Genomic DNA, 57,174 nt, shown 5'->3' with positions numbered 1-57,174 from the left:
CACAGTGATTGTTCCTTCGCCATCGCGATTGGAAATAGGGCTTCCAGGGATCAGTCCTGCCGTTATCCGGTGGCCAACGTCCTGCAACTCGTAGCGGTATTGATAGCCGGCAACGATCGTGAGGAAAATGACGACCCAGATTGCCATACTGCGCAAAAAATGGGTGAGTGGAATTCCGGAACCAAGCAGGGCTGAACCAAGGACGACGCCCCATATGCCCATGTAAGCGAAACGGGCAAAATCATCGTTGGCGATGCCCAGGGTCGAAGCACTGTCATTGTTCGCCATCAATAGCAGCAAGGTTGCGCCAATCAAGGCAATGATGATCCAGAACAAGCGGCCCATCTTCGACTACCCTTCTTGCTTTTCGCGCGCCATACGGCTGCGCCTCGTTTCGCGACGCGGGCGCCGCTCGACTGTTTCCAGCCGCTCCGGCAGGCCCGCCATGACGCGGCGGCGAGTCTCAGGCGACATAATTGACCATGCACCTATTTCCTCGCGCGTGCGCCCGCAACCGAAGCAAAAACCGGTCTTCATGTCGATGGCGCAGACGAGGATGCAGGGTGACTCGATGATGCTCATTTCAAAGATTTGGTACGGCTAAAGTGCAATGACAAGACCGAGCAGCAGTGAAATTGTCGCGAGTTGCTGCATGGCCCCCAATGTATCACCCGTCTGTCCGCCGATCTTTTCGCGGCAAAGTGCGGAAAAACCGACAAAAACGAGCGCCGTCAAACATGCCGCGATGACGATTGCCAGTGGTCCGCCAGCAGCGCCATAGCTGATCGCAAGAACGACAGCGCCGAGAATCAGGGCAAAGTTGGCCGCTTCGGCAGTCGGCGCCCCCGCTTGGTCGGCGACGCCGCCCGCCCGTACGGACGGCAGGCTCTGCCAGAACTTTGCCATGACGGAGCGGCTGACGGCTTCTGTCCCTATGACGACAGCTAGCGCATGCATTACACCGACCTCGTCGAGTATCGTGGTAAGCAACGCTGTCCGCAAGAACACAGAGACAATCAATGCAAGTACACCGTAAGAACCCGCCGCCGAATCCTTCATGATCTCCAGCCGCCGGTCAATCGACGTCCCGCCGTAGAAGCCGTCAACTACATCAGCAAGCCCGTCCTCATGCAATGCACCGGTGGTGATGATCAATGCGACGACAATCAATAACGCCGAAACGATCTCGGGAAGATCAACTGCATGCGCGATCAGCAGGACGAGCGAAGCGGGCAGGGCGATAAGTATACCTGCCAGGGGGAAGCCGCGTATAGTACTACTGAGCGAGCCGTCATAGCCTTCGAACCAGCGTTGCGGGACGGGCAGCCGTGAGAGAAAGGCCAGCGCCCGCATCGTATCATTGACCAAATCCATGCCGCAGCCCCTGACTCACCGAGGTCGCGACACTCTGCGCCGCGAGTTGACCTTTGCGTTTTCTCTCCCAGCGCTTATAGGACGGTGGTTGCTATTTTACTATGAAGACGCAAGGTATATCATGACCACTGGCCTGCCGTTTGACGATTTTCGTACTCTCATCGAGACATTGCCTGGACCTGACGAGGCTGCAGTTGCTGCCGTGCGCAAGCGCGATGCGACGTTGACGAAGCCACCGGGTGCACTTGGGCGTTTGGAAGAGATTGTCGAATGGCTTGCCGCATGGACAGGTCGTTCGCGTCCGCAGATCACCCGGCCTCTTGTCGCAGTCTTTGCGGGCAATCACGGCGTTACCGCCAAGGGTGTTTCGCCCTATCCCTCCTCTGTCACGGCGCAGATGGTCGAAAATTTTGCTGCCGGCGGAGCTGCGATCAACCAGATCTGCATCGCCAATGACCTTGGTCTGAAAATCTTCGATCTTGCGCTTGAATATCCTACCGCGGATATCACCGAAGAAGCGGCCATGGACGAAAAGACCTGCGCAGCGACAATGGCGTTCGGTATGGAATCGATCGCTGGTGGTACCGACCTTCTTTGCATCGGCGAGATGGGGATTGGCAATACGACGATTGCCGCGGCGATATTCCACGGCCTCTATGGCGGTACTGCGGAGGAATGGGTCGGTCCAGGCACCGGTGCCAACAGCGAGGGAATGAGGCGCAAGGCCGATGCTGTACGTACAGCAGTCGCACTCCACGCTTCGCATTTGAAAGATCCGCTCGAAGTGTTGCGACGCCTCGGCGGGCGTGAAATTGCTGCGATGGCCGGTGCCATTCTTGCTACGCGTGTTGAAAGAATTCCGGTTATCATCGATGGCTATGTGGCCACTGCCGCCGCGGCGATCTTGCATGCTGCGAATCCGGAAGCGATTGACCACTGCCTGTTTGGCCACGTCTCAGCGGAGCCAGGCCATCGCAAGGTTTTAGAGAAACTTGGAAAAAAGCCATTGCTCGACCTTGGAATGCGGCTCGGCGAGGGTACCGGCGCCGCACTTGCAGCGGGCATCGTCAAGGCAGCAGTGCTCTGCCATAGCGGTATGGCAACATTCGATCAGGCCGGCGTCAGCAATCGCGATTGAATAAGAAAAGGGGCCTGCAAAAAGCAGGCCCCTTTTCAAATGGTAGGAGTTCAAAACTCCTTGCCGATCCTGGCATCGACGGAGTGGTTGCTTGCACCGCGAATGACGAAGAAAAAGAGGATTGCCGTCCACAGGATAGATTTTTCTGAACCGCTCCAGCCCTGCCCCTGCACAAAACCGTGGAAGTATATGGTGACTGCAAGCACGATCGCGGTCGCGAACGCTGCAGGGCGCGTGAGCAGGCCAATGGTAAGTAAAATGCCCCCAAAGAACTCGGTGGCGGCGAGAAGCGGCGACCAGAACACGCCTGGATAGAAGCCGAGGCCTTCGACCATTTCCACCGAGCCCATCGGATTGACGATCTTGCCCGACCCGTGCACGACGAGTGCAGCACCAGCCACCACCCGCAGGATCGTTTCGGAGATATCACCGAGAGCGGCATAGATGCCACCAAGAGCGGGGATGATCAAAGGACGGTTATTGCCGGTTGAATTCATTGAGAAATGTTCCGTTCATTGTTGCGCTGCCATGAGCAATGCAGGGCCGATCAGCAACGAGCAAATAACAATAAATTGAACTTGAGTATTCTAGGCAGCTTTTTTATGGAAAGGCTTGCTTTGCTTTGCTTGAGTGCCCTGAAGCACGCGGCTGCGCGGGAACGTAGCGAGCGCTTCCGTCCCTTCGCGCAATTTGGAGAACAGATGAAACTCGCCATCGTGGATGTGGACCAACGCCTGAACGATGGGAAGACCGAGACCAGTTCCCTGTTCGGCATTTTTGATTGCAATCGAACCTTGGCCGAAAGCTGAAAGAACGATGGGTATTTCTTCCGGCGGAATTCCGGGTCCAGTGTCGCGGACCGAAATGTACTGGCCACCTCCTGCGGTCCAGCCCACTTTGACATAGATCTTGCCGTTTGGTGGCGTGAACTTGACCGCATTGGCCATGAGATTCAGCAATATTTGGCGAATAGAGCGCTCATCGGCCGTGAGGCGCAGCATCCCCGTCTCGAACTGTGGTATAAGGGCAATATCCTTGTTACGGGCCTTCAAATTCATCATGTGAATGCATTCGCTGGCAATGTCGGTCAGCAGCAGCGGCTCATCGTTGATGGAGTATCGCCCTGCCTCGATCCGGCTCAGATCGAGTATTTCATTGATGAGGTTGAGCAGATGTTCGCCGGAAGCATGAATATCGCTGGCATATTCCCGGTATGTCCCGTTCTGGATCGGCCCCAGCACTTCCTTGGCCATGACCTCCGAGAAGCCGAGGATTGCGTTGAGGGGCGTGCGTAGTTCGTGGCTCATCGAAGCCAGAAAGCGCGATTTCGCGAGATTGGCTTCCTCTGCACGCCGTCTGCCTTCGTCGGACATGGCGTTTGCCGTTTCGAGTTCGGCGATCAAGGCATCTTTCTCTGCTTGCAATGCCAAAGTGATTGCAACCGATTGGTTGAGCCGGGTTGCAACCAGATAGAAAAAGGCGAGCCCTGCAACGAGCATGATCACCATCGTTGCCTGCACTGGATTGTCGAAATGCGTCCAAGCCAGTAGCGTGTAGGTCAGGACTGGCAGGGCGAATGCAGCAAGAATGGCTGCACGAAGTGCCGACGAGATAATGGCGGTAATCGCCATAACCAGAATAATGACCACGGCCTTGATCACGGGAAACAGATTGGTGCCGCAGGCAGTGCAATCGAGGAAGGTGAAGTAGGCCCATCCCAGACTGGTCATGAAATGACCGCTCAGATAGATTATTTGCCATTTCCGGATTTCTTCGTTGGCGAGGCCCGTCTTCTCCAGGTGTCGTGCAAGAAGCCCCAGTATCGCATAGAGTCCAATAGCAAAGCCGGCCCATAAAACGATCGTCCTGTCGAAACCGGCGAACACCCCTATGACGACAATCATGGCTATCAGAAGCGGAATAGTCGCTGAGTTGATGATCAAAGCACGCGTATGCATGAAGAGCAGTTCGCGATCGAAATGATGGATGCCTGCGCGCTCCATCAGGCGGTCACGCGCTCCGCGCATGACGACAGTCAGATCCTTGTTGCGCGGCAATTTGCGGCGATCAACAACATTCTTGTCTGCACTGGTCGCGTCGAGTGATGCCATGCGCCTCGTTCCAGATATATCCATAGCTCTGCACTTGTGGCAGCATTGCACCGCAAGCCTATTCAGAAATGATTAACACTCCATCAAATCAATGCAGCAAATGCTATCGAACGGATTAGCTCCAAGGGCCTATATGAACATTCCAGCTGCGATGAAACGGCGATGAACCGAGAGTACCGCAGCTATCGTCGCAGATGGCGACGCCCGCCGCCGGCGCCGCGCTCCTTCGGGCGCAAAGTGGTGGACTACAGCCTGATGGTAATCTTCTTTGTGCTGGTCGCCCTGCTGGCGGCGAAACTCAGTCAACCAAAAGCTCCGACACAATCGCTCGCGGGCAAGGCCTATGTCATTGACGGCGACACGCTTTCCATTTCAGGCAACCATATTCGTCTCCAGGGTATCGATGCTCCCGAGCTCGATCAGAGTTGCGGCGCCAATGCTTGTGGAAAAGCTGCTAGGCAGACGTTGGTTCAACTGATCCAGGGCAAACCAGTTCGCTGCGACGGACATGGTCACGATAAATACAATCGCAGCCTGGCTGTTTGCTTTATTGGCCCGATAAATCTCAATCGTGCCATGGTTGAGGCTGGACAGGCGATCGCTTATGGCGATTATCGTGATGTAGAACTGCAAGCTCGAAGAGACAAAAAAGGTCTGTGGTCGGGAAAATTTGAGACACCGCAAGATTGGCGCAGGGAGCATGAGCAGGTGCCGGAAGCGCTGCAACCGCAACCCAATCGTGCACCGGACCTGATTGACCAATTCGTGGGATGGATCCGTGGTTTAGTGGGAGGACTCTGATGAAACTATACGATGGAGGGCGCGCGCCCAATCCGCGCCGCATTCGTATTTTCTTGGCGGAAAAGGGCATCGAGGTGCCCTTGGTACCAATTGACATGACCGCCATGGAACACAAGACGCCTGAGTTTACAGCGCTCAATCCATTTCAGCGGCTGCCAGCACTTGAGCTCGACGACGGTACGGTTATCAGCGAATCGGTAGCAATCTCGCGCTACTTTGAGGAATTGTATCCCGACCCGCCTTTGTTTGGTACGGGCGCCGTTGGCAAGGCGCAGGTGGAAATGTGGAACCGCCGCGCCGACCTGCATCTCCTCATTGTCGTGATGTCGGCATTTCGCCATACGCATCCTGCTATGGTCGAATGGGAGGTTCCGCAGATTCCGGCTTGGGGTGAAGCAAACCGCCCGAAGGCCGTAGCAACGATGAAGATTATGGACGATCAACTCGCCGCGAATGAGTTCTTGGCAGGCGATGACTTTTCGATTGCCGATATCACGCTGCTTGTGTCGATCGACTTTTTAAAACTCGCCAGGATACAAATGCCTGAAGAACTGGGTAATCTCCGGCGCTGGCACGATGCAGTGTCGAGTCGCCCCAGCGCCAAAGCGTGAGATTAGAGCGACTTGCCGCCAATGCTCGATACCTTGTCGTCGGAAATCAAGGCGTGCCGGATATGCCGGGACGCTCCACGGTATGGCATGCCTCTGCCAGATGAACCCAATCCGGTCTGCGTGCTCTCTGCTACAGCGCGCATTGTCATTTGCGGGCAGGCGCCGGGCATTCGCGTGCACAACACTGGTTTGCCGTTCAACGATCCCTCTGGCGTCCGCCTACGGGATTGGCTTGGCGTTGATCGCGAAACATTCTACGATCCGGACAAGTTCGCCATTGTCCCGATGGGATTCTGCTTTCCGGGATATGACGCGCATGGCAGCGATCTTCCGCCTCGGCGCGAATGCCGCGAAACATGGCATGACCGTGTGTTTCATTCCATGCCGCAAATCGAACTTGTCCTGACGATCGGCCAATATGCGCAGGCCTATCATCTCGGAAGCCGCCGCCGCGCCAGCATGACCGAAACGGTGTTGAACTGGCGCGACTACTTCGAGCCAGAATCGGGGCCGTCAATTCTACCGCTGCCGCATCCTTCATGGCGCAACAGCTCTTGGTTGAAAAAGAATCCATGGTTCGCGCACGACGTTCTCCCCTTGCTTCAGGAAAAGGTCAGAATTCTAACTTCATAAGCTGTGGAACGAAATTTTTGCCGAATTTGAAAAGTTTAGAATAATTTTCTTGTACCCTGCCGGATTATCAAGCCATAAAGTATCTCATTCCAATGGGATCGTGAGCAAACATGGACAGACTTGATCGAAAGATACTTCGTCTCCTGCAAGAGGATGCAACGCTTGCTGTAGCGGATGTTGCCAAGAAAGTCGGACTTTCGACAACGCCTTGCTGGCGCCGCATCCAGAAGCTGGAAGAAGATGGTGTGATTCAGCGCCGTGTCGCCATCCTGGACCCTGTCCGTGTCAACACGCGAGTCACAGTCTTCGTCTCGATCCGTACCGGATCTCACAGCAATGAATGGCTGAAGCGCTTCTCCGAAGTTGTTCAGGAGTTCCCGGAAGTGGTTGAATTCTATCGCATGAGCGGCGATGTCGACTATCTTCTGCGCGTCGTTGTGCCGGATATCGCTGCCTATGATGCAGTCTACAAGCGCCTGATCAGCAAGATCGACATTCGGGATGTATCGTCTGCGTTCGCCATGGAACAGATCAAATACACCACCGAATTGCCACTCGACTACATGAGCATCGAGAAAGAGTCGAATTGAGGCTCGTCGGACTGGATTACTTTTTCTCCAGTCGCGCCAGCAGAGATGACGTATCCCAGCGATTGCCGCCCATGATCTGAACATCCTTGTAGAACTGATCCACTAACGCAGTTACCGGCAACTTGGCATTGTTGCGGTTGGCTTCCGCGAGGCAGATACCGAGATCCTTGCGCATCCAGTCTACGGCAAAGCCGAAATCGTACTTTCCGGCATTCATCGTCTTGTGGCGGTTTTCCATCTGCCACGACCCGGCAGCGCCCTTGGAAATCACCTCGATGACTTTCTCGATATCGAGACCCGCTTGTTTGCCGAAGTGAATGCCTTCGGCGAGGCCCTGGACCAACCCTGCAATGCAAATCTGATTGATCATTTTTGTCAATTGTCCGGCACCGGCCGGTCCCATCAGACCAACCATCTTGGCGAAGGATTCGATGACAGGTTTTGCCTTGTCGAATACGTCTTGCTCGCCGCCGACCATAACGGTGAGCGCACCATTTTCCGCGCCCGCCTGACCACCGGATACGGGAGCATCGAGAAAGTGAATGCCACGCTCGCGGGCTTCCGCGTCGAGTTCCCGGGCAACTTCGGCAGATGCTGTGGTGTTGTCGACGAAAATGGCGCCTTTCTTCATCGACTGGAATGCGCCGTTTTCACCGATCGTCACCGCGCGCAGATCATCATCATTGCCAACACATGAAAAGACGAAATCTTTGTCCTTTGCCGCTTCCCCTGGCGTTGCCGCATAGGCGCCACCAAATTGCTGGGCCCATTTCTTCGCCTTTTCGCCACTGCGATTGAAGACCGTAACATCATGGCCGCCGCGCGATTTCAAATGACCCGCCATCGGATATCCCATGACGCCAAGACCAATAAAAGCGACTGTTGCCATTCCCTAGTTTCCTCTGTCAGATAGGCCGTGTGATGAGCATCGGGGGACGTTAGGACAATGCGGCGGATCATCAAAGGCCTATTATGGATTGTTTTCTCTCTCATCCCCATCGCATTGCTCGGCGCCATCCTCGGTTATGTCTGGCTCGCACGCTCGGTAGCTCCCGCAACCGGGGAGATGGTGCTTGCGGGTTTGTCCGCGCCGGTCACTGTCACGCGCGACAAGAATGCGGTCCCGCATATTAGCGGTAACTCGGTTGAAGATGTTCTGGCCGCTCTTGGCTTTGTCCATGCGCAGGAACGCCTTTGGCAAATGGAAGTGAATCGCATGGCGGGACAAGGACGTTTGTCCGAGTTATTCGGCGACAAGACTGTATTGACCGACCGCTTTATCCGCTCGATTGGCCTCTATGAATCGGCCCAAAGCTCCGCCGCATCACTGGACGAGGCGGCCCGGAAGAAGATTGACGCCTATGTGCTTGGAATCAACGCGTTTATTGCCGAAGCGGGGCCGACATTTGGTTCCAAATATTCGCCGGAATTTGTCATACTAGGCCACACACCGGAAAAATGGACTCCCGCTGACGTGATCGTCACGCTGAAATTGATGTCGGTGACACTGGCCGCCAACATAGATGACGAAGTGTTGAGATTGAAGTTTGCCCGTCTTGGCATGAGCGATGCAGAGATCATCGATTTGCTGCCGCCCGTGCCGGGTGATACGCCACCGTCTTTGCCGGACCTGCGGCAAGTTCTCGGCTTACCCAGCGGCACTCTCAAGGCGAGCTCAGCGGAGGCCGAAAGCCAGTTTGCGACGTTGAACGACATCATGTCCACCGGCGCTTCGAACAATTGGGTCGTAGGTGGCGCCCGAACCGAGACCGGCAAGCCGATCCTCGCCAATGATCCGCATTTAGGGCTAACTGCACCCTCTCTCTGGTATCTTGCGCACCTGCAGGTCAAGAATAGCGATGGATCGTCGAAAAACCTCGTCGGTGTCACGCTGCCGGGAGCGCCGTTGGTATTGCTCGGACGTAATGACAAGGTGGCGTGGGGCTTCACAAATACCGGATCCGATGTTCAGGACATTTTTGTTGAGAGGATCAATCCCGCCAATCCCGATGAATACCAAACACCTCAGGGTTTCTCGCCGTTCGAGAGAAACGCCGTATCCATCAAGGTCAAAGGCAGCGACACCGTAACCTTTGACCGCAGGACCACACGTCATGGTCCGGTCTTGCCTGCGGATTATCGTGGGCTTGATCATTATCTGCCAGATGGCACGGTTGCATCCTTGGCCTGGACTGCTTTGGCTGGCGATGACAAGACCATCTCGGCCGGATTGAAGCTTTGGGATTTCGCAAATGTCGCTGATTTTCAGAACGGGATGCGCGACTTCGTAACGCCGATGCAGTCAATCGTGATTGCAGATGCCGATGGAAATATCGGACTGATTGCTCCCGGCAGGGTGCCTGTGCGTGATCCCGCCAATCAAATCATGGGGCGAGCACCATCCCCGGGTTGGGACGCCACCTACGACTGGAAAAGCTTTATTCCCTATGAGCAATTGCCACGCGTTTACAATCCCGCAGACAATGTTCTTGCGACTGCGAATACGAAGATCGTCGATGCGAGCTATCCGCATTTCCTCACCTTCGACTGGGACGAACCCTGGCGCTTCGAGCGCATAAATACACTGATCTATGGTGCGAACCAGCAGACGCTGGAAAGCAACAGCAAGGTCCAGGGTGACGCCTTGGACAGTGCTTACGCCGCTTTGGCTCCGGTCATGCTGAGACTGGTCGATGGGCGGAGTGATGTCGACGTCGATGTTACCAAACAGTTGCAGGCGTGGGATTTTGTAGAGGACCGCGAGCGCATCGAACCGCTGCTGTTCAGTGCCTGGTTGAGGATGGCGACGAAGCGCATTCTTGAAGACGATCTTGGCGACGCCTTTCCATCCTACTGGCAGGGCCATGTCGACGCCATGTTGCGCTGGCTTGCGCCGAACCCGGCGCGCGATTGGTGCGATGACGGGCGCACTCCGGAGAAAGAGAGTTGCGCCGATATTCTGGCGCTGTCGCTCACCGATGCGGTCAAGGATATTGATGCGCGTCTTGGTTCAGACCGTTCCAAATGGACTTGGGGCACATTGCACTACGCTTATGGAGCACACCGGCCGTTTTCACAGGTTAGCCCCCTCGACCAACTCTTCAATGTCACCGTACCTGTATCGGGCGGTGCCTATACGCTCAATCGTGGCAAGTCGTCGTTTATGGATGAAAGCAATCCGTTTCGCGTGGCGCATGGCACCAGCTATCGTGGGCTGTTCGACCTCGCCGATCTCAATCGCTCGACCTATATCCAGACGACTGGCCAGTCGGGAAATGTATTTTCATCGAACTATCGTGATTTCGCTCAAAAGTGGGCTGACACTGAGGCCATCACCATTCCCACCGATGAGCAAAGCTATCAGGACGGTCTGCTGGGCGTGTGGCGTCTGAAGCCAAAAGAATGATTAGGGGCAGGACCTAGGTGAGGGCGGTCATTACTGTCTTCTGGTAGGCGGGACGTGACTTCAAGCGTTCATACCAGGATTCAAGATGGGGATGATCCGGGCGCTCAATCGCCATTTCGAACCAGGCATAGGCAAAGCAGCCAACGGGGATATCGCCGATGCCGAACTTTGAGCCCGACAGATAGGGCTGCGAGGCAAGCGTGGTATCAACAATAGCGAATAGTTTGCTGCACGCCCGAAGCCCTTTTTCCATAGCTGCATTGTCGCGTTCTTCTGCTGACATACGCACCTGATTCCAGAACAAGTCGCGGAACGGACCGGCGAGGGTGGAGGTCGCCCAGTCCATCCATCGTTCCGATTTCGCCCGGGTTGCTGCATCGTCGACATAGAGCGTCGACTGTCCATACTGCGCGACGAGATAGCGAACAATCGTGTTACTTTCCCACAGCACCAGATCCTTGTCTTCCAGCGTCGGCACCAGTCCGTTCGGGTTCATCGCCCTATAATACGGATCGGATACGATGCCATAGGCGCCTCCCGCAGGGATGTTTTCGTAAGGAACACCGACTTCCTCGGCGGCCCAAAGCGCCTTCTTGACGTTGGTCGAGTTGGTACGGCCCCAGATTTTAAGCATGGTAGATTCTCTTTGGTGGGTTAGTCTCAGCGTATGAGATGACGCGTGATGCGACGCTCCAACCAATCCCAGATATGCCGGATGATTTCCACCAAAATCAGATAAATGATGGCAGCCCACAGATAGGCTTGGAAATCGAACGTTCTCGAATAGGCGAGGCGCGTGTAGCCCATCAGATCGTAAACTGTGATCAGAGCAACGATTGCTGAGCCCTTGATCATCAGGATAATCTCGTTGCCGTAGGGCCGCAATGCCACGATCAAAGCTTGCGGCAGGATAACCTTCCAGAACGTAACGAATTTCGAAATGCCGAGTGACGCCGCTCCTTCCCATTGTCCGAGCGCAACGCTGCGAACCGCGCCGCGCAATATTTCAGCCTGATAGGCCGCTGTGTTCAGGGCAAACGCTAGCAGTGCGCAGTACCAGGCCTCTCGAAAAAACGTCCAAAGGCCAACTGCTTCGAGCTGGGGCTTGAATGATCCGAGGCCGTAGTAAAACAGAAAGACTTGCGCGATGAGCGGTGTTCCCCGGAAGAAATAGACGTAGGCATAGGCAATGGACGATGCGATTCTGTTTTTGCTCATCCGGCCAAGAGCCACCGGTATCGAAATCACCGCGCCGAGCAGAATTGACGACCCGACAAGCCCGATCGTGGTCTTTAGGCCCGCAAGATATGTGGGGCCGTATTTCGCAATGAGCTCAGGGTTCCAAGCGCTGTAAAGATAGACGAGCAGTCCGATGAGAAGAGCCGTCCAAAGACCAACAAGCAGATGACCAACGACCCGGCCTCGGGTCCATTTTTTCGGCGGCGCCGGAGGTCGCATGACAGTCGCTGGCCGCGCATTGATGAAACTTTCCGTCATCGTTTGACCCCGCTCTTGGCCGATGAGCGTTCGATCGCGTCGATGACAAAGGATGAAAGAATGGCGAGCACGAGATAAATCATGCAGGCCACACCAAAGAACAGGAAGGCGTGCTTCGTAACACGAGCCGCAACTCCAGTCTGGCGCAATATGTCCGCAAGCCCAATGGCTGAAACCAGAGCTGTGTCCTTGAGCAGGATCATCCATAGATTGGCCAGCCCAGGGAGGGCGATGCGGATCAATTGCGGCAAGATGACCTTGCGCATGGTCTGACCGCTGGAAAGTCCGATGGCATAGCCGCCCTCATATTGACCCTTCGGTATCGCACGAAATGCGGAAAGGAAGACTTCGCTGGCATAGGATGAAAACACGACCCCTAGTGCGAACATGCCGGCAATGAATGAATTGATTTCAAGCGTGCCTTCGTAGCCGAGCAGCTGCCCCAGCTTCTGAATGCCGATCTGTGCGCCGAAATAGACCACGAACAAGGTCAGCAGTTCGGGCAAGCCGCGAAAAATAGTCGTGTACATGTTTGCGGCGAGTTTGACGGAACGTTCCGGCGATTGTTTGCCAAGTGCGACGAAGAAGCCGATCGCCAACCCCACCGGTAATGTGGCCAGCGCGAGACTGACTGTTACCAGAACGCCGCTTGCAATGCTCGGACCCCAACCGCCCTCGCCAAAACCCAGTAACGCTATTGAGCCTTCCATAGGCAACTTTCATATTTGCGGACTGTTCCCCATGGCTCTTTTCTGAGCCCGCCCGTCATTTTTATTCAAAGCCGTAGATGGCGGTATGACCCGCCATCTACATTTCATATCAAGTCAGTGCGTTTGGCTCAATCCTCGCCGCCGTAAACGTCGATCTTGAAGTACTTGTCGTTGATTTCCTTGTACTTGCCGTTCGCACGGATCGCCGCAATAGCCGCGGTGAACTTGTCCGCCAGCGCTGTATTGCCCTTCTTCACCGTCACGCCGGCACCTGGACCGTGGATCGCAGGATCAGGCGTAATTGTGCCGAGGAGCTTGCAGCAAGAGCCAGCATCGCTATCGAGCCACTGGCCCAGAACAACGACGTCGTCCATAACGGCATCGATACGGCCGTTGCTGATGTCAAGTTTATATTCATCTGAAGTCGGATACATCTTGATATCCGAGCCGCTATACTTGGCTTGGGCGTAGTTCGAATGGCTGGTCGACCCTTGTACACCTAGAGTTTTGCCCTTCAGGGATTCTGGTGTGATGTCCTTGATATCGGAATCCTTCGGTACGGCAATCGCCGGAGGCGTATTGTAGTACTTCTTGGAGAAGTCGACTTTTTCCAGGCGTTCGGGCGTAATCGACATGGAGGCAATGACCGCGTCGAACTTGCCTGCCTGCAGCGCCGGGATCATGCCGTCCCAATCCTGGGATACCCAAGTGCATTCGGCCTTCATTTCCGCGCAAAGCGCATTGCCGATATCGATGTCGAAGCCCTCAAGCTTGCCGTCGGGGGTAAGATTGTTGAAGGGCGGATAGGCTCCTTCGGACGCGATTGTCAGTTTCAGTGCGTCCTCCGCGTGTGCCGCGCCCATGGAAAAGGCTAGAGCTGCAGCGGAAATCGCGAGTACGAGACGCTTAGTGATACGCATTTATTTGAACCTCTCTTTTATAACCCGGCTGTTCCCCTATTTTTCTGGACAGCCTTCCGGGTAAGGTCGCAGTTTATGTCACTGCTCCTGACACGGATATTCCCACTAGTTTTCTTTCAATTGCAACCGGGAATCGTGCGTCGCCAAGCGAATCTGACCGTCAAAATCACATAATTATTTTGAGCCTTATACTTTTGTTGCGCACGTATTAGGCGAAACGTCATTTTCTGGCACGTTTATCGGGAAAGCTCTGTTTCGCGTTCGATCAAATCGGCCAAGGCAGCAATATCATCAAGTTCGTGGACAGGTACTTTCTCGTCCAAAATGGGGTAATCGCTGGCGATCGCAACGATGCTTGGATCGCCGGTCGTCAATCGTTCCCCTGATCTGCCTTCGGTACGGCGGGTTTCGATCTTCTTGTGTCCCTCGCGCTTGTAGCCTTCCACCAGGATAAGATCACAGGGTGCAAAACGCGCAATGATATCGACCAGCGTCGGTTCGCGTTCACTCACCAGCTCATGCATAAGCGCCCAGCGTCGATCCGAGACGATGGCTACCTCGCCGGCACCTGCCTTGCGGTGACGAAACGAGTCAGTGCCCTCCTTGTCGATATCGAAATCGTGATGGGCATGCTTCACGGTCGAAACCTTCCAGCCCCGGCGGGTCAATTCGCCGACGAGTTTGACGGTCAGCGTGGTCTTTCCCGAGTTCTTCCAGCCAGTTATCCCGAATATGCGAGGCGTCATGGTATGGCACTCCACCGCTGCCGGGCTTCGGCAATATCTTCGGGTGTATTGATGTTGAAAAATGGATCGAGAGACGCCCCGGATTGTGTTGTTATGATTGGGAAGTCTGCAATCTTGTGCGGATGGCCCTCGATCCAGGCAACGACACGGCGGTTCTTTTCGTTGCTCAACCAACGGCGAAGATCGCTCTTGAGGAAAACCGGCCAGAGGCCGAAAACCGGGTGCAGCCTGTTTCCAGAAGCTGCGACTCCGATGTGTCCTCGAGGAGCATCTGCGACAGCTTGGCGTAGTGTATCAACAAGATTGTCGGGAAAGAATGGCGTGTCCGTCGCCACCGTCACAACGTGGGTGAACGGCAGCGCCTGATTGTTTGCCCACTCCATCGCAGCCAGAACTCCGGCAAGGGGGCCGGCAAACCCGTCAATGTCGTCGGGGATCACGGGAACCGGCAAATCCGAAAATAGTATCGGCTCGTTATTGCTGTTCAAAGCCACCGGTTCGATTTGACGCGACAAACGCGCATAGACATGATCGATCACGCGCCGGTCGCCAAACGGCAGCAATGCCTTGTCAACTCCGTCCATCCTTCGCGATTGACCGCCAGCCAGTATTATACCTGCAATTCGCACGTCTATACTCCATCAGGTGACGTCGCCGCCGCCGTTGTGGTTGCGACCGGCTCCAACCGGCCGACGATGCGCTCACGGTAAAGCGTATAAAGCCCGCTGCCAATCACGACGATGGAGCCGATGATCATGGGGACGTCCGGCAGATCGCCGAAAAACAGATAACCGAGCAAGATAGCCCAGATCAGACTCGTATAGCGAAACGGAGCAACGAAGGCGATTTCGCCTTCTCGCATAGCCAGAATGATGAAGTGATACGCGACCATGACGCAGCAGGCGGCAAGTGTCAGCAGCAAGGTATTTGTCAGCGACATGGGTGTCCATCCGCCCAGCGGACCGATCATGCCTATCCCGGCAACTCCCACACCTATCGATGTTAGCGCGGAGATCATCAGTACCGGGATGGTCCTTGGGACCTTGCGTGTTGCGAGATCGCGCATTGAGGCAAAAATCACCGTGACAACGATCAGAAGAATGTATGGGCTAACACCGTTATGGCTCGGCCGAACTATTATCAGTACGCCGATAAAGCCGACAATGATTGCAATCCAACGCCGCCAGCCAACCGGCTCACCGAAGAACAGCGCAGCTCCGAGGGTCACCACCAAGGGTAGAGCCTGCAAAATTGCCGAGGTCAATGCGAGAGGCACGTGAACCAAAGCAACAAGGAAGCTGACCGTGCCGACCACTTCGCCGATCACGCGCAAGATGGTCATTTTATGCAGGGCTTCACGCAGCGGAACCAGCATGCCCTTGTGCCAGGCGAGGGCAAGGATAAGAACGGTCGAGATCGAGCTGCGTACGAGCATGACCTGGCCCATATTCATGTCTTCCGCAACGAATTTGACCGTTGCATCATTGAACGTGAAACTGGCCATGCCGATGGCCATGAAAAGACTGCCACGCAAATTGGGAGATAGCGCCAAGATGGTCAATTCCGAATGAGGACGCGATTCTCCTCCAGAATCGCTTCAATCGATATATCAACCTGTGCTGGTCAGTGCATCTGGAATGTTTTCGCGCGGCTGGAGCCCCAGGCTCTAACCGCCGGTGACGCTCATGTGGCGGGAGACGGCAGGGCGATTGTGACGGCGGTCGATGATAAAATCATGGCCCTTCGGCTTGCGGCCAATTGCTTCATCAATGGCAGAATTCAGAAGTTCGTTACCTTCTGACGCACGCAATGGTTCACGCAGGTCAGCAGCGTCTTCCTGGCCGAGGCACATGTAAAGCGTGCCGGTGCAAGTCAGACGTACCCGGTTGCAACTCTCGCAGAAATTATGCGTCATCGGTGTGATGAAGCCGACACGCCCGCCGGTTTCCTCGATCTCGACATAGCGGGCAGGCCCGCCGGTCTTGTAGGCGATGTCGTTCAAGGTGAACTCTTCGCTGAGTTTGGCCCGAAGCAGCGACAACGGCAGGTACTGGTCTGTACGATCGAGTTCGATTTCACCCATTGGCATGGTTTCGATCAGCGTCAGGTCCATACCGCGCCCATGAGCCCAACGAATCATCTCTGGAATCTCGTGATCGTTGAAGCCTTTAAGAGCGACTGCATTCAGCTTGACTTTGATGCCGGCTTCTTGCGCAGCGTCGATGCCTTCCATAACCCGGCTGAAGTCACCCCAGCGAGTAATGGCACGGAATTTACCAGGATCCAGCGTATCCAGTGATACGTTTATACGTTTGACGCCATGGCCGGCCAACTCAGGCGCAAAGCGTGCGAGCTGCGAGCCGTTCGTGGTGAGGGTCAACTCTTCGAGCGCACCGGACTGAAGATGACGCGAAAGCTCTCCGATCAGATGCATGATATTCTTGCGCACCAGCGGCTCGCCGCCGGTAAGACGCAGTTTTTTCACACCCTTCTCGACGAATGCCGTGCAAAGCCGATCCAGCTCCTCGAGCGTCAGCAGATCCTTCTTCGGCAGGAATGTCATGTGTTCCGACATGCAATACGTGCAGCGGAAATCGCAGCGATCCGTCACCGATACGCGCAAATAGCTGATCGTTCGTCCGAAAGGGTCGATCATGGGGGCCTGATGTGCCGTTGTGTCGAGCAATGCTAGGTGGTCCAAGAGCTTCCTCCTACCAAAGAGATAGGGTGCCGGCTTCCAATTGTCCAGCCGTCGGATGAGACAAACGCTGAGGCTTTTCCACGCAGTTTGTTCAACCCTGCGTTCGTTGCCGACCGCGTCTAATAAAGTAGAGAATTGGCCGTGTGCAAGCGAAACAGTCTGCACAGTGCCAGCCGTATATTGGAAAGGACAGACTTGCGGGGATCGATCCTTGTTCTTACAGAAGAGGGAGCACGAGGAGCGTTCGCGATGACTGATGCCTGGCCCAAAGAACTGCGCGTAAGCAAAGACCGCCGATCGCTCACGATCGTCTTCGACAATGGGGAAAGCTATGTGCTTACGGCTGAGCTTTTACGGGTCGCGTCACCTTCGGCGGAAGTACAAGGGCACTCGCCCGAACAGCGCCAGACAGTGCCGGGCAAAATCAATGTCGAGATTGCCAAGATGGAACCCGTTGGAAATTATGCTGTGCGCATCATTTTCGACGATATGCACGATACCGGCCTGTTCAGTTGGGACTATTTGATCGATCTTGGGCGTAACAAGGATATACGCTGGCAGGCCTATCTCGATGAACTTACCGAGAAGGGTTTAAGCCGCGAACCGTTCACGCCGCGGCGAGTGACCTGAGTTACTTCAAGATAATGTCATGCGAATGCAGCCCGAGCAATTCCGGAACCATAGGTTGCAGGAGATGACACGAACATACGCACAGTGGGCGAGTGGTCCGATGGCCATTTGCCGGCTTGGCGTTCGCGTTGACCCGTAAGAAATATTCTCTTGATAAGTGTATCCTGCGCATTTGCGGGTGACATTAAAGAATTCATTCCAAGAACCGCCAAACACAACAACGACATGCTGAAAAACTTGTTCACCATGCTCTCCAATTCGATGCAGTGGGTCGCTTCTTCTGGAATATTATTACGATTTTTGGGAATGAACTGGATTGCTCAACTATTTGTGTGATGAATTAACATGAAAGTGTGGGTGAATTGGGATAAATGTGTCAAAACCAGCACACAGCTTAAAATTGTGCCGCGGCGAGTTAATATTTGGGGGCGGGGCATTGTTAAAAGATTCTAAATACGATGCGGTCAAACTGGCTACACACCTCATCAATGGCTCATGTTCATCCGTGGGCAACACAGTTCCAGCTGGGCACGCATCATGAATTCCCGTTCCAAAAAAAATGCAATCTTTCTGGCCGCGATGTTATCGGCCACGGTCGTCCCAATGGCGCCGGCATCAGCAGCCAATAACCTGATGGAACTGCTGTTCGGCAATCGCCGCGTCGAGTCGCGTCCTGTCGACCAAACACATCAGGTCCATCCTGGCAGGCTGCAAGATGCGAGCGTGCGGCGTCCGAACGCCCCTATCAAGCGCGTGGTCGTCACAGCGCCGACAAACTATGACTACAAGCCCGAAGGCTTGGTTCAGATCGATTTTTCGAAAGTGGATACACAGATCACGGCTTCAGCCGATCATGGCACGGATATCTCGCCATCAATGGCGATGGATGAATTCGGTTTGAAGATCGACCATCTGAAGGCTGCTCACGTTCTTGCGGAAAAAGAGATATCTGACGCGATTGTCTCGTATTATGCTACGAAACAGCGCCCGATCTGGACGGCTTCTTATGATGTGACACGACAGGCGAAGACGGTCGTGGCGCTTTTTGCAAAGGCTGCAGATGATGGTCTCGATCCACAAGATTACGCAGTTGCGGTCCCGAGTGACGATTATGACCGTGCCAACATACCAGCGCGATTGAAGGAGCTTGCAGATTTCGAGTTGTCGATGTCGGCACGAGCGCTGCGCTACGCCATGGATCAGGGTGAGGGCCGCATCAACCCAAACCGCCTCAGCGGGTTCCATGACTTTGCTACGGGCCGAGTCAAGCCGCGCGACGTGATCGAACAGCTCGCTTCGTCGAACGATCCCGCCGCGACGCTTGTTGCTTTCGAGCCACAGAATAAATGGTATGCCGAGCTTAAACAAAATCTGCACGAGCTCAATGGCACCAATGAGCCGACTGTGAGCATTGCTACCGGCACAATGATCCGCCCGGGTGACACAAGCGCTGAACTTCGCAATGTCGTAGCGCTGATCCGGGCGAAAGCACCACAGGATTATTTGGCAGAGCACAAGATCGTGCTGGCCGCGCACGAAAACAGCTATGTCTATGACGAGAGTCTCGTCCAAGCCATCAAGGACTTTCAGAAGGCGCAGGGGCGCAAGGCCGACGGTGTAATCGGCAGCGCCACCATCAAGTCGCTTCAAACTGAAACAACTCTGTCCAAACGGAACCGTATTCTGTATTCCATGGAGCGGCTGCGCTGGCTGCCGCATGATTTCGGCAAGCGCTATGTTTTCATCAATCAGCCTGCCTACCGGGCCCAGTACTTCGATGACAACACAGAAAAACTGGCGATGAACATCGTGGTCGGATCACCCACGAACCAGACCTATTTCTTCGACGATACGATCGAGACTGTTGTCTTCAATCCATCCTGGGGGGTGCCGCGCTCGATCATTCTCAACGAGATGATGCCGAAAATACTCAGCAATCCGTCCTATCTCGAAAATAGTGGATACGAGGTCTATGACAAGACGGGTCGCGTGGTTCCGTCGAGCTCGATCAATTGGTATCAGGTTGCTTCAAATGGCGGCGGCGTTGGCATTCGCCAGAAGCCGAGCCTCGACAACGCTCTCGGAGAACTGAAGATCCTCTTCCCGAACAGTCACGACATCTACATGCACGACACGCCGGCCAAATCTTATTTCAAGCGGGACATGCGAGCATTGAGCCATGGCTGTATCCGCCTGGAACGCCCACGTGACATGGCCGCGGCAGTGCTCGGCGTTCCGGTCGAAGATCTGAAACAGTACTTCGGCAAAAACGAACGCAGCGTCAAGGTAAAGGACCAGTTGCCGGTCTACGTGTCCTATTTCACTGCGTGGCCAGACGCGACGACGGGCGAGATCAAGTATTACGACGACGTCTATGAGCGTGACGCTTATCTCGAAAAGGCTTTCGTCAAGACGCGGGCAATGCGACAGGCAACAAGCGTCCAGACTGCGAAACTATAAAGGCAGCGCCACTAGTCGTTTTTGATTTCGAAAGGTGGCAGGCTTTGGAATGCAAGCTTCAAGGCCTGCGACCAGCCATCCGAAATCATTTCATAGTAAGGATCATGGCGTTCGATGCGTTTTTCGAAACCAAGCTTGAGACTGTCCGACTCGTAGAACTGCAAGTCCAGCGGCAGTCCCACTGACAAGTTGGATTTCAACGTCGAATCGAAGGAAACCAGCAACAGCTTCGTCGCTTCCTCGAAAGTCAGCGCAGGGTCGTAGGATCGCACGATAATCGGCTTTCCATACTTGTGCTCACCGATCTGGAAGAAGGGTGTGTCCGGCGTCGCCTCAATGAAATTTCCCTCAGGGTAGATCAGGAAAAGCCGTGGATCGCCGCCTTTGATCTGACCACCGAGGATGATCGAAGCGCCGAATGAATCGGCGCGTTGCCCGCCCGAATCCACCTCGTCGATGACATGTCTAATTGTATCGCCAACGAGTCTTGCCGTCTGAAACATCGATGGCATTTCGTAGATCGATGGCGACCGTTCGGATGGCTCCTTGGTGCGTTCATTCAGGATGCTGATGACGGCCTGGGTTGTTGCCAGGTTGCCAGAGGAAATCAGCGTGATAACGCGGTCGCCTGTTTTGGCCCACGTATACATTTTCTTGAACGTGGAAATATTGTCGACACCGGCATTTGTTCTCGTGTCAGACATGAACACAAGGCCGCGGTCCAGTTTGAGCCCCACGCAGTAAGTCATAGCGAATCCCGAATCCCGATAGCAGAGCGATTACTGCTCTACATTGACCTCTACGGCAAGTGATTCAATGCCCGGTCCAAAGCGTATACCGGAAACTGGGGCCGCTTCGCGGTAATCGAGGCCGCAAGCCAGACGCACATAGGTTTCATTGGGACAAATATCGTTGGCCGCGTCGAATCCCACCCAGCCCAGTCCTTCTATATGAGCCTCTGCCCACGCGTGGCTTGCCGTCTGTTCGATCGTGTTGTTCAGCATGAGGTAGCCGGACACGTAGCGGGCAGGAATATTGAGCAGGCGCGCGGTAGAAATGAAGACATGGGTATGGTCCTGGCAAACACCGCTTCCGTTGAGCAGTGCCTCCTCGGCTGTCGTGTTGATGTTGGTAGTGCCTGGTGTGTAGGCCATTTTCTGATGCAATAGTGCCATCAGTTCGTGCATGATTGCCAGTTTGTCATTCTTGGCCGGCAAGCTTGCTGCCAATTGGCGGATCGACTCACCCGGTTTGGTCAGGTCCGTTTCGCGTTCGTAGAGCCATATCGGCATGAAATTATAGACCTTGCCGAGAACGCCTGTACGATCCTCGGTTTCGACCTGGCCCTCGGCGCGTATGACGAGTTCTTCGATGTCGCGATCAAGCCGTATCAGCATGGTGCGATTGCCATAGCCGTCACGGTAGTTCGCTTCCTGTGTCGCGCCCTCTATCTTGAGTGCCCAGTCGATGACTTTCTGGCCTGGGCTGCTTTGTGGATGCATGCGCAATCGCAGCACCGAATAATGAACCGGAGTGTCGTAACGATAGCGGGAATTGTGCTGAATGTTCAAAAGCATGATCTTCAATCGAAATTGTATGCGTGAGCAATCTTGCTGCTCAAGCTGTTCGTTTGATAAATGAGATCGCTGAGGAATTCGTGTAATCCATTGTCAAAAATGGTGCGGATCTCATTGTTCTCTAGCCGTGTCATAATACCCTCGGACATGTCATGACATTCGTGCCGCTTGCCGTAGTCGAGGGCAAGGTATTTCAGATTGTCCACGATATTGGAGTAGCAGAAATTCAGGGACCGGGGCATGCGCGAATTCAAGATCAGATAATCCGCAATGTTCACGGGATTGTATTCGACATCATAAACCCAGCGATAGGAGCGGTGGGCGGAGACGGACCGCAGGATAGATTCCCATTGGAAGTTATCGAGGGTCGTCCCAACATACGAAATCGAGGGCAGCAGCACGTAATATTTGACGTCTAGAATGCGCGCTGTGTTATCCGCCCGCTCGATGAAAGTGCCAATGCGCGCAAAATTGAAAATTTCGTTGCGCAGCATCGTTCCGTGAAAAGCACCGCGGATAATCGCTGTTTCGCGCTTGATCTGATCGAGAACGCGTGGAAGGTCGGTTTCGGGGATAATGGATGCCAAAGTCGATTTAAGCACCATCCAGGTCTCGTTGACGCTTTCCCAAGCCTCACGCGTAAGCGCAGTCCGCACCATGCGTGCGTTGGATCGCGCGGTTTCAACACAAGCCATGACGCTCGAGGGATTACTCAGATCACGCAACAGGAAATCGGAGACCAGGCTGGCATTATACTCTTTGTATTTGCTGTCATAGCCGATCTTTACTCCCGCACTCATCAATACGGAGGACCATTCCTCTGGCGCGTCCGACGTTTTCGTCAGTGCCATTCGCAATCCGGCATCGATGAGTCGGGCCATATTCTCTGCCCGCTCAATATAACGGAACATCCAGTAGAGACCATTTGCGGTGCGGCCAAGAAGCATTTTTTAGTGGTATCCTTTTTGTAGTTCTGGAACCGTCTTGAGCGATTCTTATTTCCCCTCAGAACAAGTCTAGTCGTCCAGCACCCAGGTATCCTTCGTACCTCCACCTTGACTGGAATTGACCACGAGCGAGCCCTCTTTCAATGCGACACGCGTCAAACCGCCTGGTGTGATACGTATTCGGTCAGACACGAGCACGAATGGCCGCAAATCCACATGGCGTGGTGCCAAGCCTTTTTCGGTCATGATCGGTGTTGTCGAAAGCGCGAGCGTTGGTTGTGCAATGTAATTTTTCGGGTTGGCCTTTAGTTTAAGAGCGAAGGCTTCGCATTCCTTCTTGGAAGCCGCCGGACCGACCAGCATCCCGTATCCGCCGGAGCCGTGAACCTCCTTGACCACGAGATCAGAGAGGTTTTCGAGCACATATTTGAGCGTGTCCGGTTCCGAGCAGCGATGCGTGGGTACATTTTCCAAAATCGCCTTGCGTCCTGTGTAGAATTCAACGATCTCCGGCATATAGGAATAGAGCGCCTTGTCGTCGGCAATCCCGGTGCCGGGCGCGTTGGCAATAGTGATGTTCCCCGAACGATAGACGTCCATGATCCCGGCAACGCCGAGCGCTGAATCGCGGCGGAAGGTGAGGGGGTCAAGGAAGGAATCGTCAACCCGCCTGTAAAGGACATCTATGGCGCGGTTGCCTTCTGTCGTCCGCATGACGACCTTACCGTTCTCAATCTTGAGATCGCTCCCCTCGACGAGTTCGACACCCATCTGATCGGCGAGAAAAGCGTGTTCGAAGTAGGCGGAGTTGTAGATGCCTGGCGTCAGCACCGCGATGGTGGGCGTACCCTTGCAGCCGGGCGGAGCAACCGCCGCCAATGATTGCCGTAGCAGCTTGGGATATGTCTCGACGGGACGCACCTTGATCTGCTGGAACAGTTCCGGAAACAGCTGCATCATCGTTTCGCGGTTTTCCAGCATGTAGGAAACGCCCGAAGGTGTGCGCGCATTGTCTTCCAGGACGTAGAACTGGTTCTCTTCCGTCCTTACGATATCAACGCCGATGATATGCGTGTAGACGTTTCCCGGTGGTCTAAACCCGACCATCTCCGGCAAATAGGCATCATTGTGGGTGAAAAGTTCACGTGGAATGCGGCCGGCGCGGATGATCTCCTGGCGGTGATAGATATCATCAAGAAACGCGTTGAGCGCCATGACACGCTGCTCAATGCCCTGCGACAGGCGGCGCCATTCATTGCCGGTGATGATGCGGGGGATGATATCGAATGGGATGAGGCGTTCGGCGGCTTCCTCGTCGCCGTAGACTGCAAATGTAATCCCGGTCTTGCGAAAAACGTTCTCGGCATCAAGCGACTTTTGAGCCAACCGCTCGGGATTCTGCGTATCGAGCCAGCATTTTAGCTGTTCATATGGCGGGCGCACTTCTCCGCCTGTTTTGATCATCTCATCAAATGGATTCACTCAAACCCCCTTCATGTAAGCGTATTCAAGCGGGTTCAGCAAAAAATGCAAGCACATTCCATTGTTGAGGAATGACTCCGGAAGCACGGCTCAAAAATTAGGCAACTACAGAGCGTTTGAGGCACGCGCAGTACGATTTTCGTCTAATGCGTGAGCTCGCGTTTGCTATTTTCAAAAATAAAAAGAGCCCGCCTACCACTGGTAAACGGGCCTTGGAATCATGTTGTCAGGTTTAGTATGGCGATACGCATTGGCGACGGGGGCCGTTGTTGGGCTGATATGTATTGTCATAGGCCCTGTACGACCGATAGCGGTTGTAGCACCACTGTGTATGCGCACTGCCGGTGCGATAGACCGGACGAGGCGCAATGGCGCTACCCACTATAACACCGGTACCAAAGGCGGCCAGTGGGAACCAGCCTCCGTTATAATATCGATAGCCCGGACGATAGTAATTGTATCCGCGGTGTCCTCTGTACCAATACCGGTCGCCGCCATAGTAGCGGCCGCCGCGATAGTAACGACCCCCACGATAGTAGCGATTGCCGTTCCAGTTTCGGCCGCCGCGATAGTGCCGCCGGTATTGAACTTGCTCGATGTTGGCGCTCGTGGTTTCGATACTCAACGGCGCAAGCGGCGCCGAAAAGGCGGGCATCGGACCGACCGAAGTCAGCCCCGCCGACATCGCAAGTGCGGCAAGCATTGAAGTTAGTTTCCTCAATTTTTCCTCCTGAAATCCCGGGACTGCGCCCGTTTTCACTGTAAGAGCAAAAAAACCTCGGATGGAAGGCTAATCCTCAGCCCAACATCTGCAGCTGGTTAACGTTCGGATAAAAAAATCGTTCCAATTCAGACGGTTCAAGCGTTAACTGCACCTATCAAATCGTCTGCGAGCTTTACCTTCAACTCACGATAGTGTGAGATGACCCGGCTCGGCTCATAGGTTGCAACCGGTAGATCCGAGTAGCCGAAATCCACCGCGATTACAGGAATTCCCGCCGCCTTTGCCGTGTTGATATCCGTTTGGCTGTCACCGATCATCACGGCGCGCTCGGGATCGCCGCCAGCCTTGCGGATGGTTTCAACCAGATGGCGCGGGTCAGGCTTTCGGAAGGCGAAAGTATCGGAACCGCAAATCGCACTGAATCGCGATGATTGACCAAGACCGGCCAGGAGGTTGACGGACAGGCCTTCAAACTTGTTGGTGCACACCGCCAGCAGATAGCCGGCGCTCGACAAGTCGTCCATTGCCTGTTCGGCGCCTTCATAAAGCGCGGAGTGGCCGGGCATGTTGGCACCGTAATGTTCGATGAAGATACCGACCAGCCAGTCAAGTTGTTCTGGGCTCAGCAGCTTTTGCTGTGCTTCGAATGCTCGTTCAATCATCACGCGTCCGCCTTGTCCGACATAACGGCGCAGCGTGACCGGATCGACCTTTTGCAGGCCTGTTTCTCCAAGGCAATGGTTGAGACTATCGAGCAGGTCGGGGGCGGTATCCACCAGAGTTCCGTCAAGATCAAATACGACAATGGGTTTTGACATTTATGTTCCTGTGGCATCCGTAGCCGATGGCGAAAACAGCAGCAGAATTGCTGGTTTCGTGAGGTGACCTTCCCACACTGAAGTATAAGGTGGGTTCAAAATCAAGCTACGAGCCTTGACCCGGTCGCCTGACGTGGTAGGGAGCAGCCAGTGTCGACTCAAAGAAACGGCAAGTCAAAGCTACAAGAGGGCGCACCACCATGGATGCCAAATCGCTGAAGATCAAAGCGGCTGCGGAGGCCCTGACCTATGTCAAGGATGGCATGCGCCTTGGAATAGGGACAGGCTCGACCGCCGAGGAATTCGTGCGGCTCTTGGCCGACAAGGTCGCGTCTGGAATGAACGTCATTGGCGTACCCACATCGGAACGCACTGCGGCTCTCTGCCGCGAACTCGGTGTCAAGCTCAGCACCCTGGAAGAAACGCCGCAGCTTGATCTTACGATCGACGGCGCCGACGAGGTCGACCCTGACCTCACATTGATCAAGGGCGGCGGCGGCGCCTTGCTGCGGGAAAAGATCGTCGCGGCCGCTTCGAGCGAAATGATCGTAATTGCAGACGAATCGAAGCTGGTGAATATGCTGGGCGCCTTTCCCTTGCCCATCGAAGTCAATCGTTTTGGGCTTGCAGCCACGAAATTCGCCATCGAGCAGGCCGCTGGCAAGCTTGGACTTGCAGGTCCTGTTACATTGAGGATGACGGGAGACGAAGCATTTGTTACAGACGGCGGGCATTTGATCCTGGATGCATCTTTTGGCCGCATTCCGGATACAAGAGCTTTATCGAACGCTCTGCACGCCATACCCGGCGTGGTGGAGCATGGACTTTTTCTGGGGCTGGCGCGCGTGGCCATTTTGGCCGGTGCTGACGGTGTCAGAACACTGCGGAGCAGGGCGTCTGTTTAGAGGCACTTGAAGCAGACGCACTTGGAATCCTGCGCAAAGCCTTCTGAAAATCGAGGATGATTTTTGGGTTATGCGCGACAACGTCGAAAATGGAGCGATAAATTCATGAACCGAGCAACTGGCTTCCGCCGCTTGATTGCACCTTTGGCCGTCGTAATTATGCTTGGCGGTTTCAGCGCCGCTCAGGCGCAGGATACGAGCGCCAACAATAACATCACCCCGTCGCATCTGGCTGCCGCCCGGGCTGCTATTTCGGCAATCAAGGCAACGGACCAATTCGACTCGATCCTGCCTGGCGTTGCGCAGCAGCTGAAGGGTGAGCTGATCCAGAAGGATCCAAACCTTGAGTCTATCATCGGCGCAGCCGTTGACGAACAGGCCCTGGCGCTTGCGGCACGTCGTGCGGATCTCGAGAATGAAGCTGCCCGCGCCTATGCGGTGTCATTCAGTGAAGAAGAACTGAATGCGATCACCGGCTTTTACAATTCCGAGGCTGGTAAGAAGCTGATATCCGAAGGTCCGATCGTTACGCGTGAAGTAATGAAGGCCGCCGGCATCTGGCAGCGTGGCATCGCACGCGATCTTGCCCAGGCTGTTGCTGAGAAGGTCGTTGCGGCAGCGGCTGCAACCGCGCCTGCCCAAGCGCCAGCGACTCCTGCACCAGCTCAACCAAAGCAGCCGTAAGGGGCGGGTTGAATTGAATATTATACAAAGCCCGGCCGTTAGCCGGGCTTTGTTCTTTTAAGTGGCCAAGATACAACCCATATAAGCGCTGCTCATCAGATTCGGAGTTTTTGCACCATGCCAAGCTATGATTATGACCTTTTCATCATTGGGGGAGGGTCGGGCGGTGTGCGCGCCGGAAGGCTTACCGGCGCCATGGGCAAAAAAGTCGGGCTCGCCGAAGAATACCGCATGGGCGGTACCTGCGTCATCCGTGGCTGCGTGCCGAAAAAGCTTTTTGTCTACGCGTCGCAGTTTTCCGAACATTTCGAGGCTGCGGCCGGTTATGGCTGGAGCGTTGGAGAAACCAGGTTCGATTGGCCGACGCTGGTTGCGAACAAGGATCGGGAGATCGGGCGGCTGGAGGGCCTGTACCGGCAGGGGCTCGACAATTCGGACGTCGAGATTTTCGACAGCCGCGCGGTGCTTGTCGACGATCACACCATCGAAATCCTCAAGACCGGTCAGCGGGTGACGGCTGACCAGATACTCATCGCAACCGGTGGGCATCCAAACCCGCATCCGGCTTTACCGGGACACGAATTGTGCATCAGCTCCAATGAGACATTCCACCTCGAACAATTGCCGAAGGCCATTGTTATCGAGGGCGGCGGCTACATCGCAGTTGAATTCGCCAATATCTTCCATGGTCTTGGTGTCGATACGACGCTGATCTACCGCGGCAAGGAAATCCTGTCGCGCTTTGACCACGATCTGCGGCAATTACTGCACGCGGCTATGGTTGCCAAAGGTATCCATGTCCGTTGCGTGGAGGTCATCGAGGAAGTGAAACGCCAGCATGATGGCAGGCTCGCTGTCCGCCTTTATTCGGGTGATGAACTTGTTGCGGATCAGGTCATGCTGGCCATTGGCCGGGCACCAAACACGAAATCGCTGGGCCTGGAAGAGGCAGGTGTCGAACTCGACGAACTTGGCGCAATCAAGGTCGACGAGTACTCGCGTACGAGCAAGGCGAACATCTGGGCTGTAGGCGACGTGACCAATCGTGTTCAACTAACGCCGGTCGCCATTCACGAGGCCATGTGTTTTATCGAGACGGTGTTTAAAAACAATCCGACCAAACCTGACCACCGCCAGATCGCGACAGCGGTTTTCTCTCAACCCGAAATCGGTACCGTGGGATTGACCGAAGAAGAGGCAGCCAAGGAGTTCAGGGAGATCGAGGTGTACCGTGCTCTTTTCCGCCCGATGCGCAATACGCTATCCGGCGCCAAGGACAAAATGTTGACCAAGCTGATTGTCGATGCAGGCAGCAGGAAGGTTATCGGTGCGCATATCTTGGGGCCCGATGCGGGTGAAATGGCTCAACTTTTGGCCATTCCGATCAAAGCCGGCTGCTCCAAGGATGATTTCGACCGCACAATGGCAGTACATCCTACAGCTTCAGAAGAGCTAGTGACCATGTATAAACCCAGCTATAGATTGGTGAATGGCGAACGTATTGATGGGTGAAATTGAAGTCTTGGCGAAGAGCGGCAAACTTGTCGCTTATTTCGGTTATGGCTCGCTGGTAAACCGCCATACGTTGCGAACCAATATCGTTCACGCCATGCCCGCAAAACTTCAAGGCTGGCGGAGATTGTGGCGCGCAAGTCCTCGCGAAGCCGGACTTCACGCAGCTCTATTGTCTGTTCGTCGCGACGAAAATTCCAGCGTGGATGGTCTACTGGTTTTCGATTATCTGGAAAACCTTGCAGCCGTCGATTTGCGCGAGGAAAATTACGACCGCCGCAGCGTCCTGCCCGAACAAATCGAGACTGTAATGCCTTTTCCCGATGGCATCCCAATCTTCGTCTATGAGGCGCACCAATATGTACCAGTTCATCCGCAACCGCCGATGATCCTGCAATCCTATCTGGATGCGGTCATGCAGGGTTTTCTGGTCGAGCACGGTGAGGAAGGACTTCGTCGTTTCGTTCTCAAAACGGAATATTTCAACACACCGATTTATAGGGACCGCCCGTCGCCGGCCTATCCGCGCGCCGTCAAGCTCAGCGACAAAGAAATCGACATGTTTGATAGGCTGCTCGAGGAAATCGGTGCGAACTTTGCCGATCCTCAGGACATCGATGAAGCGGCTGCCGCTGACGTAAAGTAAGTCTCGCTGCTCATTTATAATGTCCAAATTAATCCGCCTGCGGCGCCATAGTGAGATCAGCCCCGCTAGCCGCCAACAGGACTGGTATATCCCACATAATTGGACTATATGAGCGCCTTCCGGTCTGGACCGGATAGTCTCAAACAATCGCTACCAATGTGGAAAGCAAGTAACAGGTGCAATAATGACCAAGAACTGGACACCGACTTCCTGGAGAGGCAAACCTATCAAGCAGGTGCCTTATTATCCGGACGCTCAGGCCGTGAGCGATGTCGAGGCCCGTCTTCGGACTTATCCGCCGTTGGTTTTTGCAGGTGAAGCACGCAAACTCAAGAAGCAGCTTGCGGCTGTTTCCAGGGGTGAAAGCTTCCTGTTGCAGGGCGGCGATTGCGCCGAAAGCTTTGCCGAGCATGGTGCGGATAATATTAGAGATTTCTTCCGCGTCTTCCTTCAGATGGCCGTCGTGCTGACCTTTGGTGCTTCTCAGCCCATCGTCAAGGTGGGCCGTATCGCTGGTCAGTTCGCCAAGCCTCGTACCTCCGACACCGAAACCAAAAACGGCATCGAGCTCCCGATCTATCGCGGCGATATTATCAATGGTACCGAGTTCACCGAACAGTCGCGCACGCCGGATCCGGCTCGCCAGGAAATGGCTTACCGCCAATCCGCCGCGACGCTTAATCTGCTGCGCGCTTTCGCCCAGGGTGGTTATGCCAATCTGGAGAACGTCAATCAGTGGATGATGGGTTTCGTTGCTGACAGCCCGCAAGGCGAGCGCTATGGCCAGCTGGCACGTCGCATCTCCGAGACAGTCGACTTCATGCGCGCTGTTGGCATTACCGCGGAAACGAATGCTCAGTTGCGCGAGACGGACTTCTACACCAGTCACGAAGCGCTGCTTCTTGGCTATGAGGAAGCACTGACCCGCGTCGATTCGACGTCGGGCGACTGGTACGCGACGTCCGGCCATATGATCTGGGTTGGTGACCGCACGCGTCAGGCGGATCATGCCCATGTGGAATACTGCCGTGGCATCAAAAACCCGCTTGGTCTGAAATGCGGTCCGTCACTGGAAGCTGATGATCTCCTGCGACTGATCGATCTGCTCAATCCTGCAAATGAGCCGGGCCGCCTGACATTGATCGCCCGCTTCGGTCACGACAAGGTTGCCGATCACCTGCCGAAGCTCATTCGTGCGGTGCGACAAGAGGGTCGTGAGGTCGTGTGGTCCTGTGATCCCATGCATGGCAACACCATCACTGCCAATGGCTACAAAACACGGCCATTCGACCGTATTCTGAAGGAAGTCGAGACCTTCTTTGGAGTGCATCATGCGGAAGGAACTTATCCGGGCGGTATCCACATCGAGATGACCGGCAATAACGTCACGGAATGCACCGGCGGTGCGCGGGCGGTTCTGGCGGAAGATCTGCAGGATCGCTACCACACCCATTGCGACCCGCGCCTCAATGCCGATCAGGCGCTGGAGTTGGCGTTTCTGGTTGCGGAACTTCTGAAGAAAGAGCGCGACAGCCATCCACAGAAAATGGCAGTCAACGGTTAATCTTCAGGTATTCGTGAAATAGAAGGCGGTCTTTTGGGCCGCCTTCTATTTCAGTAATCAAAACGTTTGGGCTGGAGTTTTGCCGTTCGAGATTCTATCAAGGTCTCATGGATCCAAAACCCGTCCGCCGAATCCGCCTGTCAGCATCCTTCCGTTCGTTCATTGAGAGTGAGGCCTCCGGCGGCATCATTTTGATGGCGGTCGCGGCGCTGGCACTGATTGTTGCCAACTCTCCCTTCAGCGAAGATTATTTCGGTCTGCTGAAGACTTATGTTGGCGGCCTGAGTCTCCTTCATTGGGTGAACGATGCGCTTATGGCCGTGTTTTTCCTGCTGGTTGGTCTTGAAATAAAACGCGAGGTGATCAGCGGTCAATTGTCGAGCTGGTCGCGGCGCGCACTGCCGGGGTTTGCCGCTGTCGGTGGTATGGTCGTTCCCGCCCTGATCTTTCTTGCCTTTAATGAGGGTGAGACAGTTCGCGGTTGGGCCATCCCGACCGCTACCGATATCGCCTTTTCGCTGGGCGTTCTGTCGTTGCTCGGGTCGCGTGTTCCGTTGCCAGTGAAGGTGTTTCTGACGGCCCTTGCTATCATCGATGATCTAGGTGCAGTCATCATCATTGCCTTGTTTTATTCGGAGGGATTGAACATCCCAGCGTTAGCCGGTGTCGCCGCCGTGTTCACAATACTTATGCTGATGAACATCATGGGTATCGTTAGGCTTTGGGCTTATCTCGTTCTCGGGGTGATACTCTGGATCCTCGTCTTCAAATCGGGGATCCATGCGACGATTGCCGGTGTGCTGCTGGCCCTGGCGATCCCGATGGTCGGCGCGAAGGGCGAGGCCGATTCGCCGCTGGTCGAACTCGAGCACGCTATTCAGCCGTGGGTTGGCTTTCTGATCGTGCCAATCTTCGGTTTCGCCAACGCCGGCGTTTCCTTTAGCGGCGTGTCGTTGTCGAACCTCGCCGATCCGGTTCCGCTCGGCGTGGCAGCTGGTCTGTTTGTCGGCAAGCAGATCGGCGTGTTCTCCTTTGCCTGGCTGGCGATCAAGCTTCGTCTGGCCGAACGGCCTGTCGGCACGAGCTGGCTGCAAATGTATGGTGTGGCTACGCTTTGTGGGATCGGCTTCACGATGAGCCTGTTCATCGGCCTGCTCGCCTTTGCGAATTCCCCATTGTTGCAGGATGAGACCAAGCTCGGCGTTCTGCTCGGCTCGTTGCTGTCAGCGGTCTTCGGGGCTTTCCTGCTCAGTCTGTCTTCGAAGCGTCCGGCAAAGACGTGAATGCGAAAGGCGGTGCCTGTGGCATCGCTTATGTTTTGTTCTCGACAATAACGGGGTGAGAGCATGATGGAGTTGCATCGGGGTTCATGCCTGTGCGGCAGAGTACATTTCGAAACGCGCGGCAAGCTGCGGGGTGTCGTCTACTGCCATTGCTCGCAATGCCGCAAACAGTCGGGCCATTTTTACGCTGCGACGAATGTGCAGGACGATTCGATCGACATTTCCGGCGAAGAAAATATCAGCTGGTATGAGGCAAGTGAATTTGCCCGTCGTGGCTTTTGCAAGAATTGCGGCTCAGTGCTCTTCTGGAAGCACAATGATCTCGATTATATTTCCGTCATGGCAGGATCATTCGATCAACCGTCCGGCCTGCATGGAGAAAGTCATATCTTTGTCGAGGACAAGGGCGACTACTATCAGATTGACGATGACCTGCCCAAGTACGCAAGGAGTGGCGGCGGAGTCGTGGTAGCGTCCGACGGACAGGATTGACGCGAGCCGAACTCTCCTTATACCTGCCGTAGCTATTAGTTTGAGGGGCGGCATGCAGCGTCTGGTACTCGCATTCATAAATTCCATGCGTGCGCTGAAGCATCTGGCGCAGCACGAGAAGGCCGTTCAGCAGGAACTCACGCTGTTCATCCTCGCCATCCCCGTTGCGGCATTCATCGCGCCGACCGGTCTGTCGTTTCTGCTCCTTACGGGATCAGTACTGTTTCTGATCATGATCGAAGTACTCAATACCGGCATCGAGGCCGCCTGTGATGCGGTTTCACTGGATTTTCATCGCGAGATCCAGATCGCCAAGGATTGCGGATCGCTTGCGGTGCTGATCTCGGTTATCCTCGTCGCTACCGTCTGGGTCTATACCGTGTGGAGCGTGTTTTTTTCCTGACCGCTGCTTGATCAAACATTGTTTTTCCACCAACGAAACGATATATGTTCATTATGAGCAAAAATACCGACATTCTCCGTATCGCCATCGCTCAGCTCAATCCAGTGCTGGGCGATATCAGGGGCAATCTGGCAAAGGCACGCGAGGCTCGAGCTGACGCTGCACGTCAAGGCGCCGATCTGGTCCTCTACACCGAGCTTTTCATTTCCGGTTATCCGCCGGAGGATCTGGTGTTGAAACGCGCCTTTATCGAGGCTTGCGAGAAGGCAGTCCAGGAGTTCGCTTTAGACACCGCCGATGGCGGACCTGGCGTAGTTATCGGCACGCCCCTGAAGCGTGAGTCCGGCCTGCACAACTCGGTCATGGTGCTGGATGGTGGCAAGGTGATTGCGGAACGTTTCAAGGTCGATCTGCCCAATTATGGCGAGTTCGACGAAAAGCGTGTGTTCCAGTCTGGTCCGATGCCCGGCCCGGTCAATTTTCGCGGCGTTCGCATCGGTATTCCGATCTGCGAGGATATCTGGGGCGACCTCGGTGTCTGCGAGACATTGGCGGAGAGCGGCGCGGAAATTCTCTGCGTGCCGAACGGCTCTCCCTATTATCGCGGCAAGGTCGATGTGCGTTATCAGGTGGCGCTTCGGCAGGTGATTGAAACAGGGTTGCCATTGATTTTCGCCAATCAGCTTGGCGGACAGGACGACCTGATTTTCGACGGCGCTTCCTTCGCGTTCAATGCGAATAAGAACCTCGCCTTCCAGATGTCGCAGTTTGAGGAGCAACTGATCGTCACGACATGGCGACGCGGCGCAGATGGCTGGACCTGTACTGAAGGCCCGATGTCGCGGATCCCGGAAGGGGAGGAAGCGAACTACCGCGCCTGCATGCTCGGCCTGCGCGACTACGTCAACAAGAACGGCTTCAAGGACGTTGTACTCGGTCTGTCAGGTGGCATCGACTCGGCGATCTGCGCCGCGCTCGCGGTGGACGCATTGGGGGAGGAACGCCTGCGCGCAGTCATGATGCCCTACACTTATACGTCGAAGGACTCGCTGAAGGACGCCGAGGACTGCGCCAAGATGCTTGGCTGCCGCTATGATATCGTCCCGATCTTTGAACCGGTCGAGGGCTTCCTCAAGGCGCTTGCGCCCACCTTCGAGGGTACCAAGGAGGGCATAACCGAGGAGAACCTGCAGAGCCGTGCCCGCGGTACCATCCTTATGGCGATTTCCAACAAGTTCGGTTCCATGGTCGTCACCACGGGCAACAAGTCGGAAATGTCGGTCGGCTATGCCACGCTCTATGGCGACATGAATGGCGGCTATAATCCGATCAAGGATCTCTACAAGATGCAGGTTTACGCCATGTCCGAATGGCGCAACAAAAACGTCCCTGCGGGCGGCCTAGGTCCGTCTGGCGAAGTTATTCCGGTGAATATCATCAGCAAGGCGCCCTCGGCAGAGCTGCGGGAAAACCAGACCGACCAGGATTCGCTGCCGCCTTATCCGGTCCTCGATGATATCCTCGAATGCTTGGTCGAACACGAGATGGGCGTCGATGAAATCGTCGAACGCGGTCATGACCGTGCGACGGTCGAGCGTATCGAACACCTGCTCTACATCGCCGAATATAAGCGCCGCCAGTCAGCGCCGGGTGTCAAGGTGACGAAGAAGAATTTCGGGCGCGATCGGCGCTATCCCATCACCAATCGGTTCCGGGATCGATCGCAATAACTGTTGCAATCTGGCCGCACCTGATTCTCGAAAACCGACCGCTGAAAAAAGGCACTTGGCGGCGCAAAACGATTCACCTATAAGCCGACCTCCGGCAATAACGACCGGGAGGTTCTCGAATGGCACCCATGTTTATGTCCCCGCGGGGCGGCGCTCGTTCCTGACACGTGATGACGAAAGGCCTTCTTGCCTTTCGATTGACTTCACCGGTCAAGGTAACTCATCGCCGATAATGGCCTTTCCTGTGTTCAGGCGAGTTGCCAGATCATTCATGCCGCACTGATTCTGTCTTCTTTTTCACGGCATTCTCGTTTGCATTTTTCTATTGAGGCTGGTGCGTATTCGCATCGGACAATCGTCATGGCTTTATTTCGTAAAGACCTGCGCGGCGGCGCGTTCCGCAGCGTTCTTGGATTCACCTGGCTACACTGGCAGAGACAGCCGGTGCGCATCGCCGTGATTGCTGGTGCAGTGTTACTCTCGACACTGGCCGACGTGCTGACGCCGCTCTATTCGGGCCGGCTGGTCGATGCTGTGGTCAACGGTCACGCCACCGAGGCAGTCGTCTGGGATGCAGCAATCGCTGCGTTCTCGACACTGCTTGCCTTGTCCCTCGGTGCAATCATCTTGCGACACATCACCTTCATGCAGATCGTTGATCTGACATTGAACATGATGACGGAAATTGCCTCCGGTGCGTTCTACCGCATCCAGCGTTTCTCGACCGAATGGCATGCCAACAGCTTTGCCGGCTCAACCGTACGCAAGGTAACGCGCGGCATGTGGGCGCTGGACTTGTTGAACGATACGCTGCTGCTGGCGCTCTTTCCGTCGGTTATCATGTTGATTGGTTCAACCGCGCTGATGGCGTGGTACTGGCCATTGATGGGTATGATCATCGGCATCGGATCGTTCCTGTTCGTCGCGGTCACCGCATCGCTGTCGCTCGGTTACGTTGCACCCATGGCAAGCCTCGCCAACCGCTGGGATACCAAGCTCGGTGGTTCGCTCGCCGACGCCGTCAGTTGCAACATGGTGGTCAAGGGTTTCGGTGCGGAAAGCCGTGAAGATGCGCGTCTGGCGAAAGTCCTGACCAAATGGCAGGACCGGACGGCGCGCACCTGGATTCGTGGTACCTGGAACGGCACGTCTCAAGGAACGATGCTGCTTGTGCTGCGGGCCGCGGTTATCGGTTTCGCACTGATCCTGTGGTCGAAGGGGCAGGCGAGCGCGGGTGATATCACCTTCGTACTTACCTCGTTCTTTATCCTGCAGGGCTATTTGCGGGAAGTTGGTATGCACATCCGCAATTTGCAGCGTTCTGTCAACGACATGGAGGAGCTTGTTGATATCCAGAGTCAACCGCTTGGTATAGAAGATCGGCCCGGCGCGAAGCCGATCCGGATCAGCAATGGCAAGATCGAATTTGACAATGTGACGTTCCACTATGGAGCACATCGCCTGCCGCTTTATGACCGGTTTTCGGTAACGATCCGGGCAGGCGAACGTGTCGGTCTGGTTGGTCATTCGGGTTCGGGCAAGACGACCTTCGTCAAGCTGATCCAGCGATTGCACGATGTGAAGTCGGGTCGGATCCTGATCGATGGTCAGGATATTGCCGGGGTCACACAGGCTTCGCTGCGCCAGCAAATCGCCATCGTGCAACAGGAGCCAATCCTGTTTCACCGTTCGCTGGCGGAGAATATCGCCTATGCCCGGCCCGGTGCCACGCAAGGTGAGATCGAAGAGGCGGCAAGGCAGGCCAGCGCGCATGACTTCATCACGGCGTTGCCGAAGGGGTACAGCACGCTGGTCGGCGAACGCGGTGTCAAGCTTTCCGGCGGCGAGCGCCAGAGAGTGGCCATTGCCCGGGCTTTCCTTGCGGATGCTCCGGTTCTCATTCTGGACGAGGCGACCTCCAGCCTCGATTCAGAGTCCGAAGTGCTGATCCAGCAGGCGATGGAGCGGCTGATGCTGGGACGGACGACATTGGTGATCGCACACCGTCTGTCGACTGTGCGCTCGCTCGACCGGCTCCTGGTTTTTGAGCACGGCCGTATTGCCGAAGAGGGTAACCACGAGGCGTTGATCGGGCTCAATGGCGGTATCTACCGCGGCTTGTTCGAGTTGCAGACGCTTGAGCTGACCAAGGGGCTTGTCTTGAGCGACGACTAAGATATGGGCCGCGTGCGAGCGCGGCCCATATTGCCATTGCTGGCTCTATCCGATATGCCGCAAGCATGACCATTACCGTCCGTTTTGCACCGTCTCCGACCGGCTATATTCACATTGGCAATACGCGTATTGCCTTGTTCAACTGGCTATTCGCCCTCAAGAACAATGGCCAATTCATCCTGCGCTTTGACGATACGGATACTGTTCGCTCCAAGACGGAATATGCCGAGGCCACGATCGCGGACCTTGACTGGCTGGGTATCAAACCGGTGCGTATCGAATACCAGTCGAAGCGTATCCCGATCTATGACGCTGCGGCCGATAGGCTCAAGGCGGCGGGCGTGCTCTATCCCTGCTACGAGACTGCCGAGGAGCTTGAGCGCAAGCGCAAGCTGCGCCTGGCGCGGCGCCTCCCTCCAATCTATGGGCGCGATGCCCTGAAGCTGACGCCAGCCGACAGGGAAAAGCTTGAGGCGGAAGGGCGCCGGCCGCATTGGCGCTTCCTTCTGCCAAACTTCAAGGACGATCCGTTTTCAGTAACAAGGACCGAAGTTCACTGGGACGATCTTGTGCGCGACAGGGAAACGGTCGATCTTGCCTCGCTTTCTGATCCGGTTCTGATACGGGAAGATGGCACTTATCTCTACACGTTCACTTCGGTCGTTGACGACATCGACATGGACATCTCCCATATCATCCGCGGCAACGACCACATTACCAATAGTGGCGTACAGATTTCGATCATCGAGGTTCTGGGTGCCAAGGTTCCCGAACTTGGTCACATCAACCTCCTGACCACAGCGTCGGGAGAGGGGATTTCCAAGCGAACAGGCGCGCTTTCGATCGGCAGTTTGCGGCGTGACGGCTATGAACCAATGGCTGTGGCCAGTCTTGCCGTGTTGATTGGAACGTCGGAAAATGTGACTGCCGTTCCGGACATGGCGACGCTTGCAGACATTTTCGATCCGGCGGCAACCTCCAAATCGGCTTCGAAGTTCGACCCGGCTGAACTGGATGCGCTCAACCGTGCCCTGATTCACGCAATGCCCTACGCGCAAGCAAAGGACCGCCTTGCAGCGCTTGGCATCGAGGGCGACCGCGCGGAAGAATTCTGGCTCGCGGTTCGGGGCAATCTTTCGCGTATTTCGGATGCGACCAGTTGGTGGACGATTATCAAGAATGGTCCGGCGACCGACGAACAGCTTGCCGAAGAGGACCGCGAATTCGTGCGTGCCGCTTTCGATCTACTGCCGCCTGAACCCTGGAACCGCGAGACCTGGAAGCTGTGGACCGATGCGGTGAAAGTCCAGAGCGGCCGTAAGGGCAAGCCACTGTTCATGCCATTACGCATCGCGCTTACTGGGCTGTCTTCTGGTCCGGAGCTCGCAGATTTATTGCCCCTTCTTGGTCGGGAAGGAACGTTGGCCCGACGACCCTGACCTTGCGGTTCGGATCGATCGGCTTGTCGCCGGTAAGTGGCTGCGGCAGCGGTGCTTCCGTCTTGGTCGTCGCAGGTTCACCCAGCTGAATGATGGACGAGGGATTTTCGGTCGATTGAGCTGCCGGCACTGTCGGCTCGATTGTGGTTTCAACAGGCTTCGCCGGTTCGACAATTTTGGCCGGTTCACCGGGCTTTCCTGTGGCGGATGTCGCCGCCGCTGGATTGCCCAATGTGGTGAAATTTCCGGCCGATCTCTGGCAACCGCATTGCGGCGTTCCATTGGCTCCTACCTTCCTGAATTTGAAGGCATTCGGCATATCCTTGTAATCTTCGCCGCTTAACGAAGTCATCCTTTCAGGATTTGGATTGTCTGTGGGCTGATAGTACAGCTTCGCGCCGGGACACTGGGATTGGCACTGCGCCTGGTCGCGTGAGAAATTCTCTGCGCCGGTTTCATAGGAGAGCGGAAAGTAGTAGCCGTCACACGCACGCACGCAAAGCGTCTGGTAGCGACCGCCATAGACCGGAGCTCTACTCATTTCCGGCTCGACAGGTTCCGGCTCTTTCCCCAGAACCTCATAAGACTGCGAGCCCGCCGTGTCCGGCTCCGGCTCATCATAGACGCGGTCGTCTGCGGCAGAACAATTATTGGCATCGAGCGCGGCCTCGACGCGGTCACGCCGCAAACTGAGTTCGAAATCATCGACATCGGCGTTGCGGTTGAGCTCGTCGAGCCGGTTCAGCATGCGCGCGCAAATATCTGAATTTGCGGAAGAAAGTTGCGTCGCCGCCAGGACGGCGGTCGCTGCTATGAAGGCGATCTGGAATGTCCGGTACATGCGGCGGCCCAAGATTGTCATGCGCATTCGAGGCGAGTGAATGCGCAAGAACCAGCCACGGCCATGCGGCAGCAATAAGACACCCGCCTGTTAATCAACGCGTTGTGATGCTTCCACCACCGCCAGTGCCGTCATGTTGACGATACCGCGCGATGTGACCGACGGCGTCAGGATATGTGCGGGCTTGGCGGCACCGAGCAGGATCGGGCCGACATGCAACGCATCGGTGACGGATTTGACGACGTTGAGGGTGATATTCGCCGCGTCGAGATTGGGGAAGACCAGCAGATTGGCTTCGTCGCTCAGCCGCGAATGCGGAAGCACGCGCTCGCGCAGGATCGCCGAAAGCGCGGAATCGCCATGCATTTCGCCATCCTGCTCCAGATCAGGCGCCTTGACGCGCAGAATTTCTGATGCGCTCCGCATCTTTGCTGCACTTTCGGAATCGCGTGAACCAAAATTGGAATGCGAGAGCAAGGCTGCCTTGGGCTCGATGCCGAAGCGGCGGATTTCGTTGGCGGCAAGAACCGTTTTTTCAGCGATTTCCTCTGCAGTCGGATCGATACTGACGTAGGTGTCGGTCAGGAACAGTACACCGCGTTGTGAAATCAGCAGGCTCAGCGCCGAGAAATTGCGTATGCCCTCCAGTTTTCCAATAATCTGGTCGACATTACGCAAGTGCCGCTCGAAACGGCCTTCAAGACCGCAGATCATTGCGTCGGCTTCACCGCGAACGATAGCAAGTGCTGCGATGACGGTGCCACTAGCGCGAACCATGGTGCGAGCGACTTCCGGTGTTGTGCCCCGCCGTCCCGTGAGATTGAGCAGCAGATCGACGTAATCACGATAACGCGGATCATCCTCGGGATTGATGACATCGAAATCGGTGCCGATCTTGATCTTCAGCCCATAGCGCTGCAGTCGCGTCTCTATGACCTGCGGGCGTCCAATCAGGGTCGGTATGGCGATGCCTTCTTCCAGCACAACCTGGGCTGCGCGCAAGACCCGTTCATCCTCGCCATCCGCATAGATAACGCGCTTCTTCTCCGCCGTTTTTGCCGCAGTGAAGATTGGCTTCATGATCAAGCCGGAGCGGAAGACGAAGCGATTCAACCGGTCGAGATAGGCATCGAAATCCTCGATCGGACGTTCTGCAACGCCGGTGTCCATCGCGGCTTTGGCGACCGCCGGTGCGATCCGCAGAATGAGGCGCTGATCGAACGGCGAGGGGATGAGATATTTCGGCCCGAAGGTCGGCGTCTCGCCGGAATAGGCGCGGGCGGCAACGTCCGATGGTTCTTCGCGAGCCAGCGCGGCAATAGCCTGCACTGCCGCCATCTTCATTTCCTCGTTGATCGCCCGCGCACCGCAATCGAGTGCGCCGCGGAAGATGAAGGGGAAGCAGAGGACGTTGTTGACCTGGTTCGGAAAGTCCGAACGGCCGGTACAAATCATCGCATCGGCACGCGCCGCGCGCGCCTCATCCGGCATGATCTCCGGGTTGGGGTTTGCCAACGCCATGATCAGCGGGTTCGGTGCCATCTGCTTCAACAACTCGGGCTTCAACACACCGGCGGCCGAAAGGCCAAGAAAGACGTCAGCTCCGCCAATGACATCCGCGAGAACCCGCGCATCGGTTTTCTGCACGTAGACCGATTTCCAGCGGTCCATGAGTGTATTGCGGCCCTCATAGACGACACCATCAATATCGCAGACCCAGATGTTCTTGCGGTCAACGCCGAGCTTCACCAGGAGGTTCAGGCAAGCGATCGCCGCGGCGCCGGCCCCGGAAGCGACGATCTTGATCTTGGAGAGCTCTTTTCCGGCAAGTTCCATGCCGTTGAGAATAGCCGCCGCCACGATGATCGCAGTTCCATGCTGGTCGTCATGGAACACCGGGATGTTCATTTTGGCGCGAAGTTGTTCTTCGACTTCAAAACATTCCGGCGACTTGATGTCTTCGAGATTGATGCCGCCGAAAGTCGGCTCCAGAGCCGCTACCACATCGACAATCTTGCTGATTTCCTGAGCGTCGATTTCGATATCGAACACATCGATATTGGCGAATTTCTTGAAAAGGACGGCCTTGCCTTCCATCACGGGCTTGGACGCGAGCGGGCCGATATTGCCGAGGCCGAGGACGGCGGTGCCGTTGGAGATGACTGCGACCAGATTGGCGCGGCTGGTATAGTCGGCAGCCGTTGCAGGATCCTTGTGAATCGCCAGACATGGCGCGGCGACACCGGGAGAATAGGCAAGGGCGAGATCACGCTGATTTCCAAGCGGCTTCGTCGCCTGGATTTCCAGCTTACCCGGCTGAGGAAAGCGATGGTAAAACAGCGCGCTTTCTTCAAGATCAGAGTTGCTGGTCGTTTGGTCGTTGGCCATTGACGATGTCCTCCGGAATTTGGCTCGCGCGTTTATACACTGGCGATTCAAATTTTCCAGCACGCTAAAATGTCTTCCAGAGGCATAACCGAACGCCATTTCGTTACAAGTGCCTATCTTGCCGATATCTGCACTTTTCCGCGCCGTCATAAGACTGTTGCATGAATCAGGTTTGTGTCAGCGCAAATGGACGCGCCTTTGCGTCAGCTGAACGGAGATCAGCATCATGGTCGAGATCGAGGCCCGTAAATTCCGCACGCTTTTCCTGTCCGATGTGCATCTCGGCTCGAAAGGTGCGAAGGCCAGTTTTCTGCTGGATTTTCTGAAATACCACGATGCCGATACGATCTTTCTGGTTGGTGACATTGTTGATGGTTGGCGCCTGCGCCGCAATTGGCATTGGCCGCAGGAGCACAATGACATCGTGCAGAAGCTCCTGCGCAAAAGCCGCAAGGGCGCGCGTATCTTCTACATTGCTGGCAACCATGACGAGTTCTTGCGTGATTTCCAGGGGACGCACTTCGGCGGCATTGAGGTCATGGACCGGATCATGCATGAGACCGCGGATGGCCGGAAATTCCTCGTCATCCACGGCGACCAGTTCGACGTTGTCGTGCGCAATGCCCGCCACATCGCTTATCTCGGTGATTGGGCCTATGACGCTGCGCTCGCAATCAACACACTTATGAACAAGGTACGGCGAATGCTCGGCCTGCGCTACTGGTCGTTTTCGGCTTGGGCAAAGTTCCGTGTCAAGAAGGCCGTGAATTTCATCGGGTCGTTCCAGACGGTGGTTTCGGACGAGGCCCGGCGTATTGGTGCGGATGGCGTGATCTGCGGCCATATCCACCATGCAACGATCGAGCAGATTGACGGCATCGAATACATCAATACCGGCGACTGGGTAGAAAGCTGCACGGCCATCGTCGAGCACTTCGACGGTCGCATGGAACTTCTGTCATGGACGCATCTGATCGGCGAACAGGCCGGCTTCGCGCCTGTCGTCCGGCTGGATGACAAGCGTCCAAAGGCGGCGAATGCAGCCTGAGGGTCAAGCAAAGCGCCTGGTCATCGTCTCGGATGCGTGGCATCCGCAAGTCAATGGCGTCGTTCGTACGCTGACCAAGCTGCGCGAGCAAATGGAAGCGCGCGGCTTTGAAGTGACAATCATCTCGCCTGCCGATTATCGTTCTGCGCCTTGCCCAACCTATCCGGAAATCCGTCTGGCGTTGACGCATCCCCTTGCCATCAGAGCACGGATCGAAGCGCTGCAGCCGGCGTACGTCCATATCGCCACCGAGGGTCCTCTCGGTATCATGGCACGCCGTGCGTGCCTGAAGAATAATTGGCGATTTACCACCAGCTTCCATACGCGTTTTCCCGAATATTTGCGCGAGCGGCTGCCCGTGCCTCTGTCGTGGTCCTATGGCTTCCTGCGGCGTTTCCATAATGCAGCCGAACATTGCCTCGTGCCCACACAATCCATCCATGACGAACTGGCCGAACGCGGCTTTGCGACGCTGAAAGTGTGGACGCGCGGCGTTGACCGAGCGCTTTTCCGGCCGCAACCCGATGTCGATCTCAAGCTGCCCCGACCTGTCTTTCTCTGCGTCGGCCGTGTGGCGCCTGAAAAGAACCTTGAATCCTTCCTGTCTCTCGATCTGCCAGGTACCAAACTCATCGTAGGCGACGGTCCGGATCTGGATGAATTGAAGCGGAAATATCCGGATGCCGTTTTTGCCGGGAAGAAAGAAGGGGAAACCCTTGCTCGCTATTATGCGGGGTCGGACGTATTCGTCTTTCCGAGCCGCACGGACACGTTCGGTCTTGTCCTGCTTGAGGCCATAGCCTGCGGGCTGCCTGTTGCAGGTTATCCCGTTCCGGGCCCAAAGGATGTTATCGGCGCGTCGGGCGCGGGCGTTCTTTCCGATAATCTGCAGAAGGCGGCGTTGGGCGCGCTGGAAATGGGCCGGGTCGATCCGGATGTGAGGCTCAAAGGCTTCAGCTGGGAAGCCTGCGCCGATATTTTCGAGAGCGTGCTGACGACGATTGGCAGTGCGAAAGTACTGAAATCGTGCAAGGTGAAATCCGACCGGGTGATTTCGGCACCTTAGTGTCGCTCTTGGCTGGCATCTAGGTCCGCACCACAGCTGTTCCAGCCAATCTATCGTATATTGGGTCCTGTTTATTGGCGACAGACATGACGATCCACAAAAGCCAGACCGCTTCAATCAAGCCTCCAAAGATCATCAGTGAGAACAAGCTACGGTTAGTGAGAGAGGTCAAGTCAGCGCCGGCGAGATATTTGAAGAACATCACTGACGCAATTATTATCATAGGTATCATACCGATTAGCATCGCCAACTGCCGGAGAAATGCCTTTCGCAATGGAATGCCTGTTGAGGCCTGGGCGTCGATATCGATCGTTCGAATGTTGAGCGCCCGTTTTCCCAGAGTGCGACCAAGACGACTATCCATGAAAATCAGATAAGCAAATAAAAGAAGTATCGCAATCCAGTCTGTTGTGAAAGCTCGGTTCGGACGTCCATCGGCGCCAAGAGTATAGTCCCGGTAGATACTGGTCGTCACCGAACCGTCTTGATTGACCTCCGCTACTCGCAACGAGTGCGACGTGTCAAAACCCAATAATGATGTCTGGCATTCAACTATCGAGTTAAATCCTGGAGGTGGTGCGGGTTCGAGTCCCGTGGGCAATTCGCCGATAGAGACGCAGGAGGTTGAGTTTATGCCGAAGGAACCCTGCACAGCGCCGTTGGTTTGGGCAAAAAGGACTATGAGAAGGATTTGCAATGGCAGAGAAACAACAATTATATCGATGAAAAGCGCTAGTACGCGCCGCCAAAAACCAGCACGCTGCACAGTTTCCCAAAAGCCCACTTGTGTCGCAGCATTATCGCTGTTCACCATTGCGAATCCCCCATTTGATAATCCCCATTGCGACTCCTATGGGCTTTGCTGGAAAAGGCAATCGGGTAACAACAACAAAAAACCTTTGCGTTTCTAGGCGCTTGGCGAATTTCGTGATAGTTGCGAATCTCAGGCAACGCAGGGTTGCGATTCCACCTGAACCGCTCGATCTTCCGAAAGTTTTTTTATGACAGCCGCTGCAGCGGACACCAGCCAGGACATGCCGTTTCGCTTCGAGCTGCGGGTTGCGCTGGCTTATTTTGCGATTTTCACATCAAGCGGCCTTCACCTGCCATACTTTCCCTTGTGGCTCGAATATCGCGCGCTGACACCGACGCAAATCTCTATCGTATTGTCGATGCCGCTGTTCGTCCGTGTCGTCGCCGCGCCGCTGGTATCGATGCTCGCGGACCGTTCGAATGATCGCGCTCACATATTGACCACGGCGACGATCCTGGCCGTCGTCGTCGCCGCCTTCTATTTCGTGCCGTTTGGCTTCATCGGAATTCTGATCGTATCGCTGATGCTTGCCCCGCCATGGACGTCGCAGGTGCCGCTTGCCGACACGATCGCGCTTTCGGGCGTGCGCCGGTACGGCGCCGATTTCGCCAAAATGCGCGTCTGGGGCTCCATATCGTTTCTGCTCACGTCTTTCGTTGGCGGTGTCTTCATCCAGCAGGTGGGTGAGCACATCATCCCGTGGGCACTTTTAGCCACCCTGGTAGCAGCCTGTGGCATGAGCTTCATCGTGCCGCGCATCGGCAAGCCACGGCGTCTTTCACCGCTATCGGATGTGGATATCGCGGATGCGGGAAGGGCGCTGCGCAGGCCGGCGTTCGTCACCTTTCTCATTGCCACCGGCATCACGCAGGCGAGCCACGCCTATGGCTACAGCTTTTCTGCGATCTACTGGAAATCAATCGGCATCGAGGAGACCATGATCGGCGCGTTGTGGTCGATTTCCGTCGTCGCCGAAGTCATCATGTTTACGTTTTTCCGTCGACTGTTCGGCCGCCTGCATCCGGCTAAAGTCCTGATCATCGGCTCGGCCGCTGCGATGTTTCGTTGGGCGGTTTTTCCGCTTATTGCACCCGCCGGTCTTGGTGTTGCCGGGTTTCTCGCCGTCCAGAGCCTGCACGCCTTTTCATTCGCGTTATCGTTCCTCGGCATGCAGAAAATGATAGCGCTCACCATACCCGAGGAACGTGGCGGCACCGCACAGGGGCTTTCGACGTTTTTCATCGGCACATCGCTTGCCATTGCCACCATGGCGTCGGGCCCGCTCTACAGCGCCACCGGGATCCATGGTTTTTACGTGATGGTGCTCCTCGCTGCCTGCGGTCTCGGCCTCGCCATCGTTTCGCTAAGGCTGGAGCAACGAGAGGGTTAGCCCCACAGTTCGGGTTTGGGCGGCGAGACGCGGCTACCTTGGAACAAAAGGCCAGGTTTGCGGTCTTCGCGCAGGATCAACGGTCCATCGAGATCGACGAAATCCGCATCCTGCGCCAGCAGTACTGCAGGCGCCATGGCCAAGGACGTCCCGACCATGCATCCGACCATTATGCCAAACCCTAGCTCGCGGGCGCGCTTCTGCATGCGCAGCGCTTCTGTGAGCCCCCCCGTTTTGTCGAGCTTGATATTGATGCTGTCGTAGCGGCCAAGGAGCGTGTGCAGATCGTCTGTGCCATGGGCACTCTCGTCAGCACAGATGGGCACCGGATGCGGAATTTTGGTGAGGATTGCATCTTTGCCGGCTGGCAGAGGTTGTTCGATCAGTACGACGCCGGCTTTCGCTGCAGCCGACATGTTTTCAACAATATTGTCATCACTCCAGCCTTCATTGGCATCAAGGATGATACGGCTTGACGGTGCGGCGTCCGCGACCGCTCGAATGCGCTCGGCATCGTTCTCGCCGCCAACCTTGACTTTGATCAACGGACGATCCGCGAAGTTCCGAGCCGCGGCAGCCATGGTCTGAGCATCGCCGAAGGAAACGGTCACCGCCGTAGTCAGATCGTGCAAAGGTGACAAGCCAAGAACATCAGCAACAGTTTTGTCACTGCGTTTTGCCTCCAGGTCCCACAATGCGCAATCGACCGCATTGCGGGCCGCGCCAGCACCGATCAATGCCGGCAAATCATCTCGTGTAGCGCCGTTTGCCAATGCGTCGCGCAGTCTTTCGATCTCTTCGCAAACGGAGTCCAGGCTCTCGCCGTAGCGCGCATAGGGCACGCACTCGCCACGTCCGGTGAACGTTCCGTCAGACAGCGTACACAGCACAATGGCCGCCTCGGTTTTCGAGCCGCGCGAGATCGTAAATGTTCCGGCAATAGGCCAGCGCTCCACCGATATTTTTACGCTCACAACCATATTTCACGCCTTAATTGTTCAAGTGACAGGAAGCACGAGACTCGATATGTGTGTGTGATGTTGACCGATAGAGCAAACAATTCAAGTGCTTCTACCGCAGCGCCGCCTCACGTTGAATTTAGCAAGGACGGCGACCGCGCGACGATCACGCTATCGGGTGCATGGACCACACGCAATGTTCGCCGTGTCGATGACCGCATGCGCGAAATTGCCCACGACAACAGTTTTTCCAGTGCAATAATCGAGGTTTCCGGGATTGAATTGCTGGATACTGCAGGAACCTGGCTGATAGAACGCCTGCGAACCACACTGGAGAAAGCTGGCAAGCAGGTCACCGTCGAAGGACAATCCGAAAGCTGGGGCGCCTTGTTTGAAGCAGTCGGCGAAGCTGCTTCGGCACCTGAGGAGCCGGTTCATATCGAACGGCCATCCCTGCTGATTCGCTTTTTGGAAACCATCGGCAGAACTGTGTACGCTTTTGGCGACGACTTCACCAAAGCCATGCATATCCTCGGGGCAACCGTGCGCGGCGCCCAGATGAAGGGCAGCGGGCGCAGCGGCATCAGGCCGGCCGCGATCGTGCATCAACTAGACAGCATGGGCATCGGCGCCGTGCCGGTGGTGGTGCTGATGTCGACGATCATCGGTGCGATCATCGCCCAGCAGGGCGCGTTCCAGCTTCGTTATTTCGGAGCAGAGATATTTGTCGTCGACCTTGTCGGTATTCTGGTGTTGCGCGAGATCGGTGTGCTTCTGACCGCCATCATGATTGCCGGCCGTTCGGGAAGTGCCATCACGGCTGAAATCGGCTCGATGAAAATGCGTGAAGAGACTGATGCGCTCACCGTCATCGGCCTCAACCCGGTTGGTGTGCTGGTGTTTCCGCGCCTGGTGGCACTGGTGATTGCCCTGCCATTGTTGACGATAATTGCGGATTTCGCGGCGTTAGGCGGTGCAATGGGAATCACCTGGGCCTATTCCGGTATCACGCCCGATGCGTTTATTCAGCGACTGCGTGACGCAATCGATACGTCGAGCTATCTGGCCGGTCTGATCAAAGCGCCGTTTATGGCGATGATTATCGGCATCATGGCATCGGTGGAGGGCATGAAAGTTGGCGGCAGCGCTGAGTCCCTCGGTCAACGGGTGACGGCGTCCGTGGTGAAGTCCATTTTCGTCGTTATCGTGGTCGATGGCATTTTTGCAGTCTTCTACGCATCGATCAATTTTTGAGCCAAGAATGACCCCGGCAACAAGCAAGCAACCTGACACTGACGCGCAAGAAGTGATCCTTTCGGTGAAGGATGTCAGCGTGTCATTCGGCAGGGCGAAGATCCTGGATAATCTCTCGCTTGACGTCTATCGCGGCGAGATTCTTGGTTTCGTCGGGGCGTCCGGCACTGGGAAATCGGTGCTGATGCGGGCGATCCTCGGTCTTAATCAGAAACAGAGCGGCCAGATCAAGATCTTCGGTCATGATATAGACCGTGCCTCGGAACAGGAGAAGCTGGGCGTCGACATGCGCATGGGTGTTTTGTTCCAGCAGGGTGCGTTGTTTTCTGCCTTGACCGTGCTTGAAAATATCCAGGTGCCGATGCGGGAATACCTCGATATTCCGCAAAGGCTGATGGATGAGCTTGCGCGGCTGAAAATCGAGCTGGTCGGCCTCAAAGCGGATACGGCTGAAAAGTTTCCATCGGAGCTTTCAGGCGGCATGATCAAGCGTGCCGCACTGGCGCGCGCGCTATCGCTTGATCCGGAAATCGTCTTTCTCGACGAGCCTACTTCAGGGCTTGATCCGATCGGTGCGGCGGAATTCGACGAACTCATCGCCAATTTGCGCGATACGATGGGTTTGACAGTTTATATGGTGACCCACGACCTCGACAGCTTGTTCGCCGTTTGCGACCGAATCGCGGTATTGGGAAAGAAGAAAGTTCTCGTTGAGGGAACGATTGAAGACATGCTGGCGTTCGACGATCCGTGGGTCCAGGAATATTTCCGCGGAAAGCGCGCACGGCAGATAGTTTCCAATGGCGACAACAGACGGCGATCGACGCACGAGCAGCCCAGGGCAGAGCAGGATCAGACGAAGTAATCTATGGAAACGAAAGCCAACTACGTCCTGGTCGGTGTCTTCACGCTCATAGTGTGCATCCTCGCCTTTGGATTTGTCTATTGGATCGCCCGTTATGGCGATCGTAGCGAAACCGCGACGCTTGAAATCCGTATTGTCGGCTCGGTCACCGGGCTGGCCGAGGGCAGCCAGGTCCTGTTCAACGGCATCAAGGTTGGCAGCGTACGGCGCCTGTCCATCGACGCCAACAATCCTGATGCGGTTATTGCCCAGACAGAAGTCAACGCGACGACGCCCATCACTCGTTCCACGCAGGCGACATTGGGTTTTGCCGGCCTGACCGGACAGGCCTTCATTGAGCTCAAGGGTGGAAAGCTCAACGAGCCCAACCTCCTGGAAGAAGCTGCCAAAGACGATCAGATCGCACGCATGGATGCCGATCCTTCGGTAGTGAACAACCTTTTGCAGAAGGCGCAGACAATTCTTGAGCGTGTGGATGGGGCTGTGGGTTCTATTGAAAGCTTCATTACCGAAGTGAAGGGGCCGTTGGTCGACACAGTCAATAATACCAAGAAGTTTACCGATGCACTGGCCAACAATTCCGATGTCATCGATAAATTCAGCCAGAGTGCCGAAGATGTTCAGGCTGTGGTCAAAGAAGCGCGGCAAATGATGACCCGGCTTAACAGTGCATCGACGCGGGTCGATGGCGTTCTTGCCAAGCTCGACAAGCAGCTGTCGGATCAGGATGGCAGCGTCGTCAGGGAGGCGCAGGATACGCTCAAATCCTATCGCGCGGTGGCCGACAATCTGAACGCCCGGCTCGGGCCGATCACCGATAATATCAACCGATTCTCCGGGCAGGGCCTGCGCGACGTACAGGCGCTCGTAAATGAAAGCCGTCAGTCAGTTCAGCGCATCGAACGGGCGATCACCGACCTTGAAAAGAATCCGCAGCGCGTAATTTTTGGTGGAGGCGGAAGCGTTCCGGAGTATGACGGACGCACACGCCGTTGACTTTGGGCGATTCGCATCGCATGAAAGTCAACGGGGTTGGTGCGTTCGCATGACACGGACAGAGGGGCGCTGGTGAAAACAAGAACGACTATTGCCGCTCTGCTGTTGGCTTTGTCCGTTTCAGCCTGCGCAAGCTCCAAGAAGCTTGATACTTTCGATCTTTCCAGCGCTTCGCCAGACGTTTCTTCACCGAAGAAGCAGGGCCGTCAGATTCTGATCGCGGCACCCTCCGCGCTCAAAGCGCTCGATGGCGAAAATATTGTCGTTCGATCGGGCCCGAATTCGATTTCCTTCTTGAAGGGTGCGCAATGGGCTGACCGTCTGCCGAATATCGTACAATCGCGGCTGGTCCAGGCCTTCGAGAGCACAGGTCGTCTTGGCGGTGTCGGGCGTCCAGGTGAAGGCCTTGCCATCGACTATCAAGTGATCAGCGACATCCGCACTTTCAATATCAATGTATCCAGCGGCCGGATCGCGATCGTTGAAATCGCCATCAAGATATTGAACGACAAGAATGGGACTGTGCGCGCCGCGCGTGTGTTCCGCGCGACATCGCCAGTCAGCGGCGAGGGCAATGCATCCTATATCGCCGCGCTTGACAGAGCCTTTGACAGCGCCTCGAACGATATTGTCACGTGGACACTGTCGGTCATCTGAGCGGACAACGCACCTACGTTTCCGTCATCCTCGGGCTTGACCCGAGGACCCACGGCAAAGAAGCCCGCACAGCACCTTCCCGACGCATTCCAGATAGGTGCGGATTTATAACGAGGAATTGCATTCTATTGCTCGACTAGATCCAGTCGAGCAAACGGACCCGTGATGCTCCTCAGGTCCTCGGGTCAAGCCCGAGGATGATGGAGGCGGGCGCCAAACAAGAGAGGTTTAACTTGCCAACAAAAAACGCGGCCGAAGCCGCGTTTTTTGTTGTTCATTCCGCCGCTTACTTCAGACGGTTGCTCGCGTGCGCCAGCATCGTATAGACCTTGCCGGTGTCGGACGTCAGGTAGTTCTGCGCCATGACATTGTCGCGGTCATTGCGCGAAACGTCTTCGAGCAGGCGTTCGAAGTCATCCATGTAACGATCGACGGCGCGTTTGAATTCGCTGTCGCCCTGATACTTGCGCTTGATCTCGTCAAATGTCTGCTGACCCTTGAGCGTGTAGAGACGGCGGGTGAACACGTTGCGTTCGCCAGCGCGATAACGCTGCCAGAGTTCGACCGAAGCCTCATGGTCGATCGCGCGGGTAATGTCGATCGACAGGGAGTTCAGCGATTCAACGACCTGGCCAGGCGAGCGTCCACCAGTCTCGGGTGTCTTCGCCTTTGGTTCGGCTTGCGCCTCATCGCTCGATGCGCGGCGCAAGAGATCCGAAACCCAGCCATTGCCGGCAGGCCGTGCAGCCGGAGCTGCGTTGCCACGAACATCGAGGCTGCCACGTATTGCAGGTGCTTGTGCCGGCGTAGAAGCCGGTGCAGCTGCCCGCGGGGTGGCCGCCGGCTCGGTGCGCTGCGGTTGCGCTGCGACGGCCGCCGTCCGGGTCGGTGTTGCGGCGCGTACCGCACGGGCTTCACCAACATCGGTCAAACGGCCGGATTTCTGAACGATTTCCGCAAGTTCCTTCAAAGCGTTGATCTGCTCGGATACCGCCTTGCGCATTTGCGCAGTCGACTGCTTGGCTTCTTCCGGCATGTCCATGACGCCGCGCTGCAGCTCGGAACGGGTTTCCTCCAACTCGGCGCGGATGGCAGCAGAGGAGCGGCGGATTTCGTCCGTGGCATTGGCGAACTTCTGCGATGCCTGCTCGACGACTTCCGAGATCGAGGTGCGGATCTGTTCGGTCGTCTGTGTTGCCCGGCCTTCGGCACGGTCAAATGCCGACGAAACCAGCGATTCGAACGAACGCATGGTCTTTTCGACGCTTTCCGACTTCGCGATCAAGCCGGCGGCAAGCTTCTGCAATGCTTCCTGACGCTCGTCGAAGGTCGATGCGAGGTTAGATTGCGACGCGTTGATGAGTTCGGAAGCCTTGTCGAGCATGCTGCCATGTTCTTCAAAGCTTTTCGCGATGGCGGAAATATCCGTCAGTGTCGAGTTCGAAAGTTGCGAGAGCTTCCCGAGATTGCCATCGATGAGACGGGTCGATGTCTGGAACGACTCCGCGGCTTTCGTTGCGTTTTCGGCAAAGGTTGTCGTCGTGTCGAGTAGACGTCCGTCAATATCGCCGAGGTTCTTGGTCGCCATATCGATCAGCTCGCCGAGCTTCGCATTGGAAGCCGAGAGGCGGTCGATCAGATTGCTGACATCGTCGGTGAGGCCGGCCTTTGCCGCCTGAACAGCGGTAATGGTCTCGGCCGTGCGGCTGGCGATGGCATTGATCAGGGCGGCGTTCTCGACGCGCAGGCGTTCCGTTGCTGCCGTTGTTGCCTCTACCAGCTGCGAAGCCAGTGTACGGCCATTGTCGGCAAGGCTATCGACCAGCGGCTGCGCCGTATTGTCGAGGATGCCGATAATTTCCTGCGAGCGTGCAGCGAGAACTTCGTTGAGCTCGCGCGTGCTTTCCGCAAGCTTCGATGCAGTTGAATCCGTTGCGGCAGAGAAGCGTGCTTCGAGTGCTTCCAGATTGGCGGCTGCTTCACGCGCCCGCTCACCGAGACGTTTTTCAGTTTCCGCGAGGCTTTCGTTCATGCGCAGGCTGAATGCCTCGCCATGGCCGTCGAGCGCTTCGCCGGCCTTCTGTGCCTCACCGGTGAGCGAAGAGGCGGCTTCGGTGATCTTGTCACGCAGGCTGCGTGCGACAACCGTCGCACTCTGTTCAAGCGACTTGCGCACATTGTCGACGCCCATCTCCAGAGCGTTTTGCATGGTCGTTGTGCGCTCGTCGATGGTTCCGCCATGGTTTTCGAAGGCCTTGGCCAGCACCTCGGCGCTGTCCTGCAGGATAGCCTGAAGTGCAACGGTACGGTCGCTGATGGCGCTCGCCTGGTTGTCGAGCGTCTTGCCGATGGCGGCGTTGCCTTGTTCCATGGCGGTGCGGATGCCGGCAATGCGGTCATCGAGCAGTCCGGCATGTTCGTTCAACGTATCGCCAATACGGGTATCGCTGTCCGCAAGCGCGATGCGGATCGCAGCGGCCCGCTCCTCAAGGGCGCCGATATGCGACGCCAGTGTATCACCGAACTGGTTGTTGCCATTGTCAAGCGCAGCGCGAATACCTGCCGCACGCTCCTCGATGTCATTCGCATGCCGGCTGAGTGTGTTCGCGATCTGACTGTTGCTGTTATCCAGCACAGAGCGGATACCCGATGTGCGCTCCTCGATATCGTTTGCGTGCTGGGCAAGCGTCTCGCCGATGCGTGCATGGGTATTTTCGAGCGCCGACTGGATGCCGGCGGTGCGTTCATCAAGCGAGCTCGCATGAGAGGCGAGGGTCTGGCCGATCCGCTGGTCGCTGTTGCTCAGCGCCTGCTCGATCCCGGCGGTACGATCCTCGATGGCGCTTGCATGGGATGTCAGCACATCACTGATGCGCGCATCACTGCTGGTGAGTGCCGATTCAATGCGGTTCGTCCTGTCATCGACCGAGTCGATGAAGCCACCCAGCGTTTCATCGATGCGGGTGCCGCTTGCGAGCAATGTCGACTGAATTTCCGCGTTGCGGGAGTCGATAGCCTGCGTATGCGCGGCCAATGTCTCGGATAGCTTGCCGTCGCTGCTCGACAGGGCCAGCTGGATTTCCTGGTTGCGCTCGTCAAGGCTCTTGGCATGGTGGTCGAGAGTCTGCGCAATTTTGGCGTGGGTGTCGACAAATGCCGCGCGCATGCCGGATGTCCGGTCTTCGAAGATCTTGGCATGCGCATCGAGCGTCTGGCCGATGCGGGAATCGTTGGCCTGAATAGCCGCTTCGATGGTGGAGCCGCGCAGATCGATGGTGCGCGCATGCTCATCCAGCGTTTCGCGGATCTTCGCATCCGTGTCGGAGAATGCAGCGTGCATGCCCGATGTACGGTCTTCGATCGCCTTGGCGTGCTGCTCGAGCGTTGCGCCGATGCGTGCATCATTGTCATCGAGCGCAGCGCGCAGGCCCGAGGCCTGACTTTCGAGAGATGAGCCGTGGCTCCCGATAATCTGGCCAATGGCTGCAGTGCTGCTTTCGAGAACGGTCTTGAGGTTCGACGTATGATCGCCGATCTGGCCGGCCTGTTCGCGAATAACCGATGCTGCACGGTCTGTTTCAACAGACAGCGTTGCGGCAAGTGCCTCGCGGCTTTCGACCAGTTTATCGGCAAAGGCCGCCGCATTGGTGGAGAGGAGGCTGCCGACAGAGTCGGACAGGCTCGACAGGTCATTACCGATCTTTGCCTTGGTTTCGTCGACGATGCCGTCGATCGAAGCGCGGCCATCGGTGAAGGTCTTGGCGATGTCGCGGGTACGCTCGATCAGCTGTTCGTTGATCTGGCGGGCGCGGGCTTCCAGCGCAGAATTGAGGCGTTCGGTGCTTGTATCCAGCGACTGCGCACGGGTTTCGAATTCGGCGAGCAGGGAGCGGCCACGTTCGTTGATCGTTGTGTCGAGACCTGAGAGGCGCGTATCGAATTCGCCCACAAGCGTCTGCGTGGCATTGCCGAGCAGCGACAGCATGCTGTTGGTGCGGCCGTCCAGCGTATCCGCAAGTTTCATCGTTACGGCATCTGTCTGTTCGGACAGAGCGGCAATGCGCATTTCCAGAAGGTTTGCAAAGGCTTCGCCGGAAGTGCTGATCTTGTGTGAAATGTCGTCGGAACGCGAAACGATCGATTCGGAAATCGTCTGTCCGCTCTGGGTCAGGCGGTCGATAAGCGTCTCGCCGGACTGGCTGATCGACATGGTCAGGTTGGTCGAGGCATTGGCGAGATTGTCGCGCAATGAATCGCCCGCTTGTGACAGCTCATCCTTCAATTGCTCATGCGCGCTCGAAATCGACGCACGGACGCGTTCGGCATGGCCGATCACCGATTCACGTTCGCCGCCGAGACGGTCGACCAGTGTGCGGATGCGATACTCATTGTCTGTATAGACGCGTTCGAGCTGGTTGACTTCGGTCTGCACGAGCGTTTCTAGTTCAACGGCACGGGCAAGGGTACGTTCGACACCTTCACTCATGGCCGCGACTTCGCGGCGTACGGCCTGACCAAGCGAGGCTACGCGGTCAGAAGACATCATTTCAGGTTCTGACAGGCGCATTGCCGCTTCGGCCATGGAGCGCGCCGCGTATTGCATTTCCTGGGCGCGCCGGATCATGACTGCGAAGGCCCAGAACAGCATGATCGGCACGATAATGGCAACGAGCATGGCAATTGCGTGCGGTGCCGCGGCGAAATCTGCGAAGGAGCGAATTGACCGCAGCTCGGCGCCGTAAAGCGCGTTGCCGAGCGCGAGCACTGCCGCTGCCCAAAGGACGCTGACGATGACTGTTATCAAACCGTAGGATTTTGGCGCCGGTACGGTGCTGGCTGTGCGCGACACGGTCGCTGTCTGCAACAGGTCGTCATTTGCCGGCTTGAAGGTCTGTGCGGGCACGGCCGGCGCTTTTGGCGGCGCGGGCGGTGCGGCCGGGATAGGGTTGGCAGCCTTGATCTGCGGCTTTGGTGCGGGCAGAGGAATTGGTGGCTCAATGGAAACAGGCGCTTTGATTTCTGGCGCTTTCACGGGTTCCGGAGTCGCTGGCGGATCAAGTTTTTCCGCTGCCAGTTCCTGGGCTGCCTGCGATATCTGCGCTTCCAGATCAGTGAAGGACAAGAGTTCGTCATCGATAGGTGACAAATCCATATCCATCCCAAGCGTAGACTCATCGAAATCGATTTCGAGAGCCTTTTCAAGAGCTTGGCCGAGTTCGTCGTCGGCCTTCACTGCTTTGCTTTTCGGGGCTGTGGCCATGTTTTCCTCACAATATTGGGCGGTGACCACATGTGAAGCCCACCGCACCATACTCTCTACGCCGCTACTGTATCGTACTGGCACATGGATTGGAAAGAAACAATGGATTCGGGAAATGCTTAAAAGTTTAAACACAAGGTTAATTTTTTAAGGTCGCAGGAAATTTCACTTGGAAGCCAAAATTTACCTTTCGTTCACCATAACCGGCCATTTCCCCGCAACGCTTGCCACGTTTTAACCTTGAATCAGAGGCATTTGAGTAAACTTGTTAGTTCAATTGTAAAGCGTTCAGGAGAGTCCCCAATGGCACAACAAGCATCGATGGCCTTTGCATCGCCGGGAGGTGAAAAGTCGAAGCCATCACGCAAGCGGCCAATCGATCTCGTCCATTTGACACGCGAGACGTTCGGAAACCGGGCCCTCGAAACCGAAATCCTCAACCTGTTTTCCCGCCAGACATGCGGCATCGTCGATCGGCTGGCGCACGCCAACCCGGATGAACGCGTTCGTCTCGCCAAATCGTTGAAAGGTTCGGCCCGTGCGGTCGGAGCGTTTCGCATTGCCGAGATGGCCGAAGCCATCGAACAGGCGCCAAGCGATACGAAGAAAATCAGGGATATGGGACCGGTCGTCGATGATGTCCGCGACTATATAGCAGCGATCACGCGCTAGCATCAAAGTCGGTCGAAATACTCAACTCCCGCCATTTTCGGTCGGCCTCGATCTTGGCGATATCGTTCTTTTCGACCGCGTTCATTGCATCGCTGCCGAGCAACAGGCGCAACGGTGGTTCGTCAAGGCTCGTGATGTGCAATACCGCATCCGCGGCTTTGACAGGATCTCCCGGTTGTTTTCCGTCGTAGTTGCGCTGGAAACGGGCCACTACGCCCACCGTTGCATCATATTCGGGGCGACCATTCTGGATCG

At 55.9% G+C, this 57,174-nt stretch carries 53 protein-coding genes (2 of these 53 only partly in view); 27 read left to right on the top strand and 26 right to left on the bottom strand.

What is annotated here, in order from left to right:
- The 3 genes in view from FHS21_RS14015 to cobS are tightly spaced (at most 18 nt apart) and all read right to left on the bottom strand, a layout consistent with a single transcriptional unit that may run on beyond the window.
- Positions 1 to 345, bottom strand: the 5' end (the start) of a protein-coding gene (locus FHS21_RS14015) for a TIGR02281 family clan AA aspartic protease (RefSeq protein WP_112528567.1). The gene continues 360 nt to the left of window position 1, outside the view; the window shows 345 of its 705 coding nt (coding positions 1-345); the start codon lies at positions 343 to 345; its stop codon lies beyond the left edge, outside the window.
- A 6-nt stretch (positions 346 to 351) separates the two neighbouring features.
- On the bottom strand, positions 352 to 582 hold the full coding sequence (locus FHS21_RS14010; RefSeq protein WP_112528565.1) for a DUF1289 domain-containing protein: 231 nt from the start codon (positions 580 to 582) through the stop codon (positions 352 to 354).
- Positions 583 to 600: 18 nt separating this feature from the next.
- Positions 601 to 1,374, bottom strand: coding sequence for an adenosylcobinamide-GDP ribazoletransferase (gene cobS, locus FHS21_RS14005; protein WP_112528563.1), 774 nt, complete (start codon positions 1,372 to 1,374; stop codon positions 601 to 603).
- 118 nt (positions 1,375 to 1,492) lie between these two features.
- On the opposite strand from cobS, the gene cobT reads away from it, so the two are divergent.
- Positions 1,493 to 2,512, top strand: a complete 1,020-nt coding sequence (gene cobT / locus FHS21_RS14000; protein ID WP_112528829.1) for a nicotinate-nucleotide--dimethylbenzimidazole phosphoribosyltransferase — start codon at positions 1,493 to 1,495, stop codon at positions 2,510 to 2,512.
- 50 nt (positions 2,513 to 2,562) lie between these two features.
- On the opposite strand, the gene FHS21_RS13995 is transcribed toward cobT, so the two are convergent.
- Together FHS21_RS13995 and FHS21_RS13990 are read right to left on the bottom strand one after the other, a co-directional pair.
- Positions 2,563 to 3,009: a DoxX family protein gene (locus tag FHS21_RS13995; protein WP_112528561.1), complete on the bottom strand. Its 447-nt coding sequence runs from the start codon at positions 3,007 to 3,009 to the stop codon at positions 2,563 to 2,565.
- Between the two features lie 90 nt (positions 3,010 to 3,099).
- Positions 3,100 to 4,623 carry a sensor histidine kinase gene (locus FHS21_RS13990; protein WP_112528559.1) on the bottom strand — a complete coding sequence of 508 codons (1,524 nt, stop codon included), beginning with the start codon at positions 4,621 to 4,623 and terminating at the stop codon, positions 3,100 to 3,102.
- Between the two features lie 162 nt (positions 4,624 to 4,785).
- On the opposite strand from FHS21_RS13990, the gene FHS21_RS13985 reads away from it, so the two are divergent.
- From FHS21_RS13985 to FHS21_RS13970, 4 genes are all read left to right on the top strand, one after another.
- Positions 4,786 to 5,424, top strand: coding sequence for a thermonuclease family protein (locus FHS21_RS13985; protein ID WP_112528557.1), 639 nt, complete (start codon positions 4,786 to 4,788; stop codon positions 5,422 to 5,424).
- A complete protein-coding gene (locus tag FHS21_RS13980) occupies positions 5,424 to 6,035 on the top strand; it encodes a glutathione S-transferase family protein (RefSeq protein WP_112528555.1) in 612 nt (203 codons plus the stop codon). Before FHS21_RS13985 ends, FHS21_RS13980 begins: the two co-directional genes overlap by 1 nt.
- 21 nt (positions 6,036 to 6,056) lie before the next feature.
- The gene (locus tag FHS21_RS13975) at positions 6,057 to 6,668 is read left to right on the top strand and encodes a uracil-DNA glycosylase family protein (protein WP_112528553.1); all 612 of its coding nucleotides are present in this window, start codon (positions 6,057 to 6,059) and stop codon (positions 6,666 to 6,668) included.
- 110 nt (positions 6,669 to 6,778) lie between these two features.
- Positions 6,779 to 7,258, top strand: coding sequence for an Lrp/AsnC family transcriptional regulator (locus tag FHS21_RS13970; RefSeq protein ID WP_112528551.1), 480 nt, complete (start codon positions 6,779 to 6,781; stop codon positions 7,256 to 7,258).
- Between the two features lie 16 nt (positions 7,259 to 7,274).
- Here the strand turns inward: FHS21_RS13970 and FHS21_RS13965 are convergent, their stop codons facing one another.
- On the bottom strand, positions 7,275 to 8,147 hold the full coding sequence (locus FHS21_RS13965; RefSeq protein ID WP_112528549.1) for an NAD(P)-dependent oxidoreductase: 873 nt from the start codon (positions 8,145 to 8,147) through the stop codon (positions 7,275 to 7,277).
- A 57-nt stretch (positions 8,148 to 8,204) separates the two neighbouring features.
- Between FHS21_RS13965 and FHS21_RS13960 the strand changes: the two genes are divergently transcribed.
- The gene (locus FHS21_RS13960) at positions 8,205 to 10,664 is read left to right on the top strand and encodes a penicillin acylase family protein (protein WP_112528547.1); all 2,460 of its coding nucleotides are present in this window, start codon (positions 8,205 to 8,207) and stop codon (positions 10,662 to 10,664) included.
- A gap of 13 nt (positions 10,665 to 10,677) precedes the next feature.
- Here the strand turns inward: FHS21_RS13960 and FHS21_RS13955 are convergent, their stop codons facing one another.
- From FHS21_RS13955 to moaA, 8 genes are all read right to left on the bottom strand, one after another.
- Entirely contained in the window at positions 10,678 to 11,298 is a 621-nt protein-coding gene (locus tag FHS21_RS13955) for a glutathione S-transferase family protein (RefSeq protein ID WP_112528545.1), read from the bottom strand.
- Positions 11,299 to 11,324: 26 nt separating this feature from the next.
- A complete protein-coding gene (locus tag FHS21_RS13950; protein WP_112528543.1) occupies positions 11,325 to 12,161 on the bottom strand; it encodes an ABC transporter permease in 837 nt (278 codons plus the stop codon).
- Entirely contained in the window at positions 12,158 to 12,871 is a 714-nt protein-coding gene (locus tag FHS21_RS13945) for an ABC transporter permease (RefSeq protein ID WP_112528541.1), read from the bottom strand. The genes FHS21_RS13950 and FHS21_RS13945 overlap by 4 nt, the downstream gene beginning before the upstream one ends.
- 128 nt (positions 12,872 to 12,999) lie before the next feature.
- The gene (locus FHS21_RS13940) at positions 13,000 to 13,791 is read right to left on the bottom strand and encodes an ABC transporter substrate-binding protein (protein WP_112528539.1); all 792 of its coding nucleotides are present in this window, start codon (positions 13,789 to 13,791) and stop codon (positions 13,000 to 13,002) included.
- Positions 13,792 to 14,027: 236 nt separating this feature from the next.
- Positions 14,028 to 14,537: a molybdopterin-guanine dinucleotide biosynthesis protein B gene (mobB, locus tag FHS21_RS13935; RefSeq protein ID WP_112528537.1), complete on the bottom strand. Its 510-nt coding sequence runs from the start codon at positions 14,535 to 14,537 to the stop codon at positions 14,028 to 14,030.
- The gene (gene mobA, locus FHS21_RS13930; RefSeq protein ID WP_312879877.1) at positions 14,534 to 15,166 is read right to left on the bottom strand and encodes a molybdenum cofactor guanylyltransferase MobA; all 633 of its coding nucleotides are present in this window, start codon (positions 15,164 to 15,166) and stop codon (positions 14,534 to 14,536) included. Before mobA ends, mobB begins: the two co-directional genes overlap by 4 nt.
- A 2-nt stretch (positions 15,167 to 15,168) precedes the next feature.
- Positions 15,169 to 16,089, bottom strand: coding sequence for a DMT family transporter (locus FHS21_RS13925; protein WP_162701886.1), 921 nt, complete (start codon positions 16,087 to 16,089; stop codon positions 15,169 to 15,171).
- A gap of 114 nt (positions 16,090 to 16,203) precedes the next feature.
- Positions 16,204 to 17,193: a GTP 3',8-cyclase MoaA gene (moaA, locus tag FHS21_RS13920; RefSeq protein WP_112528825.1), complete on the bottom strand. Its 990-nt coding sequence runs from the start codon at positions 17,191 to 17,193 to the stop codon at positions 16,204 to 16,206.
- Between the two features lie 294 nt (positions 17,194 to 17,487).
- On the opposite strand from moaA, the gene FHS21_RS13915 reads away from it, so the two are divergent.
- Both FHS21_RS13915 and FHS21_RS13910 read left to right on the top strand, forming a co-directional pair.
- A complete protein-coding gene (locus tag FHS21_RS13915) occupies positions 17,488 to 17,868 on the top strand; it encodes a gamma-butyrobetaine hydroxylase family protein (RefSeq protein WP_112528533.1) in 381 nt (126 codons plus the stop codon).
- Positions 17,869 to 18,471: 603 nt separating this feature from the next.
- Positions 18,472 to 20,328 (top strand): L,D-transpeptidase family protein, encoded by a 1,857-nt coding sequence (locus FHS21_RS13910; protein ID WP_246411024.1) that lies wholly within the window; start codon positions 18,472 to 18,474, stop codon positions 20,326 to 20,328.
- Between the two features lie 11 nt (positions 20,329 to 20,339).
- Here the strand turns inward: FHS21_RS13910 and FHS21_RS13905 are convergent, their stop codons facing one another.
- From FHS21_RS13905 to FHS21_RS13880, 6 genes are all read right to left on the bottom strand, one after another.
- Positions 20,340 to 21,077 (bottom strand): proteasome-type protease, encoded by a 738-nt coding sequence (locus FHS21_RS13905; protein ID WP_183662343.1) that lies wholly within the window; start codon positions 21,075 to 21,077, stop codon positions 20,340 to 20,342.
- 30 nt (positions 21,078 to 21,107) lie between these two features.
- Positions 21,108 to 21,905 carry a transglutaminase family protein gene (locus FHS21_RS13900; protein ID WP_112528823.1) on the bottom strand — a complete coding sequence of 266 codons (798 nt, stop codon included), beginning with the start codon at positions 21,903 to 21,905 and terminating at the stop codon, positions 21,108 to 21,110.
- Positions 21,906 to 21,910: 5 nt separating this feature from the next.
- Positions 21,911 to 22,852: an alpha-E domain-containing protein gene (locus FHS21_RS13895; RefSeq protein ID WP_112528524.1), complete on the bottom strand. Its 942-nt coding sequence runs from the start codon at positions 22,850 to 22,852 to the stop codon at positions 21,911 to 21,913.
- Between the two features lie 69 nt (positions 22,853 to 22,921).
- Positions 22,922 to 24,334 (bottom strand): circularly permuted type 2 ATP-grasp protein, encoded by a 1,413-nt coding sequence (locus FHS21_RS13890; RefSeq protein ID WP_183662341.1) that lies wholly within the window; start codon positions 24,332 to 24,334, stop codon positions 22,922 to 22,924.
- Between the two features lie 232 nt (positions 24,335 to 24,566).
- Entirely contained in the window at positions 24,567 to 25,037 is a 471-nt protein-coding gene (locus FHS21_RS13885) for a BA14K family protein (RefSeq protein ID WP_112528520.1), read from the bottom strand.
- A 155-nt stretch (positions 25,038 to 25,192) separates the two neighbouring features.
- On the bottom strand, positions 25,193 to 25,876 hold the full coding sequence (locus FHS21_RS13880; protein WP_112528518.1) for an HAD family hydrolase: 684 nt from the start codon (positions 25,874 to 25,876) through the stop codon (positions 25,193 to 25,195).
- 200 nt (positions 25,877 to 26,076) lie between these two features.
- On the opposite strand from FHS21_RS13880, the gene rpiA reads away from it, so the two are divergent.
- From rpiA to gltX, 11 genes are all read left to right on the top strand, one after another.
- Complete coding sequence (gene rpiA / locus FHS21_RS13875; protein ID WP_112528516.1) at positions 26,077 to 26,781, top strand: ribose-5-phosphate isomerase RpiA; 705 nt, start codon at positions 26,077 to 26,079, stop codon at positions 26,779 to 26,781.
- Positions 26,782 to 26,886: 105 nt separating this feature from the next.
- The gene (locus FHS21_RS13870; protein WP_112528514.1) at positions 26,887 to 27,465 is read left to right on the top strand and encodes a DUF2059 domain-containing protein; all 579 of its coding nucleotides are present in this window, start codon (positions 26,887 to 26,889) and stop codon (positions 27,463 to 27,465) included.
- A gap of 117 nt (positions 27,466 to 27,582) precedes the next feature.
- Positions 27,583 to 28,977 carry a glutathione-disulfide reductase gene (gene gor, locus FHS21_RS13865; protein ID WP_112528512.1) on the top strand — a complete coding sequence of 465 codons (1,395 nt, stop codon included), beginning with the start codon at positions 27,583 to 27,585 and terminating at the stop codon, positions 28,975 to 28,977.
- Positions 28,955 to 29,623 (top strand): gamma-glutamylcyclotransferase family protein, encoded by a 669-nt coding sequence (locus FHS21_RS13860; RefSeq protein ID WP_158482235.1) that lies wholly within the window; start codon positions 28,955 to 28,957, stop codon positions 29,621 to 29,623. The genes gor and FHS21_RS13860 overlap by 23 nt, the downstream gene beginning before the upstream one ends.
- A 184-nt stretch (positions 29,624 to 29,807) precedes the next feature.
- On the top strand, positions 29,808 to 31,187 hold the full coding sequence (locus FHS21_RS13855) for a class II 3-deoxy-7-phosphoheptulonate synthase (RefSeq protein ID WP_112528508.1): 1,380 nt from the start codon (positions 29,808 to 29,810) through the stop codon (positions 31,185 to 31,187).
- A gap of 107 nt (positions 31,188 to 31,294) precedes the next feature.
- Positions 31,295 to 32,470, top strand: coding sequence for a Na+/H+ antiporter NhaA (nhaA, locus tag FHS21_RS13850; RefSeq protein WP_112528506.1), 1,176 nt, complete (start codon positions 31,295 to 31,297; stop codon positions 32,468 to 32,470).
- 63 nt (positions 32,471 to 32,533) lie between these two features.
- On the top strand, positions 32,534 to 32,962 hold the full coding sequence (locus tag FHS21_RS13845; protein WP_112528504.1) for a GFA family protein: 429 nt from the start codon (positions 32,534 to 32,536) through the stop codon (positions 32,960 to 32,962).
- A gap of 52 nt (positions 32,963 to 33,014) precedes the next feature.
- Entirely contained in the window at positions 33,015 to 33,365 is a 351-nt protein-coding gene (locus FHS21_RS13840) for a diacylglycerol kinase (protein WP_112528502.1), read from the top strand.
- Positions 33,366 to 33,418: 53 nt separating this feature from the next.
- Complete coding sequence (locus tag FHS21_RS13835; RefSeq protein WP_112528821.1) at positions 33,419 to 35,095, top strand: NAD+ synthase; 1,677 nt, start codon at positions 33,419 to 33,421, stop codon at positions 35,093 to 35,095.
- A gap of 360 nt (positions 35,096 to 35,455) precedes the next feature.
- A complete protein-coding gene (locus FHS21_RS13830) occupies positions 35,456 to 37,270 on the top strand; it encodes an ABC transporter ATP-binding protein (protein ID WP_183662339.1) in 1,815 nt (604 codons plus the stop codon).
- A 65-nt stretch (positions 37,271 to 37,335) separates the two neighbouring features.
- The gene (gene gltX / locus FHS21_RS13825) at positions 37,336 to 38,709 is read left to right on the top strand and encodes a glutamate--tRNA ligase (RefSeq protein ID WP_183662337.1); all 1,374 of its coding nucleotides are present in this window, start codon (positions 37,336 to 37,338) and stop codon (positions 38,707 to 38,709) included.
- On the opposite strand, the gene FHS21_RS13820 is transcribed toward gltX, so the two are convergent.
- Both FHS21_RS13820 and FHS21_RS13815 read right to left on the bottom strand, forming a co-directional pair.
- A complete protein-coding gene (locus FHS21_RS13820; protein ID WP_183662335.1) occupies positions 38,627 to 39,571 on the bottom strand; it encodes a DUF2865 domain-containing protein in 945 nt (314 codons plus the stop codon). The two genes, gltX and FHS21_RS13820, sit on opposite strands and share 83 nt — an antisense overlap.
- A 69-nt stretch (positions 39,572 to 39,640) precedes the next feature.
- Complete coding sequence (locus tag FHS21_RS13815) at positions 39,641 to 41,938, bottom strand: NADP-dependent malic enzyme (RefSeq protein WP_112528494.1); 2,298 nt, start codon at positions 41,936 to 41,938, stop codon at positions 39,641 to 39,643.
- A 226-nt stretch (positions 41,939 to 42,164) separates the two neighbouring features.
- Between FHS21_RS13815 and FHS21_RS13810 the strand changes: the two genes are divergently transcribed.
- Both FHS21_RS13810 and FHS21_RS13805 read left to right on the top strand, forming a co-directional pair.
- Complete coding sequence (locus FHS21_RS13810) at positions 42,165 to 42,986, top strand: UDP-2,3-diacylglucosamine diphosphatase (protein WP_112528492.1); 822 nt, start codon at positions 42,165 to 42,167, stop codon at positions 42,984 to 42,986.
- Positions 42,976 to 44,052 carry a glycosyltransferase family 4 protein gene (locus FHS21_RS13805; RefSeq protein ID WP_112551502.1) on the top strand — a complete coding sequence of 359 codons (1,077 nt, stop codon included), beginning with the start codon at positions 42,976 to 42,978 and terminating at the stop codon, positions 44,050 to 44,052. The genes FHS21_RS13810 and FHS21_RS13805 overlap by 11 nt, the downstream gene beginning before the upstream one ends.
- A 19-nt stretch (positions 44,053 to 44,071) precedes the next feature.
- Here the strand turns inward: FHS21_RS13805 and FHS21_RS13800 are convergent, their stop codons facing one another.
- Complete coding sequence (locus FHS21_RS13800; protein WP_183662334.1) at positions 44,072 to 44,866, bottom strand: RDD family protein; 795 nt, start codon at positions 44,864 to 44,866, stop codon at positions 44,072 to 44,074.
- A 187-nt stretch (positions 44,867 to 45,053) separates the two neighbouring features.
- Here FHS21_RS13800 and FHS21_RS13795 point away from each other — a divergent pair, with 187 nt between their 5' ends.
- Positions 45,054 to 46,256, top strand: coding sequence for an MFS transporter (locus FHS21_RS13795; protein WP_112528486.1), 1,203 nt, complete (start codon positions 45,054 to 45,056; stop codon positions 46,254 to 46,256).
- On the opposite strand, the gene dgcA is transcribed toward FHS21_RS13795, so the two are convergent.
- The gene (gene dgcA / locus FHS21_RS13790) at positions 46,253 to 47,236 is read right to left on the bottom strand and encodes an N-acetyl-D-Glu racemase DgcA (RefSeq protein ID WP_183662331.1); all 984 of its coding nucleotides are present in this window, start codon (positions 47,234 to 47,236) and stop codon (positions 46,253 to 46,255) included. The genes FHS21_RS13795 and dgcA overlap by 4 nt on opposite strands.
- Before the next feature lie 57 nt (positions 47,237 to 47,293).
- On the opposite strand from dgcA, the gene FHS21_RS13785 reads away from it, so the two are divergent.
- The 4 genes from FHS21_RS13785 to FHS21_RS13770 are packed head-to-tail and all read left to right on the top strand — an operon-like array spanning position 47,294 to position 50,987.
- Positions 47,294 to 48,469, top strand: a complete 1,176-nt coding sequence (locus FHS21_RS13785; RefSeq protein WP_112528482.1) for an ABC transporter permease — start codon at positions 47,294 to 47,296, stop codon at positions 48,467 to 48,469.
- Between the two features lie 7 nt (positions 48,470 to 48,476).
- Positions 48,477 to 49,334, top strand: coding sequence for an ABC transporter ATP-binding protein (locus FHS21_RS13780; protein ID WP_112528480.1), 858 nt, complete (start codon positions 48,477 to 48,479; stop codon positions 49,332 to 49,334).
- Positions 49,335 to 49,337: 3 nt separating this feature from the next.
- Positions 49,338 to 50,330 (top strand): MlaD family protein, encoded by a 993-nt coding sequence (locus FHS21_RS13775; RefSeq protein WP_112528478.1) that lies wholly within the window; start codon positions 49,338 to 49,340, stop codon positions 50,328 to 50,330.
- A gap of 36 nt (positions 50,331 to 50,366) precedes the next feature.
- The gene (locus FHS21_RS13770) at positions 50,367 to 50,987 is read left to right on the top strand and encodes an ABC-type transport auxiliary lipoprotein family protein (RefSeq protein ID WP_376772108.1); all 621 of its coding nucleotides are present in this window, start codon (positions 50,367 to 50,369) and stop codon (positions 50,985 to 50,987) included.
- Positions 50,988 to 51,273: 286 nt separating this feature from the next.
- On the opposite strand, the gene FHS21_RS13765 is transcribed toward FHS21_RS13770, so the two are convergent.
- Positions 51,274 to 56,247, bottom strand: coding sequence for an apolipoprotein A-IV repeat region-like domain-containing protein (locus FHS21_RS13765; RefSeq protein WP_112528476.1), 4,974 nt, complete (start codon positions 56,245 to 56,247; stop codon positions 51,274 to 51,276).
- Positions 56,248 to 56,550: 303 nt separating this feature from the next.
- On the opposite strand from FHS21_RS13765, the gene FHS21_RS13760 reads away from it, so the two are divergent.
- Entirely contained in the window at positions 56,551 to 56,919 is a 369-nt protein-coding gene (locus FHS21_RS13760) for an Hpt domain-containing protein (RefSeq protein WP_183662329.1), read from the top strand.
- On the opposite strand, the gene FHS21_RS13755 is transcribed toward FHS21_RS13760, so the two are convergent.
- Positions 56,909 to 57,174 carry the 3' portion of an oxidoreductase gene (locus tag FHS21_RS13755; protein WP_183662327.1) on the bottom strand. Its footprint extends 571 nt past the window's final position, so 266 of the gene's 837 nt are visible here — the last part of the coding sequence; its start codon lies off the right edge, out of view — the gene reads right to left on this strand; the stop codon is at positions 56,909 to 56,911. The genes FHS21_RS13760 and FHS21_RS13755 overlap by 11 nt on opposite strands.

It is taken from the genome of Phyllobacterium trifolii (assembly GCF_014192095.1).
GTDB lineage: Bacteria > Pseudomonadota > Alphaproteobacteria > Rhizobiales > Rhizobiaceae > Phyllobacterium > Phyllobacterium trifolii.
The sequence above is the reverse complement of the archived record's forward strand: the minus strand, read 5'-3'. Positions and strand labels throughout refer to the sequence as shown.

What these genes read in the sequence shown, in the direction of transcription:
- FHS21_RS13845 (WP_112528504.1), top strand. Translation starts at nt 32,534, where the DNA reads ATGATGGAGTTGCATCGGGGTTCATGCCTGTGCGGCAGAGTACATTTC.
- FHS21_RS13835 (WP_112528821.1), top strand. Translation starts at nt 33,419, where the DNA reads ATGAGCAAAAATACCGACATTCTCCGTATCGCCATCGCTCAGCTCAAT.
- FHS21_RS13965 (WP_112528549.1), bottom strand. Translation starts at nt 8,147, where the DNA reads ATGGCAACAGTCGCTTTTATTGGTCTTGGCGTCATGGGATATCCGATG.
- rpiA (WP_112528516.1), top strand. Translation starts at nt 26,077, where the DNA reads ATGGATGCCAAATCGCTGAAGATCAAAGCGGCTGCGGAGGCCCTGACC.
- FHS21_RS13765 (WP_112528476.1), bottom strand. Translation starts at nt 56,247, where the DNA reads ATGGCCACAGCCCCGAAAAGCAAAGCAGTGAAGGCCGACGACGAACTC.
- FHS21_RS13885 (WP_112528520.1), bottom strand. Translation starts at nt 25,037, where the DNA reads ATGCTTGCCGCACTTGCGATGTCGGCGGGGCTGACTTCGGTCGGTCCG.
- dgcA (WP_183662331.1), bottom strand. Translation starts at nt 47,236, where the DNA reads ATGGTTGTGAGCGTAAAAATATCGGTGGAGCGCTGGCCTATTGCCGGA.
- FHS21_RS13980 (WP_112528555.1), top strand. Translation starts at nt 5,424, where the DNA reads ATGAAACTATACGATGGAGGGCGCGCGCCCAATCCGCGCCGCATTCGT.
- gltX (WP_183662337.1), top strand. Translation starts at nt 37,336, where the DNA reads ATGACCATTACCGTCCGTTTTGCACCGTCTCCGACCGGCTATATTCAC.
- FHS21_RS13860 (WP_158482235.1), top strand. Translation starts at nt 28,955, where the DNA reads ATGGCGAACGTATTGATGGGTGAAATTGAAGTCTTGGCGAAGAGCGGC.
- gor (WP_112528512.1), top strand. Translation starts at nt 27,583, where the DNA reads ATGCCAAGCTATGATTATGACCTTTTCATCATTGGGGGAGGGTCGGGC.
- FHS21_RS13800 (WP_183662334.1), bottom strand. Translation starts at nt 44,866, where the DNA reads ATGGTGAACAGCGATAATGCTGCGACACAAGTGGGCTTTTGGGAAACT.
- moaA (WP_112528825.1), bottom strand. Translation starts at nt 17,193, where the DNA reads ATGATCGACCCTTTCGGACGAACGATCAGCTATTTGCGCGTATCGGTG.
- FHS21_RS13960 (WP_112528547.1), top strand. Translation starts at nt 8,205, where the DNA reads ATGCGGCGGATCATCAAAGGCCTATTATGGATTGTTTTCTCTCTCATC.
- FHS21_RS13970 (WP_112528551.1), top strand. Translation starts at nt 6,779, where the DNA reads ATGGACAGACTTGATCGAAAGATACTTCGTCTCCTGCAAGAGGATGCA.
- FHS21_RS13870 (WP_112528514.1), top strand. Translation starts at nt 26,887, where the DNA reads ATGAACCGAGCAACTGGCTTCCGCCGCTTGATTGCACCTTTGGCCGTC.
- FHS21_RS13815 (WP_112528494.1), bottom strand. Translation starts at nt 41,938, where the DNA reads ATGGCCAACGACCAAACGACCAGCAACTCTGATCTTGAAGAAAGCGCG.
- FHS21_RS13830 (WP_183662339.1), top strand. Translation starts at nt 35,456, where the DNA reads ATGGCTTTATTTCGTAAAGACCTGCGCGGCGGCGCGTTCCGCAGCGTT.
- FHS21_RS13760 (WP_183662329.1), top strand. Translation starts at nt 56,551, where the DNA reads ATGGCACAACAAGCATCGATGGCCTTTGCATCGCCGGGAGGTGAAAAG.
- FHS21_RS14010 (WP_112528565.1), bottom strand. Translation starts at nt 582, where the DNA reads ATGAGCATCATCGAGTCACCCTGCATCCTCGTCTGCGCCATCGACATG.
- FHS21_RS13820 (WP_183662335.1), bottom strand. Translation starts at nt 39,571, where the DNA reads ATGACAATCTTGGGCCGCCGCATGTACCGGACATTCCAGATCGCCTTC.
- FHS21_RS13880 (WP_112528518.1), bottom strand. Translation starts at nt 25,876, where the DNA reads ATGTCAAAACCCATTGTCGTATTTGATCTTGACGGAACTCTGGTGGAT.
- FHS21_RS13940 (WP_112528539.1), bottom strand. Translation starts at nt 13,791, where the DNA reads ATGCGTATCACTAAGCGTCTCGTACTCGCGATTTCCGCTGCAGCTCTA.
- FHS21_RS13915 (WP_112528533.1), top strand. Translation starts at nt 17,488, where the DNA reads ATGACTGATGCCTGGCCCAAAGAACTGCGCGTAAGCAAAGACCGCCGA.
- cobS (WP_112528563.1), bottom strand. Translation starts at nt 1,374, where the DNA reads ATGGATTTGGTCAATGATACGATGCGGGCGCTGGCCTTTCTCTCACGG.
- FHS21_RS13895 (WP_112528524.1), bottom strand. Translation starts at nt 22,852, where the DNA reads ATGCTTCTTGGCCGCACCGCAAATGGTCTCTACTGGATGTTCCGTTAT.
- mobB (WP_112528537.1), bottom strand. Translation starts at nt 14,537, where the DNA reads ATGACGCCTCGCATATTCGGGATAACTGGCTGGAAGAACTCGGGAAAG.
- FHS21_RS13955 (WP_112528545.1), bottom strand. Translation starts at nt 11,298, where the DNA reads ATGCTTAAAATCTGGGGCCGTACCAACTCGACCAACGTCAAGAAGGCG.
- FHS21_RS13785 (WP_112528482.1), top strand. Translation starts at nt 47,294, where the DNA reads ATGTTGACCGATAGAGCAAACAATTCAAGTGCTTCTACCGCAGCGCCG.
- FHS21_RS13840 (WP_112528502.1), top strand. Translation starts at nt 33,015, where the DNA reads ATGCAGCGTCTGGTACTCGCATTCATAAATTCCATGCGTGCGCTGAAG.
- FHS21_RS13780 (WP_112528480.1), top strand. Translation starts at nt 48,477, where the DNA reads ATGACCCCGGCAACAAGCAAGCAACCTGACACTGACGCGCAAGAAGTG.
- FHS21_RS13995 (WP_112528561.1), bottom strand. Translation starts at nt 3,009, where the DNA reads ATGAATTCAACCGGCAATAACCGTCCTTTGATCATCCCCGCTCTTGGT.
- FHS21_RS13855 (WP_112528508.1), top strand. Translation starts at nt 29,808, where the DNA reads ATGACCAAGAACTGGACACCGACTTCCTGGAGAGGCAAACCTATCAAG.
- FHS21_RS13805 (WP_112551502.1), top strand. Translation starts at nt 42,976, where the DNA reads ATGCAGCCTGAGGGTCAAGCAAAGCGCCTGGTCATCGTCTCGGATGCG.
- FHS21_RS13900 (WP_112528823.1), bottom strand. Translation starts at nt 21,905, where the DNA reads ATGCTTTTGAACATTCAGCACAATTCCCGCTATCGTTACGACACTCCG.
- FHS21_RS13910 (WP_246411024.1), top strand. Translation starts at nt 18,472, where the DNA reads ATGGCGCCGGCATCAGCAGCCAATAACCTGATGGAACTGCTGTTCGGC.
- FHS21_RS13975 (WP_112528553.1), top strand. Translation starts at nt 6,057, where the DNA reads ATGCTCGATACCTTGTCGTCGGAAATCAAGGCGTGCCGGATATGCCGG.
- FHS21_RS13990 (WP_112528559.1), bottom strand. Translation starts at nt 4,623, where the DNA reads ATGGCATCACTCGACGCGACCAGTGCAGACAAGAATGTTGTTGATCGC.
- FHS21_RS13775 (WP_112528478.1), top strand. Translation starts at nt 49,338, where the DNA reads ATGGAAACGAAAGCCAACTACGTCCTGGTCGGTGTCTTCACGCTCATA.
- FHS21_RS13950 (WP_112528543.1), bottom strand. Translation starts at nt 12,161, where the DNA reads ATGACGGAAAGTTTCATCAATGCGCGGCCAGCGACTGTCATGCGACCT.
- nhaA (WP_112528506.1), top strand. Translation starts at nt 31,295, where the DNA reads ATGGATCCAAAACCCGTCCGCCGAATCCGCCTGTCAGCATCCTTCCGT.
- FHS21_RS13810 (WP_112528492.1), top strand. Translation starts at nt 42,165, where the DNA reads ATGGTCGAGATCGAGGCCCGTAAATTCCGCACGCTTTTCCTGTCCGAT.
- FHS21_RS13905 (WP_183662343.1), bottom strand. Translation starts at nt 21,077, where the DNA reads ATGACTTACTGCGTGGGGCTCAAACTGGACCGCGGCCTTGTGTTCATG.
- FHS21_RS13795 (WP_112528486.1), top strand. Translation starts at nt 45,054, where the DNA reads ATGACAGCCGCTGCAGCGGACACCAGCCAGGACATGCCGTTTCGCTTC.
- FHS21_RS13985 (WP_112528557.1), top strand. Translation starts at nt 4,786, where the DNA reads ATGAACCGAGAGTACCGCAGCTATCGTCGCAGATGGCGACGCCCGCCG.
- FHS21_RS13945 (WP_112528541.1), bottom strand. Translation starts at nt 12,871, where the DNA reads ATGGAAGGCTCAATAGCGTTACTGGGTTTTGGCGAGGGCGGTTGGGGT.